The sequence below is a fragment of the Companilactobacillus kimchiensis genome, from assembly GCF_001438805.1.
GTDB lineage: Bacteria > Bacillota > Bacilli > Lactobacillales > Lactobacillaceae > Companilactobacillus > Companilactobacillus kimchiensis.
In genome coordinates, this window is record NZ_JQCF01000006.1 from 57672 (window position 1) to 115342 (window position 57671).

The 57671-nt window shown below is 34.9% G+C and carries 55 protein-coding genes (1 of these 55 only partly in view); 10 read left to right on the forward strand and 45 right to left on the reverse strand.

Annotated elements, in window-relative coordinates:
• From IV57_RS04640 to rpsN, 7 genes are all read right to left on the reverse strand, one after another.
• Positions 1-782, reverse strand: partial view of a quaternary amine ABC transporter ATP-binding protein gene (locus IV57_RS04640; RefSeq protein ID WP_057880337.1) — the 5' portion only. 430 nt of this gene lie to the left of the window's left edge; only the first 782 of its 1212 coding nucleotides appear in the window; it begins with the start codon at positions 780-782; the stop codon falls past the left edge of the window.
• Between the two features lie 503 nt (positions 783-1285).
• Complete coding sequence (gene dltD / locus IV57_RS04645; protein WP_057880338.1) at positions 1286-2542, reverse strand: D-alanyl-lipoteichoic acid biosynthesis protein DltD; 1257 nt, start codon at positions 2540-2542, stop codon at positions 1286-1288.
• Between the two features lie 3 nt (positions 2543-2545).
• Positions 2546-2785, reverse strand: a complete 240-nt coding sequence (gene dltC / locus IV57_RS04650; RefSeq protein WP_057880339.1) for a D-alanine--poly(phosphoribitol) ligase subunit DltC — start codon at positions 2783-2785, stop codon at positions 2546-2548.
• Between the two features lie 16 nt (positions 2786-2801).
• On the reverse strand, positions 2802-4010 hold the full coding sequence (gene dltB / locus IV57_RS04655; RefSeq protein WP_057880340.1) for a D-alanyl-lipoteichoic acid biosynthesis protein DltB: 1209 nt from the start codon (positions 4008-4010) through the stop codon (positions 2802-2804).
• The gene (gene dltA, locus IV57_RS04660; protein ID WP_057880341.1) at positions 4003-5523 is read right to left on the reverse strand and encodes a D-alanine--poly(phosphoribitol) ligase subunit DltA; all 1521 of its coding nucleotides are present in this window, start codon (positions 5521-5523) and stop codon (positions 4003-4005) included. The genes dltB and dltA overlap by 8 nt, the downstream gene beginning before the upstream one ends.
• 18 nt (positions 5524-5541) lie before the next feature.
• Complete coding sequence (locus IV57_RS04665) at positions 5542-5691, reverse strand: teichoic acid D-Ala incorporation-associated protein DltX (RefSeq protein WP_057880342.1); 150 nt, start codon at positions 5689-5691, stop codon at positions 5542-5544.
• 590 nt (positions 5692-6281) lie between these two features.
• On the reverse strand, positions 6282-6551 hold the full coding sequence (rpsN, locus tag IV57_RS04670; RefSeq protein ID WP_057880343.1) for a 30S ribosomal protein S14: 270 nt from the start codon (positions 6549-6551) through the stop codon (positions 6282-6284).
• Between the two features lie 422 nt (positions 6552-6973).
• Between rpsN and IV57_RS04675 the strand changes: the two genes are divergently transcribed.
• The 3 genes from IV57_RS04675 (at position 6974) to IV57_RS04685 (ending at position 9895) form a co-directional block, all read left to right on the forward strand.
• Positions 6974-7810 (forward strand): WxL domain-containing protein, encoded by an 837-nt coding sequence (locus tag IV57_RS04675; protein WP_057880344.1) that lies wholly within the window; start codon positions 6974-6976, stop codon positions 7808-7810.
• 137 nt (positions 7811-7947) lie between these two features.
• Positions 7948-9024 (forward strand): SGNH/GDSL hydrolase family protein, encoded by a 1077-nt coding sequence (locus IV57_RS04680; RefSeq protein WP_057880345.1) that lies wholly within the window; start codon positions 7948-7950, stop codon positions 9022-9024.
• A 148-nt stretch (positions 9025-9172) separates the two neighbouring features.
• The gene (locus IV57_RS04685) at positions 9173-9895 is read left to right on the forward strand and encodes a GntR family transcriptional regulator (protein ID WP_057880346.1); all 723 of its coding nucleotides are present in this window, start codon (positions 9173-9175) and stop codon (positions 9893-9895) included.
• Between the two features lie 43 nt (positions 9896-9938).
• Here IV57_RS04685 and IV57_RS04690 read toward each other — a convergent pair whose 3' ends face one another.
• From IV57_RS04690 to IV57_RS04710, 5 genes are all read right to left on the reverse strand, one after another.
• The gene (locus tag IV57_RS04690; RefSeq protein ID WP_057880347.1) at positions 9939-10670 is read right to left on the reverse strand and encodes a GntR family transcriptional regulator; all 732 of its coding nucleotides are present in this window, start codon (positions 10668-10670) and stop codon (positions 9939-9941) included.
• A 71-nt stretch (positions 10671-10741) separates the two neighbouring features.
• Complete coding sequence (locus tag IV57_RS04695) at positions 10742-12391, reverse strand: alpha,alpha-phosphotrehalase (protein ID WP_057880348.1); 1650 nt, start codon at positions 12389-12391, stop codon at positions 10742-10744.
• Positions 12392-12687: 296 nt separating this feature from the next.
• On the reverse strand, positions 12688-14418 hold the full coding sequence (locus tag IV57_RS04700) for an ABC transporter ATP-binding protein (protein WP_057880349.1): 1731 nt from the start codon (positions 14416-14418) through the stop codon (positions 12688-12690).
• A complete protein-coding gene (locus tag IV57_RS04705) occupies positions 14415-16181 on the reverse strand; it encodes an ABC transporter ATP-binding protein (protein WP_057880350.1) in 1767 nt (588 codons plus the stop codon). The genes IV57_RS04700 and IV57_RS04705 overlap by 4 nt, the downstream gene beginning before the upstream one ends.
• Before the next feature lie 47 nt (positions 16182-16228).
• Positions 16229-16681, reverse strand: coding sequence for a MarR family winged helix-turn-helix transcriptional regulator (locus IV57_RS04710; protein ID WP_057880351.1), 453 nt, complete (start codon positions 16679-16681; stop codon positions 16229-16231).
• Between the two features lie 144 nt (positions 16682-16825).
• Here IV57_RS04710 and IV57_RS04715 point away from each other — a divergent pair, with 144 nt between their 5' ends.
• The gene (locus IV57_RS04715; RefSeq protein ID WP_057880352.1) at positions 16826-17371 is read left to right on the forward strand and encodes a GNAT family N-acetyltransferase; all 546 of its coding nucleotides are present in this window, start codon (positions 16826-16828) and stop codon (positions 17369-17371) included.
• Between the two features lie 48 nt (positions 17372-17419).
• On the opposite strand, the gene IV57_RS04720 is transcribed toward IV57_RS04715, so the two are convergent.
• Both IV57_RS04720 and codA read right to left on the reverse strand, forming a co-directional pair.
• The gene (locus IV57_RS04720) at positions 17420-18103 is read right to left on the reverse strand and encodes a GTP pyrophosphokinase (RefSeq protein WP_057880353.1); all 684 of its coding nucleotides are present in this window, start codon (positions 18101-18103) and stop codon (positions 17420-17422) included.
• Between the two features lie 74 nt (positions 18104-18177).
• Positions 18178-19410 carry a cytosine deaminase gene (codA, locus tag IV57_RS04725; RefSeq protein ID WP_057880354.1) on the reverse strand — a complete coding sequence of 411 codons (1233 nt, stop codon included), beginning with the start codon at positions 19408-19410 and terminating at the stop codon, positions 18178-18180.
• A gap of 198 nt (positions 19411-19608) precedes the next feature.
• Here codA and IV57_RS04730 point away from each other — a divergent pair, with 198 nt between their 5' ends.
• On the forward strand, positions 19609-20967 hold the full coding sequence (locus tag IV57_RS04730; protein WP_057880355.1) for a cytosine permease: 1359 nt from the start codon (positions 19609-19611) through the stop codon (positions 20965-20967).
• A 40-nt stretch (positions 20968-21007) separates the two neighbouring features.
• On the opposite strand, the gene IV57_RS04735 is transcribed toward IV57_RS04730, so the two are convergent.
• Together IV57_RS04735 and IV57_RS04740 are read right to left on the reverse strand one after the other, a co-directional pair.
• Entirely contained in the window at positions 21008-22117 is a 1110-nt protein-coding gene (locus IV57_RS04735; protein ID WP_338025652.1) for an acyltransferase family protein, read from the reverse strand.
• Between the two features lie 153 nt (positions 22118-22270).
• Positions 22271-23689 carry an MFS transporter gene (locus IV57_RS04740; protein WP_057880357.1) on the reverse strand — a complete coding sequence of 473 codons (1419 nt, stop codon included), beginning with the start codon at positions 23687-23689 and terminating at the stop codon, positions 22271-22273.
• A gap of 73 nt (positions 23690-23762) precedes the next feature.
• On the opposite strand from IV57_RS04740, the gene IV57_RS04745 reads away from it, so the two are divergent.
• Positions 23763-24299 carry a PadR family transcriptional regulator gene (locus IV57_RS04745; protein WP_057880358.1) on the forward strand — a complete coding sequence of 179 codons (537 nt, stop codon included), beginning with the start codon at positions 23763-23765 and terminating at the stop codon, positions 24297-24299.
• 90 nt (positions 24300-24389) lie between these two features.
• On the opposite strand, the gene IV57_RS04750 is transcribed toward IV57_RS04745, so the two are convergent.
• The 14 genes from IV57_RS04750 to IV57_RS04815 form a co-directional block, all read right to left on the reverse strand.
• On the reverse strand, positions 24390-25238 hold the full coding sequence (locus IV57_RS04750) for a DegV family protein (RefSeq protein ID WP_057880359.1): 849 nt from the start codon (positions 25236-25238) through the stop codon (positions 24390-24392).
• Between the two features lie 6 nt (positions 25239-25244).
• Complete coding sequence (locus tag IV57_RS04755; RefSeq protein WP_057880360.1) at positions 25245-25778, reverse strand: DUF1836 domain-containing protein; 534 nt, start codon at positions 25776-25778, stop codon at positions 25245-25247.
• Between the two features lie 130 nt (positions 25779-25908).
• Positions 25909-27537: an APC family permease gene (locus IV57_RS04760; protein ID WP_057880361.1), complete on the reverse strand. Its 1629-nt coding sequence runs from the start codon at positions 27535-27537 to the stop codon at positions 25909-25911.
• Positions 27538-27815: 278 nt separating this feature from the next.
• Positions 27816-28223, reverse strand: coding sequence for a DUF3021 domain-containing protein (locus tag IV57_RS04765; RefSeq protein ID WP_057880362.1), 408 nt, complete (start codon positions 28221-28223; stop codon positions 27816-27818).
• A 6-nt stretch (positions 28224-28229) separates the two neighbouring features.
• Entirely contained in the window at positions 28230-28685 is a 456-nt protein-coding gene (locus IV57_RS04770) for a LytTR family DNA-binding domain-containing protein (protein WP_236704318.1), read from the reverse strand.
• 16 nt (positions 28686-28701) lie between these two features.
• Complete coding sequence (locus IV57_RS04775; RefSeq protein ID WP_057880363.1) at positions 28702-29559, reverse strand: ABC transporter permease; 858 nt, start codon at positions 29557-29559, stop codon at positions 28702-28704.
• A gap of 2 nt (positions 29560-29561) precedes the next feature.
• Positions 29562-30440, reverse strand: coding sequence for an ABC transporter ATP-binding protein (locus IV57_RS04780; RefSeq protein WP_057880364.1), 879 nt, complete (start codon positions 30438-30440; stop codon positions 29562-29564).
• A gap of 636 nt (positions 30441-31076) precedes the next feature.
• Entirely contained in the window at positions 31077-31670 is a 594-nt protein-coding gene (locus IV57_RS04785; RefSeq protein WP_057880365.1) for an NAD(P)H-binding protein, read from the reverse strand.
• Positions 31671-31720: 50 nt separating this feature from the next.
• Positions 31721-32641 (reverse strand): aldo/keto reductase, encoded by a 921-nt coding sequence (locus tag IV57_RS04790; RefSeq protein WP_057880366.1) that lies wholly within the window; start codon positions 32639-32641, stop codon positions 31721-31723.
• 106 nt (positions 32642-32747) lie between these two features.
• Positions 32748-33857, reverse strand: coding sequence for a DMT family transporter (locus IV57_RS04795; protein ID WP_057880367.1), 1110 nt, complete (start codon positions 33855-33857; stop codon positions 32748-32750).
• Between the two features lie 128 nt (positions 33858-33985).
• Positions 33986-35518: an LTA synthase family protein gene (locus tag IV57_RS04800; protein ID WP_162261213.1), complete on the reverse strand. Its 1533-nt coding sequence runs from the start codon at positions 35516-35518 to the stop codon at positions 33986-33988.
• 547 nt (positions 35519-36065) lie between these two features.
• The gene (locus tag IV57_RS04805) at positions 36066-37949 is read right to left on the reverse strand and encodes an LTA synthase family protein (protein ID WP_057880369.1); all 1884 of its coding nucleotides are present in this window, start codon (positions 37947-37949) and stop codon (positions 36066-36068) included.
• A gap of 727 nt (positions 37950-38676) precedes the next feature.
• Positions 38677-39258: an NAD(P)H-dependent oxidoreductase gene (locus tag IV57_RS04810; protein ID WP_057880370.1), complete on the reverse strand. Its 582-nt coding sequence runs from the start codon at positions 39256-39258 to the stop codon at positions 38677-38679.
• A 263-nt stretch (positions 39259-39521) separates the two neighbouring features.
• Entirely contained in the window at positions 39522-40373 is an 852-nt protein-coding gene (locus tag IV57_RS04815; RefSeq protein ID WP_057880371.1) for a YitT family protein, read from the reverse strand.
• A gap of 146 nt (positions 40374-40519) precedes the next feature.
• On the opposite strand from IV57_RS04815, the gene IV57_RS04820 reads away from it, so the two are divergent.
• Positions 40520-41380: an NAD(P)-dependent oxidoreductase gene (locus IV57_RS04820; RefSeq protein ID WP_057880372.1), complete on the forward strand. Its 861-nt coding sequence runs from the start codon at positions 40520-40522 to the stop codon at positions 41378-41380.
• A gap of 91 nt (positions 41381-41471) precedes the next feature.
• On the opposite strand, the gene IV57_RS04825 is transcribed toward IV57_RS04820, so the two are convergent.
• Genes IV57_RS04825 through IV57_RS04835 form a run of 3 tightly spaced genes read right to left on the reverse strand, consistent with a single transcriptional unit; the run spans position 41472 to position 45506 of the window.
• Entirely contained in the window at positions 41472-42428 is a 957-nt protein-coding gene (locus IV57_RS04825) for a sce7725 family protein (RefSeq protein ID WP_157051901.1), read from the reverse strand.
• Complete coding sequence (locus IV57_RS04830) at positions 42425-43141, reverse strand: hypothetical protein (RefSeq protein ID WP_057880373.1); 717 nt, start codon at positions 43139-43141, stop codon at positions 42425-42427. Before IV57_RS04830 ends, IV57_RS04825 begins: the two co-directional genes overlap by 4 nt.
• Complete coding sequence (locus IV57_RS04835) at positions 43131-45506, reverse strand: ATP-dependent DNA helicase (protein WP_057880374.1); 2376 nt, start codon at positions 45504-45506, stop codon at positions 43131-43133. Before IV57_RS04835 ends, IV57_RS04830 begins: the two co-directional genes overlap by 11 nt.
• Positions 45507-45664: 158 nt before the next feature.
• Between IV57_RS04835 and IV57_RS04840 the strand changes: the two genes are divergently transcribed.
• On the forward strand, positions 45665-46219 hold the full coding sequence (locus IV57_RS04840) for a TetR/AcrR family transcriptional regulator (RefSeq protein ID WP_057880375.1): 555 nt from the start codon (positions 45665-45667) through the stop codon (positions 46217-46219).
• Positions 46220-46350: 131 nt separating this feature from the next.
• Complete coding sequence (locus IV57_RS04845; RefSeq protein ID WP_057880376.1) at positions 46351-48150, forward strand: oleate hydratase; 1800 nt, start codon at positions 46351-46353, stop codon at positions 48148-48150.
• Positions 48151-48270: 120 nt separating this feature from the next.
• On the opposite strand, the gene IV57_RS04850 is transcribed toward IV57_RS04845, so the two are convergent.
• From IV57_RS04850 to IV57_RS04880, 7 genes are all read right to left on the reverse strand, one after another.
• Positions 48271-49101: a putative RNA methyltransferase gene (locus IV57_RS04850; protein ID WP_057880377.1), complete on the reverse strand. Its 831-nt coding sequence runs from the start codon at positions 49099-49101 to the stop codon at positions 48271-48273.
• Between the two features lie 9 nt (positions 49102-49110).
• The gene (locus IV57_RS04855; RefSeq protein WP_057880378.1) at positions 49111-49677 is read right to left on the reverse strand and encodes an SOS response-associated peptidase; all 567 of its coding nucleotides are present in this window, start codon (positions 49675-49677) and stop codon (positions 49111-49113) included.
• A 54-nt stretch (positions 49678-49731) separates the two neighbouring features.
• Positions 49732-50154, reverse strand: coding sequence for a DUF805 domain-containing protein (locus IV57_RS04860; RefSeq protein ID WP_057880379.1), 423 nt, complete (start codon positions 50152-50154; stop codon positions 49732-49734).
• A gap of 11 nt (positions 50155-50165) precedes the next feature.
• Positions 50166-50510 carry a fluoride efflux transporter FluC gene (locus IV57_RS04865; protein ID WP_057880380.1) on the reverse strand — a complete coding sequence of 115 codons (345 nt, stop codon included), beginning with the start codon at positions 50508-50510 and terminating at the stop codon, positions 50166-50168.
• A complete protein-coding gene (locus tag IV57_RS04870; RefSeq protein ID WP_057880381.1) occupies positions 50507-50929 on the reverse strand; it encodes a fluoride efflux transporter FluC in 423 nt (140 codons plus the stop codon). Before IV57_RS04870 ends, IV57_RS04865 begins: the two co-directional genes overlap by 4 nt.
• A gap of 55 nt (positions 50930-50984) precedes the next feature.
• Positions 50985-51890 carry a phosphogluconate dehydrogenase (NAD(+)-dependent, decarboxylating) gene (gene gnd / locus IV57_RS04875; protein WP_057880382.1) on the reverse strand — a complete coding sequence of 302 codons (906 nt, stop codon included), beginning with the start codon at positions 51888-51890 and terminating at the stop codon, positions 50985-50987.
• A 121-nt stretch (positions 51891-52011) separates the two neighbouring features.
• Positions 52012-52572 (reverse strand): MerR family transcriptional regulator, encoded by a 561-nt coding sequence (locus tag IV57_RS04880; protein ID WP_057880383.1) that lies wholly within the window; start codon positions 52570-52572, stop codon positions 52012-52014.
• A gap of 225 nt (positions 52573-52797) precedes the next feature.
• Here IV57_RS04880 and IV57_RS04885 point away from each other — a divergent pair, with 225 nt between their 5' ends.
• On the forward strand, positions 52798-54180 hold the full coding sequence (locus tag IV57_RS04885; RefSeq protein WP_057880384.1) for a hemolysin family protein: 1383 nt from the start codon (positions 52798-52800) through the stop codon (positions 54178-54180).
• A 185-nt stretch (positions 54181-54365) separates the two neighbouring features.
• Here the strand turns inward: IV57_RS04885 and IV57_RS04890 are convergent, their stop codons facing one another.
• From IV57_RS04890 to IV57_RS04910, 5 genes are read right to left on the reverse strand one after another with little or no spacing between them, the layout of a single operon-like run.
• Positions 54366-54788, reverse strand: a complete 423-nt coding sequence (locus IV57_RS04890) for a PTS sugar transporter subunit IIA domain-containing protein (RefSeq protein ID WP_057880385.1) — start codon at positions 54786-54788, stop codon at positions 54366-54368.
• A 2-nt stretch (positions 54789-54790) separates the two neighbouring features.
• Positions 54791-55612, reverse strand: coding sequence for a PTS galactosamine transporter subunit IID (gene agaD, locus IV57_RS04895; RefSeq protein WP_057880386.1), 822 nt, complete (start codon positions 55610-55612; stop codon positions 54791-54793).
• The gene (agaC, locus tag IV57_RS04900) at positions 55602-56411 is read right to left on the reverse strand and encodes a PTS galactosamine transporter subunit IIC (protein WP_057880387.1); all 810 of its coding nucleotides are present in this window, start codon (positions 56409-56411) and stop codon (positions 55602-55604) included. Before agaC ends, agaD begins: the two co-directional genes overlap by 11 nt.
• Position 56412: 1 nt before the next feature.
• Complete coding sequence (gene agaB, locus IV57_RS04905) at positions 56413-56895, reverse strand: PTS galactosamine transporter subunit IIB (RefSeq protein WP_057880388.1); 483 nt, start codon at positions 56893-56895, stop codon at positions 56413-56415.
• Between the two features lie 16 nt (positions 56896-56911).
• Complete coding sequence (locus tag IV57_RS04910; RefSeq protein WP_057880389.1) at positions 56912-57622, reverse strand: GntR family transcriptional regulator; 711 nt, start codon at positions 57620-57622, stop codon at positions 56912-56914.
• Between the last annotated feature and the right edge of the window lie 49 nt (positions 57623-57671).

Below are 57671 nucleotides of genomic sequence, written 5' to 3' on the forward strand. Positions count from 1 at the left end.
GCTGGATGAGTCAAAATATCTTCAGGAGTACCAGTTTGAATTACCTTCGCATCCTTCATAATCATGATACGGTCACCAATTTTTAAGGCTTCGTTTAAATCATGACTGATGAAGATGATTGTCTTGTGTAATCTTTCTTGGATATCCAATAACTGATCTTGCATATCAGTTCTATTCAACGGATCAAGCGCTGAGAAAGCCTCATCCATTAAAAGTATTTCTGGGTCATTGGCAAGTGCTCGAGCTAGTCCTACACGTTGCTGCATCCCACCTGACAATTGGTCAGGATATTCGTCGTTATAGCCACTGATACCAACAGTATCAAGAGCTTCTTTGGCTTTTGCTTCACGGGTAGCTTTATCTACTCCTTGAATTTCCAAACCATATTCAGCATTCTCTAAAATAGTTCTATTAGGTAATAAACCGAAGTTTTGGAAAACCATACTCATTTTCTTTCGACGGACTTCACGAAGCTGTTTCTTGTCGATCTTCATTAAGTTCTCGCCGTCGATCAATACTTCACCCTCAGTTGGTTCAATCAGGCGATTGATCATTCGGACTAAAGTTGACTTTCCACTACCGGATAGACCCATAATAACGAAAATTTCACCATCATAGATTTTGAAATCCGCACGGTCTACACCGACAGTTGCTCCAGTTTCCTTTAGTATTTCTGCTTTATCTTTTCCTTGACGACTTAACTCCTTGGCTTTGTTAATATGCTTACCAAAGATCTTTGTTAAGTTATTGACTTCTACTTTTGTACTTTTTTGAGTACTCATTAAATCCCCCATTCTTGGAATCGAAAACGAACAATTATTTTTGTTCATTAATTGAAAATAAAAAAACTATTATTTAACGAATAAATAACAGCGACTAAACAACCCTAACAAATATTTTTTACTTATGCAAATTATCAGTTTTTTTGTAAGCATTTTAAATACCAAAAAAAGCACTAATTCTGAATTTTAAAAGTAGTGCCTAAAGATAGTTATAGTATAGGTTACAGCGTTTTAAAAACCATCAATTGCATTTTTTAAAAAAGAATTATCTTAAATTTTAATTTTTTGCATATCAAAGACATATATCATTTAAGATAATTGCATCTTATAGGGCGTTTTTTGTCCCTCTAAGATTGTATTAAACTAATCTTTTTCATATATTTATTTGGTATTTGACTAGTTTCTACTATAATATTGATATTTTTCATTAATAATTTTTTATAATCTTTAGTAACAAAAAAATGCTGAAAGTTTTTGGCTTTCAGCATTTTTATTATCTCTATTTAAAATTTCGTATTATTAGCCCACGTATCAGTTAAGAAGTAACTATCCATCTTATATTGGGTATCTTTAGGATTTGCTTTCTTATCCTTGTAGAAGCCCTTTAAATGGTGGTCTAACATTAACCAACCACGCCATCCCATATGAATGGTATCTTCGGCAATATAGTTAGAGTTCTTAACGTGTGAAAGATCAACGATATTATTGAAACCTTGTGATCTCAATTGATATTTGATTTTAGTATCAAAGTTAGTAATTGAACTCATTGGCATCCCAGTATATTTAACCCAGTATGGATTAATTGGTTGAATTACAAACATTACATCTACTTTATTTTGAGCGAACATATAGAGTAAGGCTTGAAAATCATTATATTCTGGTGAATGGGTATAAGTTACATGTTTATGTGTATCTTTATAAGTATCAATTCTGGTCTTTAACTGCTTCTTGTAAAATGAATTACCAATTTGTAGGTCATTATCATTTGAATGTTTTTCAGCCAGTTTGGTAGCTAATTTATTCAAATGTTTGTAATCATATGTATCGGGCAATTGACTTGAAGCTTTGTCGATCATCTTTTGATGATCATTCATAGAAATTGAACCAAATAAATCATCTTGACTCTGCAAACTAGAACGGGCAAACGTTTCAATATAGAAACGTTGTAGACTAGTAATCTGTTTACCTTCAGAAATACGTTCGAGGGCATCATCTTCAATAGGTCCCTTACTGACACCTAAGTCGAGCACACGTCCAGCAATGTATTTGTTCATTGCTTTATCACCATGACTGGAATTCAAAATAAAACCAGTCAACTGTAATGGTGACAAGAAGTATTTGAAGGCGTCAGATGGAACACCGGACTTGGTAAACCATTGTGGAGAAATAATCAACACAGCCTTATTTCCCTTAAGATTGGCCATCCCTCCAACATTCATTGCTTGTGTCAATGAAGCAGTTCCAGGATTACCTTGCAAAAATGGTTTATTCTTCCAATGATATTTTTGAGCCATGGAAGATGGATGGAACGGATCCATTCTCGAAAGCTCCGATGAACCAATGATAGGAATGTAGTTTTCCTTCTCGGCAGCATTCTTAACACTCTCACCCTTCAAAACTCGGACATCTAGTGATGTAGCCGCTTGCTCAACCTTTTCAGGCGTAACAGTTTTAAAGTTGATTGGAGCCCAGAGAAGGATCAATAAAGCAGCAATAGCAACTATAACGGGTCCAAAAATCATCCATAACTTTTTTTTCATAATCTATTCCAATTCTTGTACTTGTTGAGCAATTTTATTAACTGTTGACCATTGTGAACGGTCAAATTCTGAAACAGGTACTGTGATGCCAAAAGTATCTTGTAATGTTACTAGGACCTCTACAGTTGCCATTGAATCCAAAACACCATCTTTGAATAAGTCTTGATCTGCATCTTGACCAGCATCATCCAAACCAGTTACATCTTTTAAAATATCAACAATCTTTGCTTTAATGTCATCCATAATAAATTCTCCTTATCTAAAACCATAATTTATCTAAAATACCTGAGAAAATCATAAAACTGAAACATACCACGTTAAAGGTCAAGAAAACTGCAAACGCATGGGTAAACTTGTTACTAGGTATACTCTTACGATGTCTCTTCTTAAGTCTCAACCAGGCATCATTAGTGATCATTGCTAAGGCGTGGAAAATACCATAAACAATGTAATACCAAGTTTCACCATGCCAGAATCCCATGATCAAGAACAATGTAACATAACCAAGATTGGCAATGGTTACACGACTCTTAAACCATTTGTGTTTGATAATTGTGAACATCAAACGCATATAGATAAAATCACGGAACCAGAATGAAAGTGTCATGTGCCATCTGTTCCAGAAATCTTTAATATTCTTGGATTTAAATGGCGCATTGAAGTTCATTGGTGTCTTGATACCCATGAAATTACTGATGGCGACTGCAAACAGTGAGTAACCAGCAAAATCGAAGAACAAATACATACTATAAACATACATGTAAGCTACCAAGGCCCAAGAAAGACCTAATGGTGTTTGGCCTCTGTATGATAGGGTCAAAATCTCAATCTTTGGTAATAACAAGGTTCCGAAGAAATATCCGATAATAAATTTATATAACAAACCCTTCATCAGCTTATTAACACCACTGTGTAAAAGTTCTACATATTCATCACGGCTGGGAACATTGAGTACATCCTTTTGGAAACGTTTGAACCGATCAATAGGTCCTGAAGTAATTGTTGGAAAGAACAGCAAGAAGCGGACAAACTCAAATGGTTTAAGTTCTTTAATCACTCCGTCACGTGATTCCATAACAATTTCAACCGACTTAAAAGTTAAATAACTGATTCCCATAAAGCCAAACAATGAAATTGTTGCATTGTTCAACAATGGATCTAGCTTTACAAAGACCAGTGGAACAATTGCTAAGATAACGAACAAGGTAAATACCCAAAAATTATTGTACTTTTTCCGGTACGCCCGATAGGTAAAAATAACTACCATTTCAAACAAGATATAGAAGATCAAGGATATACCTTGCTTCATATTGCCACCGAAAAAGGCGGTTATCAAGATGACGACAGTTGCAAAGAAATCATAAATCTTAAAACGTTTACCGAACCATAATCCAATGATAATTGGAAGTAAGAGGATTAATAAATATATAAAATAGTGAGGACTACTATAAGGTGTAATGTTATTCATTAATTTCGCCTATTAAAGTCTTTCTATCGATTTTTCCATTTTTACTAATCGGTAATTGTTTTACAAACTTCAAGACGTTAGGAATCATATACTCCATTGTCGTTTCCTTCAAAGAATCCTTAATATCTGAAGTTAAATCCTTGGGATCACTGTCGTTAAATTCGTCTTCAAGCACGATGCAAGCAATCATTTTGCTAACCTGTTTCTTATTGTTATACAAAGGAACAGTACATGATTGTTTAATTTGAGCTAAGTTACCTAACATTGAATCAACTTCTTCTAGTTCGATTCTGTAACCATGCATTTTGATTTGAAAATCTGTTCTACCATGGTAATACAACAATCCATCTTCACCTTCACTGATCATGTCACCAGTGTGATAAAAAGTTTTACCATCAATTTGTTCAAATGCTTTCTCGGTTTGAGTAGGATTATTCAAATATCCCTTCGAAACATCTGGTCCGCTAACCAAAAGTTCTCCTGTCATCCGACCAGTTTTTTCATCAACTGCCCCATTGATTCTATGTTCCATATTGGACTTCAAGTAACCAATAGGTAGACGATCAAACTTAGCTAAAGCTGCATCATCAATCAAAATTGATGTAATAGCTACAGTATTCTCAGTTGGACCATAAGTATTGTAAAGTTTAGCATTAGGGAATTTTTTCAATAATTTTTGGGCTGTTGCGTGAGTTAATTCTTCACCACAGAAGATAAACTTATTCAATTGTGGCATATGTTCCTCATCAAAGCCTCTAAACAAAAGACACATTTCAAAGAACGATGGCGTTGAAACCCAAGTGTTAAAGTCTGCATCAACAATAGCACCTTGTAATTTACCAAAATTCTTAGTGGTATCTTTATCAACAACATTTAACGTTGCGCCACTAATCAAACCAGGATAGATATCAAAGACCGATAGATCAAATGAGAATGGTGCTTGAAGCAACATGTTCATCTCACTTGAGTAGTCGAATTCTTTTTCGGCCCAATCGGAAAAGTCTAGGATATTATTGGTACTTATTTGTACACCTTTAGGTGTTCCAGTCGTACCTGAGGTAAAGATGATATAGAAGTCATCATCAGGACCAACACTGCGATTGCTATCATAGATATTGTGATCTGATGCTAAAACTTTCTTTAGCTCATCTTTAGTAACTTGTGGAGTATCAACACCAAAACTAGTTATTTCACTCCAATTTAGAATCAAAGCTGGTTTAGCAACACTATTGATTTGAATAACACGTGATGGATCTGAACCATCATCAACTGGAATGTAAGGATGCCCCGCTTTGATAGATCCTAAAAACATAACCAACATTTCAAATTGTTGTCCACCAAAGATGATCAGTGGACTCTTAGCGGGTAAAAATTTCTCTTGTAAGAAACTAGCAACTCGATCAGATGCTTGCAACAACTCTTGATATGTATGTGTTTCTTCACCATTTTTGTAGCAGAGTTTGTCGGGTGCCTGTAATGCAGCTGTGGTAATTTTTTCAATGATTTTATTCATATTATTCCCTTCTTCCTGCTAAAATTCGTTATAAATAAACTTGGCGCTTCCTACACCGTTGTACCCATATATATATAAAAGAACCAAGAATATAGCGAAATATATAACTGTTTTAATAATAAAAACTGTTACTGGCTTCTTAAAGAAAACAACGAGACTATTTTTCATAATTTATACCTCACTGAAAAAGTTTGCTTATGCGAAAACTATCTAACCATTCTAGATAAATAGTGTCAAACCAAAATATTGCTCAAAATAATTGAATATTGTTATTTCTATATCATCTGTATAAACATTATAATAAAAAATTCATTAGTACCCATCGGCTAATTCCGTAAAAATAATTTGTATTTATTGAAGAAAGTCAGTAAACATCTAACTTTAGACGCTATCTGTTTAAACAACTAAATTATAAATAATTATCATCTTTTTTTCAAAATATACGCTTTGTAATTGAGTACATTAATTATTGACTTATTGCCAAGTCCCGACAATTAATCCGGTTAATCTAATTTGATCACCGGGTATTATTATTGAGCCAGGATAATTAAAAGTAAATAATTGATTATCACAATTACTAAAGTGTTAGTCTCATGTGACAGTTCTGTAAGATAGTGCGCTTACATAGATAAATACCAAATTTTTGATTTTTTACACACAATAAATAGGATAACAAATCTGATAGGATAATATCGGATTAATTTTAAGAGCATAAAAAAATAGATTCCCAAAAAGGAATCTATTTTTATATTCGCTAATTACCAACTAGCTTTTTTTACACCAGGAATCTTACCTTCATGTGCTAGTTTGCGAAAGTTCAAACGAGACATGCCGAACTTTCGCAAGAATGCATGTGGACGACCATCAAGTTCATCCCGAGAATGTAATCTTACTGGAGATGCATCTCTAGGTAATTTACTCAAGGCTTCATAATTATGCTCAGCCTTTAAGTGATTACGGAGTTTTGCATAACGATCCACTGTTCTTTGTAATCTTTTTTCACGTTCTATTTTAGCTTTACGAGCCATATCAACCTAACCTCTTTTTATTAAACATTGTTAGGAAGTCATTGCTAGTGATTTCTTTTACTTCACCATCAAACTTATCAGTAGACGGGTATCATAGCAAACAATTTGATTGACAGCAATTAATACGTCTTGTAAATATGCGTTATCGAAATCACAGCATATTTCTTAACATTTTTCAGAAAATCATTTATCATCTTTAAACATACTAAATCGATTTTATACTGCTGCTATTTTTAATATTTAGTCATTAATTTAAAATACCAAAAAAATAAACACTATTTATGAAAAAAGCAAGCTTATTTCAGTTTAGATAAAAAACATTTATGAATTACGATACAAACTGTCTGATTAATTTTGCTAAACTTTAAGCATGGAGCAGGTCTGAAATGAATCTGCCAATAAATAAGTTAGGGGGACAGCTAATGAAAATGTTAAAAAATATCGTTCGTTTAGTAGCTCTACTAAGCCTTAGTCTGTCTGTTACCCCCTTAACTACAGCTAAAGCTGCTACTAATAAAGCAATTCAAGTTACCAATGATGCTAATAAGTTAGATGTTGCATATAGTTCCAATACATTGAGTGCTACGCCTACAGCCGCTACTACCGATGCAACCACAGTCACTGCTGGTGAAGATGCTCATTCTACTGTAAGTGTAAATGTTCTTTCAGGTATTTTGACACTTGAAGCTGTTCCTAACTTCAACTTTGGTTCCATGATGCAAGGTACAACTGGTAAATTACAAGGTAACACTGTTGATACGACTGGTTATAACAGCACTGACAAAACTAAACCTATCACTGCTGGTGAAGATGGTAATGACAGTGGTCTTTTAGAGGTCATTGATTCACGTAATGATTTAAAAGATATGCCTGGGTTTACATTGACTGCATCAATGGGTAAGTTAAAGTCAATCGACTCTGATACTTCAACTGCTGATTTAAGAGCTATTTTACATTTGAGTTCTTTACCTTTATTGGATGGTGACAATAACAATATTTCCACTACTTCTGATAATCTAAATACTCTAGCTTCAACTACAGATTCTGGTGATGATACTCATGATGCAACTACTGCCTCAATCATTGATTTAGCAAAGGGTTCTTATAATGCTGGAGTTATCAAGGCAAACTTCACTGGTGCCGATGATGCTAGTTTAAATATTCCTGGATCTGGAGATAACAGTAAAGAATCAGCTAAAAAGATGAACTCTGTTATTACATGGACTTTAACGGCTAAACCTACAGTAACTTCAAATTAAAATTTCAATATCCATAAAATCTTCCAATCAGATTTTATGGATATTTTTTTGGAATGATTTTCTTGCGGTACATTAAATGTTTAAACATGTTATTATGACTATAATTAAATTATTATCCGTAAAAAGAGGATCAAAAAATGATTACAACTACCACTTGGCGACATAACTTTACTAACTATGATAATCTAGAAAATATTAATGCGACTGGGCACCAACATCTAGAAATACTACAGCCGCTCGCAACTAAAAAAATTAGATTACAGCTAAATAATTTATATGATGAAATCCCCTTAAAGATTTCACAATTAACAATCTTCAATAATCAGTCTGACAAAAGAACTGTCACTTTAAATGGTAAAAGTAGTTTCTGTGTCGAACCACGTTTAATCAAATGGTCCGATTGGATCGATATTGACTTAGTTGCTAATACTTTTCTATCGATTGATTTATTTTCACCTAATAAAACTATTCATACCTCCGGACTGACGATTTCCAATGACTTGATTCATACTGCTAATCAAGATCCAACCATTCCAAAGTATTTCTTTGGAATTTCCGGCATTCAAATTGAAACCAACCAGCCTTATGAAAAATTAGCTTTTTTCGGTGATTCTCTAACTAATCAGGGTAATTTCAGTGCTCCTCTGGCTAAGAATTTAGAAAATAATTTCCAGATTATGACCGCTAATTTTGGTATTTCTGGTAATCGTCTTTTACACCCTGGCAACAGCACTTCCAAATGGTCAACTAGTTTTGGTGAGGCTGGTTTCACCAGATTTGATCACATGATGACTAACTATCAACCTAATATCGTTATATTTATGGAAGGAATCAACGATTTATTGCATCCAGGTACTGGAACCCCCCTCGCCGAATTGCCAACTGCAGAAGCCGTTCTAAAGGCTATTATTATTTTAAAGTCTAAATGTAAGAAATTTGATACAACTTTTATTCCCATGACCATTACTCCAGCTGATGGCAATCTTAATGGTGGCCTTTTGGGCTGGTCTGCTCAAAAGGAAAACTTACGTCAAGAAATCAACCGTGGTCTGCTAACAATGCCTCATATTATCGATTTATCCACCTTAGTCAGTGACAAGAGCCGACTAAAACCAGAATTTGATTGTGGTGATCATGTTCATTTTTCAAATAATGGCGGCAAAATTGTTGCCAAATATATCGCCGAACAATTAATTAGAAAGAAAATTATCTAAATATTCCAACAATTCATATTCATATAGAGTGATGGAATATATTTCTATAAATTATATTATCAATAATTGGTTGTAATATTTAAATTATTTTCGATATAATATATTATTGAGTAGTATATATTGAATCAATTATATTGGAGCGTTACTTATGGCTGAAATTATTAACAAAGATATTTATCAGGAGCTTAAAACGCGTGTCACTAGCGGAAAATACAATATTAAAATGCGTCTTCCTACTGAGGATGCTCTAATCGACGAATTCCATGTTAGTCGCTATGCCGTCAGAAAAGCCATCAAGCAATTATCTGATGAAGGTCTAGTTTATAGCGTTAAAGGTAAAGGTGTCGTTGTCTTAGAACAAACTCCACAATCTCAAGAAATCAATCTAAGTCTTGAAAAAATTGATGGACTACAAGCTTTAAATAATGCTCAGGATGTTCAAAGAATAACAATTATCGCCGACTTTCAACAGATTATTGTTAATGAGGAACTTAGTCACAAAACTTCTTTCGCTATCGGTATCCCTGTTTATGCCATCAAACGTGTCCGTCGAATTAATAATAAGAATGCGGTTTTGGATATCAATTATTTTAATGCCCAAATCGTTCCTGGTATTACTCCTGAAATTTCCAAACAATCTATTTATGATTATATAAGAAATGATTTAAAGATGAAAATTGCTGTTGTCAAACGTCAATTACGAATTGAGCATGCCGATCAAGTTGATTATGAAAATCTCAATTTAGGTATGAACAACTGTGTGGGTAATATGATTAGTTTTGCATTTAATGATGATGGAAAACAATTCGAATATACTGAATCCCATTTTATTCCCGATAATTTCATCTTCAATCAAATTTTAAAATTCTAAAAAACCGCTAATCCTTAAGGATTAGCGGTTTTCATTTACTCTTTTAATACGATTCAAAACCAACCAAGGAGAAGTGGTCAGGTACATACTTAGTTTCAGTACATTCAAAAAGATTTCCTAAGTCAGTGTAAACGTACTTCTTCAAAGCACCAACACAATTTGCTTCCTTCAAATCCAACAATTTAGACTCTTCATCGGTAACTGTTTCCACGGTTGCAACGGATCGAGCCGCAGCTATCTTAAAAAGCTGTTCATCCCGAATATATTGATAAATTGAGTTTTCTGCATTAGTAATAGTCAAATTAGGAACACTATCTTTTCTAAAATAACTCGTATCCAAAGCCATCGCTTTACCATTGACTAATCTAAGTCGCTCAACATAATAGGCAATATCACCAATACTGAAGGAAGTATGTTTTGACAATGCAGCATCAATTTCAACTTCCTCAAATTTCAAAACCTTAGTTGTTAATTTTTTTATGAATTTATTCTGAGGAAAACTCATCAAATCTTGAAAACCAAAATGGTTCGCAGCTGAGAAAATTACTCGGTTGTCGACAATAGGTTCCAAAACTACAACGCCACGGCCCTTAACGGTATAAACTAGCCCATCTGATTGTAGTTTCTTTAAGGCACGGCGAATTGTGTTTCTAGTCACACTGAAACGTTCAGAAAGATCTTCTTCACCAGGCAAAATCGTTTTGGGTGGATAAACGTTACTATCAATTTCACCCTTTAATATGTGATATATATCTGAATATAAATTTTTTGGCATTTTTTCTCCTCAGTTAATACTGCTTTCAGTCTACTAATTATTCGACAACGATAAAGAACGCCCCATAGGCGCTATTTATTTTCTAACATTACAGATTCATATGGTCGTAAAGTTACGGTACCATCGTTCATTTCGATTCCCTCATAATTACCTAGTAACAAATCAAAACCCTCTGCAACATCCCTCTTCTGGGATTTACCAGTAAAATTAGCCATTACTAAAATTTTACCCTTATCGTCAAATCTTTCATAGCTGTAAACGCTATTATCCTGAGAATCTAGTAATTTATATGCTCCATCAGTCAATAAAGTCTTATTTTTACGCAAAAAAATCAATGCTCGATAGAAATTAAAGACATTATTCTTCATTTTCAAAACTTTTTCTACTGAGTAATCATCATGATGAAGTGGTTTTAACCACGGTTGTCCAGTTGTGAAACCATAGTATTTACTAGAATTCCATTGCATTGGCAAGCGGGAATTTTCACGAGATTTTTGTTGCAGAATTTTAATTGCAGTCTCTTTATCAAGACCATTATCGACTAATTCATTATAAGCATTGATCGATTCATGATCTTTATACTGGCTGATATCAGTAAAGTAAGCATTCTTCATTGCAATTTCGTCACCTTGATAAATATAAGGTGTTCCTTGCAAACCAAATTCAACCATCGCTAATAATTTGGCCGATTGATCACGATACTTACTATCGTCCGTGAATCGAGAAATGGCTCGTGGCTGATCATGATTATTCCAGAACAATGCATTCCAACCGCCATGACGATTCATTTTAACTTGCCAATCACTTAAGATTCTTGTCAAATCAGTTAATTTATAGTTACCTAAGGTCCACTTGTTGCCACCAGTATAATCAACTTTCACATGGTGGAACGTAAAAGCCATTGATAATTCTTGACGTTCAGGATTGGTATACTTAACAGCCTCAGAAACTGGAGTTGACGATAATTCACCTACGGTTACGAAATTATTAGGTCCAAAGACTTCTTCATACATTTCATGGATATATTCGTGAACATGAGGACCATTAGTATAGAAATTTCTTCCATCATCCAAAGGTGTTTTAAACGTATCATTGGGCAAATCTTTATCCTTAGAAATATTATTAATAACATCCAAACGAAAACCATCGATACCTTTGTTAGCCCAGGTTTTAAGCATCTTAAATATTTCAGCCCGTAAGGTTTCATTACGCCAATTCAAATCAGGCATCGTCACATCATAGAGATGTAGATAATATTGATTTAATTCTGGTACATACTTCCAAGCACTACCACTAAATTTTGAAACCCAATTATTTGGTTCATGCCCCTCAACTGGATCACGCCAAATATAAAAGTCATGATAAGGATTATCCTTTGATTTCAAAGCTTCTTGGAACCAACGGTTTTCATTTGAAGTATGATTTAACACCATATCCATAATGATCTTGATCCCACGTTTATGGGCCTCATTCAACAATCGTTCAAAATCTTCCATCGATCCAAAAACAGGGTCAATTTGATAATAATCAGCAATATCGTAACCATTATCATTACCTGGCGAACGATACATTGGTGTCAGCCAAATCAAACCGATACCTAACTCTTTTAAATAGTCTAAACGAGAAATAATCCCATTGATATCACCAATTCCATCTCCGTTTGAATCCTGAAAACTGCGTGGATAAATTTGATAAACAGTTTCTTTTTGCCATTCTTCCATTTATATTAGTACTCCTCAGTATTTAAATTAAGCCTTACTCAACGCCGTAAGTTTATAATATGTTTATACACCTGTCAATTGATTGTAGATTTAAAAAATTATAAATTTTGTCATTTATAATTATTCTAATGTCCATATCATAGTATTCATAACCCTAAAATAGATTTAAAAATATATAAAAATTTGGGAATACAGCTAATTTTTATAACCTTTTTTAAAATTGTTTCACTAAAAATTACAATTAATATCAAATTAATCAAAAAGAGCAAATCCACACTGTGAATTTGCCCCAAAGTTTATTTAGTAAATTGACTGTTGTACATATTAGCATAAAATCCATTTTTAGACATCAATTCTGCATGAGTTCCTCGTTCAATTATTTCCCCATCTTTGACAACTAGAATTAAATCAGCATTCTTAATCGTTGAAAGGCGATGGGCTATAACAAAGGAAGTCCGATTCTTCATTAGAATATCCATAGCCTGTTGAATCTGTTCTTCAGTTCTTGTATCAACTGAACTAGTAGCTTCATCAAGAATCAACATTGGCGCATTCCGAATCAAAGCTCGGGCAATTGTTAAGAGTTGTTTTTGACCGACGGAAAGGCTGACAGAGTCATTTAAAACAGTATCATAGCCTTGTGGTAATGTCTCAATAAAGTGATCCAAACCAACTGCCTTGGTGGCTGCTTTAATTTGTTCATCAGTAACATCTTTTTGATTATAAACCAAGTTATTGCGAACCGTATCATCGAATAACCAAGCCTCTTGCAAGACCATATCAAATTGTTTTCTGACCTCTGAACGTTTCATCTTGGTAATATCAACGCCATCAATCTTAATTGATCCACTGTTCATATCATAAAAACGCATCAGTAGATTAACCGTGGTCGTTTTACCGGAACCAGTTGGACCCACGATAGCAACTTTCTGACCTGCTTTGGCTTGAAGTGAGAAATTCTTGATGATTTTTTGATTGGGTTGATAACCAAATTCAACATTATCAAATTCAACATTTCCTTTAGTACCAGCAATTTCTTCTTGGTTCTGTTTATCATCAACAACTTCATCCTCTTCAAGAAAACCAAAGACCCGTTTCATAGCTGCTTGAGCCGATTGTAGACTGGTAAAAGCTTGAGTGATCTGTGATAAAGGTTGCGTAAATAGACGTACATAGATCATAAAGGCTACGATCACGCCAATAGTAATGTGACCATTTAAAACTAAGATAGCTCCGATAACACTGACCATTACATAACCAAAGTTACCAATAAAAGCCATCAATGGTTGCATGATACCTGACAGAAATTGTGATTTCCAAACATTGTCTTGAAGTTCATCGTTCATTTGATTAAATTCATTTTTAGCTTGCTTAGTATAATTGTAAGTTTTTACAACATCATGACCAGTATAAATCTCTTCCAAATAACTCGAAACGTCAGCTAATTTATTCTGTTGATTATTGAAATACTTTTGTGAGTTGGCAATCAAAACAATCGTCAATACAAATCCCAACAAGGCCGACAAAACAGCTGTGAATCCTAAAGTAACGTTAGTAGTGAACATCATGACGATACTACCGATCAACAAAGTGATTGCTGAAACTAAAATACCTAAGCTTTGATTTAGTGATTGTCCTACTGTATCCAAATCATTGGTTACTCGACTAAGAGTGTCACCCTCGTTATGAGTATCAAAATATTGTAATGGTAGATTATTGATTTTTTCAGTTATTCTCGTTCTTAATTTCTGGGTAAACTTCTGGGTAATTGTTGCCATGATGAAACCTTGGCCATATGACACGATCGCCGCTATCACATAGATAGTTGCCAACATCATAACGATATTCATAACTTTGGTTAAATTAACAGTTCCAAACAATCCCTTAGTGACTAAGTCAGTAATTTTACTTAATTGACTTGGACCAATGATCGTTAAGATACTTCCGCCCATCGCAAAAATAACGGCAATTAATAATGGCCCAAAGTATTCGGAACCATATTTCTTAGCACCTTTTAAAACTCTCATTCGGCAAGTTCCTCCTTTGATAGTTGTGAGTAAGCAATTTCTTGGTAAACTTCATTATTCTTCAATAATTCTTGATGCGTACCTTGACCAGCTACACGTCCATTATCTAAAACGATAATTTGATCAGCATCCATAATAGTACTGATTCTTTGAGCAATGATAACTTTAGTAGTTTGTGCAGCTTGCTCTTTCAAAGCAGTTCTCAATTTTTTATCAGTTTCATAATCAAGCGCTGAGAAGGAATCATCAAACAAGAGAATTTCTGGTTTTCGGGCAATCGCACGAGCTACGGCTAAACGTTGTTTCTGTCCGCCTGAGAAGTTATCCCCATGTTGGGCTACCTTTGCATCCAATTGTTGGTCCTTTTCCTCGACGAAATCTTTCGATTGAGCAATATCTAATGCCTGATAAAGATCATTATCTGACTTTTCAGCATTTACTCCTGTCGAACCAAAAGCTAAATTAGAACGAATTGATCCACTGAATAAGACTGCTTTTTGAGGAATATAACTGATTTTATTGTTCAGATCTTCAGCGGCATAATCTTTCACATCAACCCCATCGATCAAAACTTGCCCTTGAGTTGTATCGTACAATCTTGGCATTAAATTCATAACAGTTGATTTACCACTACCGGTTGAACCGATGAAAGCAATCGTCTGACCTTGCTTGGCTGTAAAGTTCAAATCGTGGATTGCATCAGCTTCAGCGCCAGGGTATCTGAAACTAACATTTTTATATTCAATTGTGCCTGGATTTTTCGTTGCGGCTTTAGTTTCTTCATTATTTGTAATTGAAGATTTCACATCCAACACTTCGTTAATTCTGGAAACTGAAACTGTTACACGTGGTAACAAAATAAAGATAATTGATAATAGTAAGAATCCCATAATTACTTGCATCGCATATGACGAGAACACGATCATATTACTAAAGAGCGTTAACCTTGCTGCACCAACGGTGGCTTGATTGATAATTACAGCACCAATTCCATAAACCGATAATGTCAATGCACTGGAAATAAAACTCATTCCCGGATTCATCAATGCCAGAACACGGTTAGCAAACATATTAGTATCTGTTAAATCTTTGTTGGCCTTATTAAATTTTCTATTCTGATAATCTTCAGCATTATAAGCATGTACAACTCTGATACCGGCAAGATTTTCTCTAGTAACTAAATTCAAACGATCAGTTAAACCCTGAACCTTCTTGAATTTTGGTTGAACCATCAAAAGAATAAACGTCAACATAACAATCAAAAATACAACGGCAACAGCTGTGGCAGTAGTCCATTGCCAACCTTTATTAGCAATCTTAGTGATCGCCCAGATAGCAGTAATTGGAGCCTTGATAATAACTTGTAGACCCATAGCAATAAATTGTTGTAATTGGGTCAAATCATTAGTTGAACGTGTCAGCAAACTGGAAACCGAAAACTTCTTAATATCTGAAGTAGAATAATCCATTACTTGATTAAAGACATCTTTTCTCAATCTAGCTGTGAATCCTGCCGCAACGTGGGCTGCAAAGTACCCAACAATAATTGATGCGACCGCGCTTAAAACAGAAAATAGAATCATCATTATTCCTGGTTGAATAATCTGATTAATGGTCGTTCCGTGTTGTTCCAATTTTTCAGTGATAGTTGTCATATAACTAGGTATTTCTAGTTCTAGCCAAACTTGTAAAACGATGAAGATCAAACTGATTCCTATCATCGAATATTCTTTCTTATTTAGCCGTTTGAATAATTTAATCATTTAGTTCCTCCTCTGGTTCGCATGCGAACTATATCTGTAAAAAAATACTATTTAGTGTTTTCTCTAATTTGATTCAACACCTTAAAGAAAATAACTAGTTCGTCCTGATCGATGCCTCGTCGTAAAGTTTCTTCCGTTATTTTAGCCCATCTATCAACCTCATTCATAATATCGAGAGCGTGGTTAGTTAAATTTAAACATTTAACTCTCGCATCGTCAGTTGATGGTGTTGTATAGATCAAACCATTTTTCACCATACGTTTAACTAGACCGCTGGCTGTTGATTTGCTAATAAACATTCCCTTTTCAAAATCCTTTTGAATAATTTGGTGATTCCGATGTGTATACATAAAGCCAATTGCCATACCTTGTAATCGAGAAATTTTATCCTTGGGCCCATCATCATCCATTTGTTCATGCATAGAGCCTTGAATATAATGCGAAATATGTAATGATAAATCTCTGACGTTATAAACAATTGTTTCTTTAGGATTCAACATTTCGGTTCACCTCATTTGTTCGTATGCGAACTATATTAATTCTTTCTGTAATCAATGTCAACAATTTTCAGTAAACAAATCATTTTACATAAATATAATTAAGAGTTATTATTCATAATCTAATGAAAATTTGGAGATAGAGTAATGCGTGCAATTAAAACAGATCGATTGATCATTCGTCCACTACAACCTAGTGACCACGATGACCTACAAACAATTATTTTGGATGCTGAAGTTGTTAAATATATGCGCTATCACGATATTACAACACCTGCTGCCTTTAACAATGTTTTTGAAAATCATTTTTTAATGGAACAACAATATACCTTCGGAATTGAAAGCAAAGAAACTCACAAATTGATTGGGTTTTATGAATTTCACCCCGAAAACACTACCGGAATCTTAACTTATGCTTTAAATCGAAATGCCTGGGGTCATGGATACGTTGCTGAAGCTGGACAAGCCATGATGAATTATGGTTTTGAAAAACTTAATTTTGATAAAATTGAAGCTCACTATGCTGATCTCAATCCCCGTTCCGGTCGAGTTATGGCCAAAATGGGTATGAAAAATCTTGGTGAACAAGAAACTTTCACCTTCCCTACCGGCGAAGTTGTTCATGTTATGGCTTATGAATTAACTAAAAATGAATGGTCATTAACAACTGATCACCACGAACAGGCCGTTTAAAAAGTCGTCTAACTCAAACGGTTAGACGACTTTTTTATACACTTATTTTTAAATTAAGTTCTTGTGAATATCTTGCATTCCACGTTCAATTTGTTCTAATTCATCTGAATAATTTTTTAATTGGTCACCGTATTTATCGACTAATTCCTTGTTGGCATCAGTTTTATAACGTAACTTATGTTCCAAACTAGCCCACATATCCATTCCCACAGTTCTGATTTGAATTTCCACGGGAACATCAACTGGTCCATCTGACTGGAAAACTGGTACTTTGACCACAATATGTAGACTACGATAACCACTTTCTTTAGGGTGTTTAATGTAATCCTTGCGACGTAACAAAGTCACATCAGTCTGTTTAGTTAACATCTTTTCAATACTATAAATATCATCTACATAATTAGTGATGACCCGAATTCCTGCAATATCATAAATATTTTTTTGAATACTGTCAGCTGTTAAATCGTAGCCTTTTAATTCAGCTTTTTGTAAAAGACTTTGCATATCCTTCATCCGTGATTCCATATGATGAATGGGGTTGTAATCAAAGTTCACTTGAAATTCAGCATCCAGATTCTCTAACTTAGTACTGATTTCTCGTTGTCCTGATTGATAAAGTTGAAACATTTTAAGTAGCTTAGCCAGCTCGTCAATTCGCGGCCGATTTTCCAAACCGCCTAATTGTGATTGAAGTTTCTTTAAATTAATAACGTTTTGTCTTTCTAATATCATACTGCCATCCTTTAAAATATTGTCTAAACAAAAAAGCAACCATGACGGTTGCCTATATTCTATACTTATTTGATTTAAATATATAACTCAGTTTCTGCAGGTTTTGTCTTACCAATTACTTTCCCATTATGAACTGACAATAGTACTGCCGCCCGTTTGTTCAAGGCATCAAAGAAGTTATGCGCATCGATCAAAACAAAGTTAGCTGGCTTCCCCACTTCAATTCCGTATTGATCTTGTACATTCATAACTTTGGCACTGTTGAGGGTAATGAATTTATAAGAGTTCATAATTTGTTCATGCCCCATCATCTGTGTTGCGTGCAACCCTTCAGTTAAGACATCAAACATATTACCATTACCCATTGGATACCAAGGATCTTTGATATCATCTTCACCAAAGGCTACGTTAATTCCGTTTTCATCCAACTCCTTAACTCGAGTCAATCCACGACGTTTAGGATAGGTATCAAAACGACCACCCAAGTACATATTAACTAGCGGATTCGAAATAAAGTTCATGTTAGACATCTTCAATAGACGCATCAATTTATACATATAAGCGTCATTGTATGAACCCATCGCCGTTGTGTGTGACGCTGTTACTCGTTCACCCAAACCACTTTCGTAAGCCAAGGTTGCTAAAGTTTCTAAGTTTCTGGAACTAGGATCATCGATCTCATCAATGTGAGCATCGAATAACAAATCATTTCTTTGGGCCAAATCAAAAGCAAAACGCAATGATTCCACACCATACTCACGGTTAAATTCATAATGAGGAATTGCACCAACCACATCAACACCCAAATCGACAGCCTTTTGCATCAATTCTTTACCATTTGGATACGACATGATTCCCTCTTGAGGAAAAGCCACTATCTGCAAAGTCATCCATTCTTTGACGCTCTCACGCACATCAATTAAAGCTTTGAGAGCCTTTAAACTAGGATCAGTCACATCAACGTGAGTTCGAACAAATTGAATACCATGACTAGCCTGCATCTTTAATGCTAAAATGGCACGTTTTTTAACATCTTGATAGGTTAAATCCTTTTTACGTTCCGTCCAAATCCGAATTCCATCGAACAATGTACCATTCTCATTCCATTCGGGTTGACCAGCCGTTAAAGTTGAATCCAAATGAACATGTGGATCGACGAATGGTGGTAATAACAATTTTTCATGTCCAACAATCACTTCTTCACCAGTTCTTGGTTCCAAATGATCGGCTATTTCAGTAAACTTACCGTCTTCAATTCTGACATCTTGAGCTGAATGATTTTGGATTTTAACTTGTTGTAATAACATCGATATACACTCCTCTGAATTTTGATATAGTATACAATTTCTAAGTTGACATTGCCAAGTTACTACTTTAGACTAACAACAATATAATTCTTTTTAAAGGCAGTCCAGTGAGGCTGACAAAAGAGCGGTGAATTAGTAATTTATAGGGACTGCTCAAATGCGGTCCCTTTTTTACTGCTCAACATTTCGGGGGTAAATATGGCAAAAAAAGAACATATTCAAGCAACAACAACTGAACAACGGGCAATGTCCAAATGGGACATGTTTGCGACCTGGATCGGTGCTAATGCCAATAATGGAACTTGGTATATTGGTGGAGTTATCGCTGCCGTTGGATTGATCAAAGCTTCCACACTTTTGGTCGTTGTCGGTTCGATCTCTTATATTCTTTTGGGATTAGCTTCATACATGGGCTACAAAACTGGCTTACCAGCAATGACTCTAACTAGACCATCCTTTGGTGTCAAAGGTTCGATTTTACCTTCAATTATTAACGTTATTCAATTTATCGGTTGGGCGGCTATTAATACCTTTATTGCAGCCACATCAATCAGTTTTATTTTAAAGGATATTCTCGGTTGGGATAATTCTTCATTTCACAATCAATTTAGTATCATCATAGGAATTGTAGTTATGTCCATTCTACATCTAATCAGTATCTCGTTAGGTGAAAAATCCGTTAAATGGATCGAGCGATTCGGAATTATTTTAGTTATCGTCTTAGTGACCTGGGAATCTGTCGTTGTTTTAAAAACAGTTCCTTTCCATGAAATTGTCAAATGGCAACCTGCAGCTAAGTTCCAATTACCAAGTGGAAAAATCGTCGATATCCTAGCAGCCTTTAACCTGGCCTGGGTCACAGCTGCTGCTGACTTTAGTCGTTTTACCAAAGACAAGCACGCTGCCACGACTACTTCCTTCTTAGGTGCCAATATCGGTTTATTCTGGTTCGCCTTCATTGGTTTGATTGCTACCATTGCCACCGCTATCACTTTGAATAAGTTCGATCCTAACAATGCTGATCCAAGTACTATCGCTGCTAAATTAGGATTAGGAATCTTAGCAATGCTAGTTATCGTAATCACTAGTACTACTGCCAATGCCGTGAATTTAATGGCTGCTGGATCAGCTTTGACCAATATTTTCCATCGGTTAAAATTAACTCCTGCTTTATGGATTGTCACGTTGATTGCCACTGTTATGACTTTCATCCCAGTCTATATTGCCAGTTTCTTAACGACCTTTGAAACCTTCTTAGATGGAATTGGTATGTTCTTAGGACCAGAAATTGCTATCTTCTTGATTGATTTCTTCATTATTCGTCAGAAACAATATCAAGTTTCAGAGTTCTCCAAAGTAAACGGTGCTTATTGGTATACCAAAGGAATCAATTTGCTGGCCATTGGTACTTGGGTCATTGGTGTATTAAGTTATCTCGGTTTGAACAAACTAAGCTTCATTGTTAATACCGTTGGTGCAACCTTCCCAGCCATGATCATCACAGCCATTTGCTATTATTTTGGTTCCAGAATTCTTAATTCAAAAAAATCAGTCTAATTTTTCAACTGGGGCAGTTATATATTTAAGCTAAAAAGTATTACTTATACTCAAGTATGTTGGTAACACTCTTAAATTGAAAATGGCATATCCTAAAAATATTGCTTCTTAAAATATCTAAGGTACAGGCTCCAATCATTATAACAACCACTGATAAGAACCCATAAACGTTTAATAAGTAAAGATTAGTGACCTGATCAAATGTAAAATATTTCCATAATGGATTAATAATAAAAATATTTTCTGTTATCAAATAAACGGCAAATATATGTCTAGCTATATTATTAATATAAAAATTATAGTTAGGTTTGAAATTAATAAAAATCAAAAACAGTCCCGCTGCCGCAAGTAAAGCAAACAATCCTGTGTATATTTTAATATATCGATTTTTTAAAACTATGATGTCATAATAAGCTACTAAATAAATTAATGCTGTATTTGTAAATAACAATAAAGTTCCAATTAAAAACATTTTAGGATTTTTGGGTATAAAACGTCTGATAAATGCTCCCACAACGTAAGATGTAACAACGATTCCTAAGCCAACCGTTTCAGATGCTACATTATTATTTAATAGAGGGAACAAACCATTCGATATTATCAAAATCGCTAATAATAATTCCATGCTCTTTTTGTCTATCTTAATTAACACTTGATTTATATATGGTGTCAAAAGCATTAACAGTACAAATGCTGTAACAAACCAGTAATGATTAAAGGCAATAGGAAATATTGACATCATCACATTAGGGATTCGATTGAATGGATTTAACGGATCGCTTAGTTTCGGGAAATTATTTAAAGGCAAATGGTAATGCAATCCGACAATTAAAAATAGTAAATTATAAAAGTAAAGTTGTGCGTAAATCATTAACACTTTCTTTATTGATTTTTTATTGGATATTACTTTTCCTCCAAGATAAAAACCTGTAATCATAACAAATATGTAAACTCCGATATCACCTAATGGCAAATAAATTAATGATTTAAAAGCATCCCCTACCTTACCTTGCAATATTAATCGATCACTTCTAGTCCCCTGTGCCCACAAACTAAAATGATGCAATGTTATTAATAACATACTTATAATACGTAATAATTCAATATTAGAATTTCTAACCTTTTTCTGCTCTGCTCTGCTCTGCTCAATTTAAACCCCTTATCCCTGTAATTATCTATTAAAACTGAATAAAAAAATTTACAATTAAAAAAAATAGACTAATAACCAATAATTTCTCCTCTTGGTATTAGTCTATTATTTTTATGTAAATTAACGATTTGGTTACTGTAAAAAATGTGTAAATTATTTTTTAGTCGCCTGTTTATGCCATAGATAAATTCCAATCAATAAAATCACACTGATAACACAGGACAAACCAAAAGTAAGATGCATTCCATCAATAAATAATTGTGGATTACTTGATATATATGACTTTACTCGTGTACCTTTGAGCATTGACATGGAACCAAACAACAAGGTCGTGGACATGGCAGAGCCAACTACCATTCCAACAGTCCTAGCTAAACTGTATACACTTCCAGCTGATCCATAATCTTTCTCCGCCACATTGCTCATTACCAAAACATTATTTGGTGAATGGAACAAGCCATTTCCTAATCCAGCTAAAGCTGCACCAATAGCAAAAATAATAATTGTATTGTGTAATCCACTAATAACGTAGAAAATCTGTCCAAAACTAATAATTGCTAAACCAACCAACGTTATTTTAAACGGATCATGTTTATCGGCTAAGTTACCTGACATCGGCGCAATAAACAATTGTACTACAGGGAAAATCAATAAGAAGAAGCCACTGAACAAAGGACTAAAACCACGCGCATTTTGAAGATAGAACGGTGCTAACACGTCAAAAAAGAAATCAACAATAAAGACCATGAAACAAGCTAATAATTGCATCGTAAACCATTTATTTTTGAACAAAGCTACTGGTAAGATTGGTTCAGTTTGTCGATTTTCATAACGATATAGGATCACTAATAAAATTGCTCCAACAATCGTTAGAGTTAAAATTCGCCAATCGGACCAACCTAATTGTTGACTCAAGAGAATCCCCACAAATAAACTCGTGAAACCAATCAACAAAAGAATCGAACCGATCAGATCAAAACCATCATTGGCAAAAGTTTTATCTAACTCACTAGGCAGATATTTGAGCAGAATAATTACCGCAATGATACCAATTGGTACATTTAACCAAAAGATAATATGCCAAGGGAAGAAATTCAAAAGAATTCCACCGATACTTGGTCCGATAATTCCACCTAATGAAACAAAGGAACCCATCCATCCCAAAGCCTGACCGCGTTTATTATCTGGAAAGATCTCTACAATAATTCCATTAGAAGTTGCCATGGTCATCGCGGCGCCAATCGCTTGCAAACTTCGAGAAATAATCAAGGTCAACCAACTGACTGACAAAGCACACAAAGCTGAACTGACTAGGAAAATCATTGTTCCCCATTTGAAATATTTGATTTTCCCATACTTATCGCCAAGTTTTCCAAAAATCATCAGCGTGCTACTCATCACGATCAGATACATCGTTACGACCCAATTGATCAGGCTCATATTGGTTTGCAAAGCCTTGCTCAAGACTGGTAGCGCAACAGTTACAATGCTACTATCTAGAGTAGACATAAAAGTAACAATTCCGATTCCAATCAAAATCATTTTGAGATTTTTTGTTTTAATTTCTTCCATAATTCGCCCCAACACTATATATTAATATATATATAGACTAATACATGGTTTAAGTTAAGTAAAGGAGTTTTAAATGGCACGTTCAAATACACTACAATATATGATTCTGGGACTTTTAACTCGTACACCAATGACTGGCTACGATATCAAGCAAACTTTTGATAAAGAAAAAGCTGAATTCTGGACTGCACCGTTTAGTCAAATATATCCAGAGCTAAATCGGATGCTTAAAACTAATTTGATCAGTCTTCTAGAAATACCGGAAGAGAATTCTCGTAAAAAGACTTATCAAATAACGACTAATGGTCAAAAATTCTTTAAAGAATGGTTACTTCAACCACTGGCTCCCAATGTTTTGGAAATCAGCAACGACGATTTCATTTTACGATTGCACTTTTTAGGTAAAGAACATAAAGATACTCTCAATCAATTGCTGAACCTACGTTGTCGAACACTAAAAGTAGAGATTGCCCAACTGGAATTAGAATTAGCTGAAGTCGTACATCACCCAGAACAATTAGGCCGTGAGTTGATTATTGAAAAGGAACTTTCCAATAAAAAAATAGACGTCAAATTGTGGAATAAAGAAATCACCCGCGATCAACACTAAACTTTATGTACAACACAACAAAAAACCATAACAATCATAATCACTACGATTGTTATGGCTTTTTATGTTGATACATAAGAGATAAATATCTTAAATTTTAACGATTCCAACTCCGATTAAACCAGGACCAGTATGAACACCCAAAGCTGGACCAACTTGTCCGACAAATTCTTGTTTACCATGAATGTCATTTTCATGTAGAATCTCAAGCATCTTTTGACCACCAGCTTCGTCGGCTCCATGACCAACAGCAACTAAGTAATCCTTGTCATCTCCTAAGAAATCTTGAGCAAAACCAAGTAAGAGTTTTTGACCCTTTTTCATACCACGGGCTTTAGCAGCAATTGTATAAGCACCATCTGGTTTACAAGTTATAATTGGAGCCAACTTTAACATTCCACCAACTGCGGAAGCTACGGCACTAATACGGCCTCCAGCACGTAAGTAAGTTAACGTCGGAATACAGAAGTAAACAATCGCATTATCGATCATTTTTTTAACTTTACTAGCAACTTCAGTGAACAATTGACCTTCATCAATCGCATTCTTAGCTCCAACGGCAATTAAGCCTGAAGTAACGGCAACTTGTTTAGTATCAAATCCTTCTGAAACAAAACGCTTATCATCCTCAAGAAAAACTTTTAAGAAATTAAAAGTTCCACTCAAACTAGATGATACAGAAATTGAAATAATATGCGTGTAACCATCTGTAGCTATTTGATCAAGCGTTTTTTGAATCGATTCCCCTGATGGTAATGAGGTCTTCGGTATTTCGACAGGTAAATTTTTATAAACTTCTTCTGCAGAAATCTCAACTCGATCTAAATAACTCTTATCATGGTAAGTGATTTGCATTGGCAATTCATAAATACCAGGTTCATTAAGATATTCCTTTGGCAAATCACAACAGGAATCTACCAATACAGCAATCTTTTCCATTTTTTATTAGCTCTTTTCGTCTGAATTATTAGTTTCGATCATTAATATTTTTTCAGTAATTAGTTTTGTCGCAAAAGCCATTGTCACCATTTCAACCATCAAATAGGCTGATGATTGATTCTTTTCGGAAAGAACTTGCCCTTCTTCACGGTGATTCAATGTTTTTAGGGCAATCTCCTGTTTATCACAGAAGAAATCATAGGCTTTAGCAATCCCTCCATTTAAATTGGTTAGGATATCCAAACCTTCTTGAATTTCATTGATTGAAACAACTTGTTTCAAAAAGGTAATAGCAATCAAATAGGCTAAATGCTCTCGATTATAGCGTTTCTTTTCTGGATGTGGCAACAAGCCATTTTTGACATAGTTGTTAACCATTGAAGTAGTAACAACTGGACCATCTTCCAACCAAATTGGACCGATATATTTATCAACTAGTGTTAATAATTGATCACGATACAAATCCAGCTCTGGAAGATCATCAAATCTAGGTAAACGATAATCCTCTATTTTATCTAGCCATGTCTGCAATTCGTCCATAAGAAAGCACTCCTTTTGTAATTACTATTATAATTTATCATAGTTATTTAGACTATTCAATCTAGTTTTTAAAACTAGATAACATTTTTATACAAACTATAAAAATTTTGATAACAAAAAAAGCTTGGCATTAATCCAAGCTCTCCTTCAAGTTATATTCTCTGCGACCAAAGACAATCACGATTGCCACGCCTGCAGCTGTTAATAAAGCGATATAGCCAATATTACGATTGAAGTTACTGTCACCCAGATACAAATCACCTAGTAAGGTTACCAACACCACAGCCCAAATTCCCAAACGTTGGAATCTGGTAAAAGCACTGCCGGTCTGACTTCTTTTTTCTCTCTTCGTAATGTATGGTAATACAAATCCTAGTCCAATTAAAACAATTATGGCTATAAAATTAATCGTCAATTCGTACCACCACATTGGTGAAGCAAAAGCCACATCTTGTGGTCCCACGGCAGCGATCGTTGCGATAGCAGTAATTCCTAGACACCACCAACCAACAGCTAATGATAAAGCCTTGTTCTTAATATAAACATAACCAGAGTGATAGATATCATCCCTCATCCGAACTTTAATGAAGGACCAGAAGATCCAACAAGTAACACCGGGTGAAATAATTCCATTCAAATTCAGCAACCAATTAAAGATGTCTTTCATATTAGGAAGAAGAATTCCTAAAAACATAATAAAGGCACTCAAACCAACCGTTAACAGATACCCATTGATTGGTAACCCCGCAGAATTAGTTCTTCTCAAAAAATTAGGCATATATTTATTACCCGTATCCGAGATCAACATTCTAGTCATAGCATTCAATAAAACGGCCAACAAAGCAGCCAAATAAAAAATTTCAGTAATAGCAAACAAGTACATCAAAGTATTTCCCATATGGAATCTTTGACCTAACGCTTGAAAGGCATAGTATGATCCATTAATTTTCAAATCATTTGGTAAATGATAAGCATTGAAGAATACTCCCAAAGAGAATGACCCAAAGATAGTCAAGAATCCAGTCATAACTGAAAGCATGATCATTGCTTTAGGAAAATCTTTATTGGGATTACGCATTTTAGTTACAAATGGTGCGATTCTTTCAGCTCCATTGATTGCAAAAATCAAAAATCCTAAAGTTGTCAGATAATGTAGATTAAAGGTTGGCATAATCGTATGCATCGTCAATGGTTTCGTTGCAATATGACCACCCATCATTAGGGCCGTTACGGTCATAATAACGAATAAAACCGTCATTCCAAACATTGCGATTCCACCGATCGTACTCAGAACTTCCAGCGAATGTTCAAAGCGTGATTGAATGATAATGAAAAAGATAAAAATCAACAGCGTAAATAACGCAAATTTACTATTAGACATCGTTGTCTGTAAGTTTGCATTCCCGTGATATACCCAACCGAGAGCGACTGCAATCGTATTAGCAGTATCTACAACATAAGGAATCGAGGCGGCCCAATACGTCCAAGCTGCAAAGTATCCTAAGAACTCTCCACTAGTTTCTCTGACCCATGATGTTAATCCTCCACCATCGTCATCAAACGTTGAGCCTAATTGCCCAACCATCAACGAGTACGGAACAACATACACGGCTATCATAATGATCCAGGACGTTATAACGCCCATTCCTTGATTCTGAAAGTTGTAAGTTAAATCGTCAAAACCAACAACTGTTACAAAATCCATTAAAGCCAACACTGGCCAACTGATGTATCTCTTTTTAGTTTCTAATTCTGTCATGGCGTTTTCCTCAAGTGAAAATAAATCATTCTTTCCAATTTATTCACCTAACGGTTAATTCAAATATACAATATTTTTTGAATAATAGTAGGAAAATGATTTAAAAATATTAAAAAATTAAAGCGCTTACTTCCCCGACATGACCGCAACCGTACTCGATTGCCTTTTAGTGTACATTATGGAAAGTTAAGCAACTCGAAATATTTTACCATAAAAAAACTCGCTATGATATAGAAAAAAATTACGGTTCATTTACAAAAATAAAAAGGTGAGATAAATTATCTCGCCTTTTTATTTTTACGTATTTGAATTTGTTTATTTAATCGTTTCATATCGGTCATTCTAACAAAGTAAAGTCCTAACCAAATGGCTCCATAGATAACTACAAAGAACAAGAAACTTAGAATCACATGCAGATTCAATGATGGTAACCAATTATTATAAGCACACATCAAGACCACCAATCCCAGAGTTAAAATAAAATGAATCGCTATCTCGGCTAACATATTCCATTCAATTTCAAAGATGGCCGAAACTAATCCTATTCCAGCGCTCATTAATAAGACACTGAGAATATTCTTAGAGGTCACCTCTGTACTTGGGCCAAAGAAGAATAACAAGATCACTAAATAGGTCAAAGAACCGATCAATATTCCAATCAAAGCATATCTAATAAATTTTTTCATTCTCTCTCACATCCCCAGACTTTTCTTTAATTCTGATAAATATTTACGGCTGACAGTTAATTTCAAATTATTATCTAAAAATGCCAACATATTACTGGAAAATGAAGCTTCCAACGAATTTAAATGATTTAAATTGATAATCGTATTTTTGGAAATTTGAATAAAGTTACCATTCAATCGTTGTAGCATTGCATTCAACTTGCCACGCAATTGATAATTATTATCCATCGTATAGACTGTCAATTCATTTTCATAAACCTCAATCGCAATGATCGTATCCATTTGAACCAAAACAATTCTGTCGTTGACCGCTAAAGGAATCACATCAACTTGATTATCAAGGTTTTCAAGCATAGTTATTACCTTTTGCACATCTGCAGTCAAACCCTTGGATTTAACTACAACTTGGATTTCATCATCGGTTAGTTCCTTATCCTGATGATAATTAACTTCTATTTTCATAATTTATTCCTTAAATTTAGACCTTATTCACAACCACCCGTTGATTGTATCTATATAAGATAATAACTAGAATTGCCAAGATAACCAATGCCAAACCCATAAATTTTAAATCATTGTTAAAATTCTGGCCGATAACAATACCCATTTCAGTTTTAAATTTCGTAATAATTTCTGTTGGGGCATTTTTAAAGGAATCATTCAATTGATTTTTCATCATCACCTGACGGAAAATTGCAGAATCATAAGGTACTGGCGTTAGTTTCATCAACCATTTAGCAAAATTAGGTAAATTACCAATTGGCATATAAACACCAGCGAAAAATCCTGAAGCAGTTCCGATGATCGTACTGATTTTTCCTAAAGTATCGACTTTTTTTACAAAGGAAAAAAGCAACATATTAAAGACTGACCAAATCAGACTACTAAAGATCATTACAACCAATAATGGCAATAATATACTACTTTCAAAACCGATCCCGTCTTGAATCATAAAATAAGCTTGCATGATGAGATACATTGCTAATTGCATAATTATGCCAACTAACCAAGCACTCAAAAGGTATGCAGAATGAATTTTTAAATACGACTGATCAGTTAAAATCAAATCAGCCAAGCGATTACTTTCACGGTCCTTCACCATTAAGCCTAAAGCATTACCCGTTGTCGTGATAGCAGTAACGGTTAACGTGCCACCCATCAACCACAGGTCAAGTAGGTTTTTGGAATCTGGAACTGATTGCCAATTCTGGGTCATCATCTGTTTCAAGAAAACTAAATAAAGTACAAATGAAATCAGAGCTCCCATTAAAGAAAAGAAGATACCACTCTTACTGGCAAAAAATAATCGTAAATTACGTGTAATTAAACCTTTCATAATTACTCTACCCCCTTACCAGTCAAATTAAGAAAGATATCATCCATATTCCCACGGCGATATTCAAAACTATTAATAACTGGCTTTAATTTGTTTAATAAATCAATTGCTTGGTATTGCTGAACAAAAATTGCAACTTGTTGCCCATCAATTTGATATTTATAATCAGATAATATTTGAGAGATTTTCATCATATCACTAGGATAAATTGTCAAAACATCTTGTGCAAAATTCTGTTTTAAATTATTAACAGTATCGGCGGCAATCACTTGTCCATGATCAATTACATAAACAAAATCTGCCAATTCAGCTTCTTCCAAATAGTGTGTTGTTAAAACAATTGTTAATTTGGTTTCTTTACGTAAATCCGACAAAACTTTCCAAATCAATTTCCGTGTTTGAATATCCAAACCAGTCGTTGGTTCATCTAAAAAGAGCAACTCCGGATCGTGAATCAAAGCACGGACAATATCAACTCGCCGTTTCTGACCACCTGATAAGACACCGTATTTTTGATTGAGTATACTTTGTAAAGCAAATTTATCAATCCAATCATCCAACTTATCAACACTATTACGGTACATTTTTTGACGACTCAATAGATTCTCTTTGACCGTCAATTCGTTATCCAATACACTATTCTGAAAAACCACACCAATTTTTTGATGATATTGAGTTGAACTTGGTTGTAATCCATCTAGTTTTATTATTCCTGTGGTTGGCGGAATAATTCCAGTCAACATATTGATAGTCGTTGATTTTCCTGCCCCATTAGGACCAAGAAACGCCACCAGATCACCTTGATTAATTGAGAGATTGATATTATTAACGACAATTTTATGATTAAATTTTTTAGTTAGATCTTTTACAGTTAGCAACATTTTGCTTACCTCCTTAACAACTGACATCAGTATAAATTCCAAACTCAAATAATAATTCACTTCTGTCGTAAGTGGTCAGAATCAAGCCGTAAGTTGCTTTATATGGTTCTCAAGTTCTGTTAGAGCATAAGTTAACGGAGTTGTCATTATGCTGCCGTCTTCCGCTCGGCAATATCGGGGGACTGGAACGCAGTGGACATCGTTGCTGCTGAGCCCCCGAATTGCTCTCGCTCCAGACTAGTTAGTGTTTCTATTTTTAGTTATTTAAATTGTTTTAATAATAGATGTTTATTCAAATTTATATCAACAATACAAATAGTCCATATTATCTGATATTACGATCAGTTAATATGGACTATTTGCGTTGAAAATATTATGTAAAATCAATCAATGAGAGATTATTTTTAATCAACAAAACAATTAAAATGTTATTTAGTCTGGAGTAAAAATCGGGAATGGCTCAGCCGTGACATTATCCTTAGTCAGCGATTTGTGGCTGGCTTAGGATAAGACCAATCTTCAAGACAACCGATCTTTGGTTGGCTCGAAGTTGGTCCACAGCGTTCCAGCCAATTCCCGATTTTTACGGAAGACGGGAAGTTAGGCACACTCTCGCTCTAACAGAACTTCAAAAAATTATTTGTCGATATCGTTAACTCCAAGTGTCACATTTTCTTTAGCGCTATCAATCGCATCCAAGGCTGTCAAAGCAACCATGCTAACTGGAATACTTCTATGGGCTGAAGTACTGTCAACGACGTCATCGTCAGTAACCATTTGTGATGGTCTCATAATAATAGTTCTGAAATTACGCTTGTTGAGATTATCTTCAGCATTACGCTTTGTTTGGATATATTCTTTTGAAGCACCAGGAATATCATCAGCTGAAATATAAACAAAAATTGGAACCTTGTTTGCTTCTGCAGCATCAGCAATGTTCAAGGCACTTTGATAGTTAACTTTTTCAAAAGTTAAGTTCTCATCTTTATTTTCTTTGTACTCACCAATCGTATCAACTACAACATCAGCGTCTTTTAGATTCTCGGTCCAAAAGCCCTTTGATAAAGCATTACCAATCTTCCAATCAACTTTGCCATACCATGATTCGTTACCTAATGGTTCACCTGTTCTGGAAACACTAGTAACAGTATCGCCATTTTCAATAAATTGTTTGGCAAATTCGCCACCAACAAATCCATTTGCTCCGAAAATTACAACTTTTTTAGACATAAGAAAATCCCTCTTTCAAATAAATAATAAACCAAAACTAACTTAATAACCTAGGCAAAATCGGAAAATGCTTCATCAATCGCATGATAGTCACTATTTCTAAGTTCTACTTCTAATGATTTCACATTTTGATCAACCTGAGCTGGTTTTCTAGCTCCAGGAATTACGATTGAAATATCAGGATTCTTCATATACCATGCCAAGATAACTTGAGCCACAGTGGCATCATATTTTTCAGCAATCTTACGTACTTTATTAATAGCTACGATAATATCAGCAAATTGTTCTTTGCTAAATTGACTGAACTTTTTGGCATCGGCTGCTTGGTATTTACCGGTCAACAAACCTGAGGCTAATGGGAAATATGGCACAAAGGAAATATTATTCTCCCTTAGATATGGGAATAAATCCTTTTCAGCATCACGATGCAATAAGCTGTAGTTGTCTTCGACAATATCAACTAAACCATCTTTATTAGCTTCTTTGATTTGATCCAATGAGAAATTAGAAACCCCAATGGCTCTAATTTTTCCGGCCTTTTTCAATTCATTTAAAGCCGCAACAGCTTCACTCTTAGGAGTTGTTTCATCTGGGAAATGAATATAAAAGATATCAATATAGTCTGTTTTTAAGCGTTTCAAGGCATCGTCAACGGCCTTTTTTAAAAATTCAGGACTATTATTATTTTTTAAATCATTATCAGCATCTTGAGCTGCTTTAGTAGCAATGACTAATTTACTACGATCATAGTTTTGAATAACGTCACCAATAATTTCTTCTGAACGCCCCAAACCATACATATAAGCAGTATCTAAAGTCGTAATGCCACTTTCAATTGCCTCTTTCACAACAGCGTAGCCATCTTCATCTTTTAAGTCAGCGAATAAGTTATGACCACCGACTTTGTTAGTACCAAGACCAATTTTTTTACTAGTTACTTCAGTACTACCAATTTTTATTAAATTATCCATATACCTTAAGACCTCCTACGCTTTGAAAATGTTACCTTTATAATAGCTCAATCAGTCCAAAAAAAATAAGATTATGCATAATTTGCATAATCTTATTAATTAATATTTAGTTTTCAGAAGGTACTTCTTGACCTTCACGTTTAGCTTCAAGTTTATCGTGAACAGCTACTTCAGCGGCTTTTCTACGTTTAGCAAGCTCACTGTTTTCAATTTTATCTTTAACAACTTCCAATTCGTCAACTTCTGGATAAGCTTCAGGATTGTTACGTTTGAAGATAGCCATAACACCATATGCGATCTTTTCGCCCATAAGTGTGATCAATGAACCGAAGAGAATAACTACGATACCAACAATAGTGTTGACCTTCATAGCTTCACCAAGAACAAACAAGGCTAGAACTGGAGCTAGAGCTGGTTTGACAAGGAAAATTAATGATGCTTGTAAAATACCAACTTTTTCCATTGAAACGAAGTACAAACCAAAAGCTACACCAGTAACTAAGACTGAGATATAAAGTAGCAATGGTAAGTTTTGTAAGGTAACACCCTTGAAGAAAGGAATGTTAGCAAATTCAGCAAAACCACTTGGAATAGCTTTAGCAACGGCTGGAATGTGACTGATTCCCATTAAGATACCTAGTTCTCCTGAACCAAACAAGAAAGCTAGACAAGTCATTGAGAGTCCGTTCAAACCAATTTTGCCACCATTAACACGTGACATAACTCCGTAGAGACCGAAAATAATTGATGAAATTAATCCTAAAACAATTCCCATTGCACCAGTTAAGTGGAAAGGATTAATGATGATCAACAAACCAATTAAGGTTAAAATCAATGCTAAAACATTTGTTCTGGATAATTTTTCTTTGAGGAACACAAAACCAATGATTAAACCAAAGATTGGGTTAGCACTCAACATGATGGCAATAACTGAAGCAGTTGTCATACCAATTGATAATTGGTAAAGCGTCATACTCAAGACAACAATGACAAATCCCGTCAAAGCAATCCGTGCCCAATCTGATCCGGTTATTTTTACATTGTTCTTTCTTAGGTAAAGAATAGTAAATGGTAGTAAAGCCAATCCACCAATCAAGAATCGAATAAAATTCAACTCGATTGGATTAAATTGTCCACCGGCAATTTTTAGTGCAATTTCCATAGAACTAAAAAGAAATGTCGGTATCAATATGTATAGAAAACCCTTTAAATTCAAAACTTAATTTCATCCCCAATTTTGTAAGTCAATATTTTAAGTGTACTCCTCATTTTGGGGGTCCAAAAAATGTAAGTGTTTCCAGATATAAAAAACTCCAAATCAAAATCGACTATCTAATTTGAAACCTATCTATTGATGGAATTTTTACTATAACCCTTCCCAGCCGTCAAATCGTATTGAACTAATTTATAATCTTGAATTAGCTGCCTTTGTTTATTGGTCAAGTGTCCAGTTGTAACTTGTTTGCCATTATCCTTAACATACAAATTTCCACTTGTACCTACACTGTTTCTGGCCATTGCAGGTAAATTCTCTTGAACTTTTGTCAATAATGCATAATAAGGCGTAACTTTTTGTTGCATCTGTTTAAGTGCCAACGGAATAAAACCATTGGGATCGGTCACTTTAGTGGATTCCTCTATTTTTTTAGTTCCATATCCATGATCCAATGCATATTTATTACTATAGATGAAGTAATCCGTTTCATGTTCGATAACATTATGTTGAGTTATATTATCACCATCATAAATACCTGGTAAGTGATCACCATACCAAACAATCGTAATTGGTTTATTTATCGTATCCAATTTATCCAAAAAGTTTTTTGTTGAAACATCAGTAATGCTAATTCCCTTGGCATAATTTTCTACCTGTTGCAGATTCTTACCTGCGCCGCTGCCAGTGGCTTTGAACTGATTATTAGCATATTTATTCGTATATGGTATATGATTTTGCATCGTGACCAAATTGATGAATTGACCCTCGTTAGCCTGATCAACTTGCCAGAGTACGTCATTATAAGCTGATTCATCGCTGATATACTGGCCACCATCAATCATCTGGGTATATCTCAAAGCTAGATTTCCAGTAGTATTAATATTCCTAAAAGTTTGAATACCAAACCTTTTATATACAGTATCGCGATCATAGAAGTTCCCATAATATGGATGAATTGCAGCTGCTGTTTTAAAACTATTAGTTATATTGATTGGCTGGTCTTGTTTCGCAACCAATTGTGTATATGGCGAGGTTAGTGACTTCGAGAACTGATTAAGGGCTAATCCAGTTAACGTCATATATTCCATATTAGCTGTCCCACCACCGTAACCGGAACTAAGCATCAACCCAGACGTATTATCACGCTTAATGTTGTCGATATTAGGAGTCACTGCTTGATTTAGTTTAATATTGGGAACCCGATTAGGATCAGCAAAACTTTCACTTAATACAAATATCAAAGTTTGTTTACTTAAATTATTATTCGGACGATTCTCATTAATATCCGCCGCCGTGTTTTGATACTTCCTAACTATTTTAGCCATGGTTTCTTTGCTATATCCTTTGGGTTCATCCATGACATCGATATGCATATTATTTAAGAACGTTAACATGGGGCCATTACTATTGGCCGACCAATTAATGTTAACCGCAAAATCAGAATAACCAGCTTTGGTCAAAATTTCATTTGTTAATGAACCTTCTCGATTAGCCGTATAAAAGCTTCCCAAGCAACCTACTGCTAACAAAGCAAAAATAACCCTAGGAATTAGTTTGAAACGTAAAGCTTTTTTGCCAAATAATTTTTCCAAAGCAATGGATAACATTATCACGTCAATAATTGCTACAACAACCCCAACAATTAATTTTGGCGTGATCATTGTCAACAGTTCCTTACTATTACCGAGAAACATCAAATCACTGGGTAAGATCGGCTCCGAGCGATACACAACTTTAAGACGGTTGGCCACTGCATATATAGCAAAAAATATATAAAATACAGCTGTCGAATAAAAGAAACGATTAATTAACCCGTATAATCCCATATAAATAAGAAATAGAACTAATACAGTTATCAAATATGTTGGTACATTAGTTTTAAAGGCCGTTTTAAGCGTAAAAATCATTGCGCCAGTTTGAGAAAAATTCAAAATCAAAGCTATCAGAAAAGCCGACAATATAATAAATATTATTTGAAACGTATAGATTAATCGATTTGTCTTTCGCATAAATAAACATATCCTTTGTTTAATTAATCAAAATATCAATTATTTATTCTATATTAACGCTTTTTTTATTAACATTGAACATTTTAAATGCACCTGAAATATAATTACTATGATCTACAATAAAATATCCTCAATTCAAAATATGAATTGAGGATATTTTATACTATTAATCGAAAATCAACCGTATTCAGCCACACTCTTACTTGTTAATTGTCTTTTGACTGTAGTTATTACCGGCTGTCAAATCGTATTGTACTAATTCATAGTCATGAATTAGTTTTCTTTGTTTTTTAGTTAATTGATTCCCCTTAACTTCATTACTATTTTGATCAACATATAAATTATTGCTTTCCTCATTAACGTTTAATGACATCGCTGGTAACTTCTCCTGGACTTCCGTCAATAAAGCATAATAAGGCGTTACTTTTTGATTCATTTGTTTTAAAGCTAGTGGAATAAATCCATTGGGATCGGTAACTGCTGTTTTATCAGTCAGTTTAGTTGTCCCATAATTATGTTCTCGGGCATAACGATTACTATAAATGAAATAATCAGTTTCATGTTCAGCAATATTATATTTATAAATATCATCACCATCATAAATTCCTGGTAAATGATCGCCATACCATACGATAGTAATCGGTTTTTCAATGGTATCTAATTTCTCTAAGAAGGTTTTAGTTGAAGCATCTGTGGCATTGATACTCTTAGCATAATTATTTACTTGACTGCGACTCTTATCCGTTACCCCTGAACCAGTGGCTTTATAGGGATTGTCACTGTATTTATTAGTATATGGCATATGATTCTGCATCGTGACCAAATTAATAAATTGACCACCACCAGTTTGATTAATCTGATCAAGAGTGTTGTTATAAGCTGCATCATCACTGACGTACTCCATATTAGGCAAAACATCAGTATATTTTAAAGCTAATGATCCCGTAGTATCAATATTCTTAAAGGTTTGAATCCCCAATTTTTTATATACTGAATTTCGGTTATAAAAATTTCCATGGTAAGGATGAATAGCTGCTGATGTTTTAAAACTATTAGTTATATTAATAGGATTATTTTGTTTATTAACTAATTGCGTATATGGCGATTGTAATGAATAAGAAAACTGATTCATCGCTAAACCGGTCAAAGTCATGTATTCCATATTGGCTGTTCCACCACCATAACCAGAACTCATCATTAAACCTGAAGTTGTATTTGCCTTGATATTTTTTATGTTGGGAATGGGATCTTGATTCAATTTAATATTGGGTACCCGACTGGGATCAGCAAAACTTTCACTCAGAACAAAAATCAAAGTTTGATCACTCAAATTATTATTAGAACGATCTTTATTAATATCTTCAGCTTTAGTTTGATATTCCTTAACTATCGCTGACATCTTGGCTTTACTATATCCTACAGGTTGATCCATTACATCAACGTACATATTACCCAGGAATGTTAGCATTGGACCATTGGTATTGGCAGACTGATTGATATTTGAGGCTGAATTAATATAACCTGATTTAGCTAAAACCTGATAGGTCAAAGAATTAGCATCACTAGCTGTATAAAAACTACCAATACTCAAAGTAGCTAAAGCGATAAAAACTAATCTAGTGATCGGTTTAAAATGCAGCATTTGTTTTCCAAATTTTCTCTCCAGATAAACAAATCCCACAATAATAACGATCAAAATCAAAATCACTTCCATGGTTAACTTAAAAGTCACCATTGAAAGTAAGTCCTTAACATTCTTTAGTAACAATAAATCACTTGGCAAAACTGGTTCCGAACGATACATTACTTTAACTCGATCGGCTACCGCATAGACGGCAAATAACACATAGAAAAAAGCTGAGGCGTAAAAAAATCGATTGAACAGTCCATACAAGCCTAAATGAATCAGAAACAGAATCAGAACGGTCAATAAATATGTATTTGTATTAGTTTGAAAGAGTATCTGTTTAGTAAAAATCATTGAATCAGTCTGGGCGAAATTTAAAATAAATCCGACAACGAACGATGACGCAACGATAAACAATAATTGTAGCAAATGGACAATGTTAATTTTTTTATACATTAATAAAGGCACCTTTATTTTTATATCATTTAATATGTTCATATTATATATTAAACTAAGCTCAATTAATATATAGCCTAATAAATAGGACAAAAAAGGCGATCTGGTTCAAGCTCGGTTAGAGCGTAAGTCAACGAAGTGGTCATTATGCTGTCGTCTTCCGCTCGGCAATATCGGGGGACTGGAACGCAGTGGACATCGTTTTGAACCAATTTGAAGTACAAAATTGTTTCAAAATCGAGTCTTTCACTAACCTAGCCAAGTACGCTAGGTAAGAGAAATCTCACTGCTGAGCCCCCGAATTGCTCTCGCTCCAGACTAGTTAGTTGTTTCTATTTTTAGTTACTCAAATTAACTTAATAGATTCCAATCTGTTTAGTTCTATCTCAACAACACAAATAGTCCATCTTATCTGACATTACGATCAGTTAAGATGGGCTATTTGCGTTGAAAATATTATGTAAAATTAATCAATAAGAAATTATTTTTAATCAACAAAACAATTAAAATGTTATTTAGTCTGGAGTAAAAATCGGGAATGGCTCAGCCGTGACATTATCCTTAGTCAGCGATTTGTGCTGGCTTAGGATAAGACCAATCTTCAAGACAACCGATCTTTGGTTGGCTCGAAGTTGGTCCACAGCGTTCCAGCCAATTCCCGATTTTTACGGAAGACGGGAAGTTAGGTACACTCCTGCTCTAACCGAACTTGAGTGAGAACCTATCTCTATTTCTTTGTATACATTTTTGGTAAATCCTCTAAAAATTTTTCACGTTCCTTATCAGTAGTTGTATTAACCTCACCAAAATGTATCCATTTAACATTTTGTGGTGTAATCCCTAGGTCAGCTAAAGTTCTATTAATAAAGACTCCTTGAATTGGATCACCACATTCATTTTGTAGATATGATTTGGTAACTGTGGAGGTCGTTATAACGGTAACTCGTTTGATATATGTCAACAAACCTTTCCAGCCGTTATCTTCGTTATACGCAAATCCATTGAGCATTGTTTTATCAAAAAAGCCCTTTAACATTGCCGGCATATTCTGCCACCAGATTGGAAAGATAAAAATCAATTCATTTGAAGCTGAAATTTTTCGTTGATATCTTTTTACTAATTCGTCATTAGTTTGCCCCTGTCCATGGGTCTCCAGATTCTCACCCATGAGTAGTGGATTAAAATTATCAGCATACGGATTGATCACTTCAAACTCCTCATCATTCATAGAAAAAGAATTCGACAATCTATTTAAAATCTCATGGTTGAAACTCCCCACATAAGGATGAGCATAAATAATTGTTTTCATATTGGAATCTCCTTGTATCTTTATATCAACAGTATATTATGTTTTAAGGAATTTCCAGACCCAATAAACGGGGATAATTATGGTCTAATTTGAATTAATCAATTATGCTGCAAAAGTGCTTTATATCAATAATATTTTGTAGCATTTTGCTAATTAAATCGTTAGTATTCTTAAATAATATTGATTTAATAATTTTTCTATATTTATAAAATATGCTCAACAAAAAAATTCTCAAATGTTTTTTAGACATTCGAGAATTTTCTTTAATTATCGTTAAATTTACCTGATATTGACATCGTTGGTTGAATGTTAATAAAGGCATTTGGATCAACCTTCATAATCACTTTCTTAGCAAAGAACAATTGATACTTAGTTAAAACCATTGTGATCGATCCGATTTCTTCACCAGAATAAGCTCCTTGTAAGTGATAATCCAGTGTTAAACCACGATTCAATGATTTCAACAATTCTTGTGAAATCTCATCGATCTTATGCGTATAAACAGTTACCGTAATTTTTTGTTGTTGAATATACATTTTATCTACAACTACATTCGTAATATAAATCGAAATAATCGTATATAACGCTAAATCCCAACCAAAAGTGAAACCGGCAATCGTAATGATTACCGCATTAACCGCAAAACTGACTTGGCCGACAGTTCGACCAGTGCTTCTTTGTACGATTAGAGCAATAATATCGGTTCCTCCAGTCGAGAAACCATAACGGAAACAAAGTCCAATTCCAGAACCTGATAAAATACCACCAAAAACCGCTGACAATAATGGATCCTTGGTAATTGGGTATAACGGTACCAATAGGATAAAAATCGATGCTGAAACAACGGAAATGATTGATAAAATAGTAAATTTTTTCCCCAGTTTAAACCAGGCCAATACTATCAATGGTAAATTTAGTAACGCATACCACGCATACACTGGCGTACTAATATGAGAAAATTGATTCAATAAGTTAACAATCAACTGTGAAGCACCAGTAACACCACTGGTATAAAGTTTTGCCGGCTGTAGTAATAATTGAATACCTAGAGCCGAGGTTATTCCATAGAATAAAGCCGCTAAAATACTTTTATAATAGTCCCTTATAAATTTCATGAAATACCCCTCCCATGTCTATTTAGATTTGATTACACATCATCTGAATTATAGCAAACAAGCGCTACTAAAAAATAGACCAAGCAGATTATTATTGACAAGTTTTTTCGTATCATATAATGAATTTAATGATTGGAGGAAATATTATGCAAAAAATTGGTTTCATTGGTACAGGTGTCATGGGAAGTGGCATTATTAATAATTTATTAGCTGCTCACTATGATGTTGATATTTATACAAGAACAGAATCAAAAGCTGAACCTTTGATTGCTAAAGGGGCTAAATGGTATTCCGATCCCAAAGCAATTGCAAAAAATGCTGATATCATCTTCACAATGGTTGGATTTCCTCAAGATGTTGACGACGTTTATTTCAAAGACAACGGTATTTTTGCCGGATTGACCAAGGGGAAGATTATTGTCGATATGACCACTAGTACCCCTACCTTGGCTAAAAAAATTGGTAAAGCTGCTGAAGCAATTGGTGTTGAATCAATTGATGCACCGGTTTCTGGTGGTGACGTTGGTGCCCGCGATGGTAAATTGACTATTATGGTTGGTGGTTCCCAAAAAGCTTATGAAACGCTGAAACCAATCTTTGAAATTATCGGCAAAACTAATCACTATTTTGGCAGTTTTGGTGCTGGTCAACACGCCAAAATAGCTAATCAAATTATGATTGCTGGGACCATGACTGGTCTAACTGAAATGTTTGTTTATGCCAAAGCCGCTGGGCTTGATTTACAATCTGTCCTTGAAACCGTTGAAGGTGGTGGCGGTGATAACTGGAGTTTGGAAAACTATGGTCCTCGTATTCTCAAAGATGATTTCAAACCTGGTTTTTATTCTAAGCATTTCTTAAAAGATTTACGAATTGCTTTGGATGAAAGTGAAAAGATGCATCTTGATCTTCCCGCAACCAAACAAGCCAAAAAGCTTTATGAAACCTTAGTTGATGAAAAGGGCCTTGGTAATGACGGTACACAAGCACTAATTAAACTATGGTAAACATTATTTTTTTACTTTAAACGTGAAACATAACATAGCCCTTTTTGCTCAAAACAATAGACAGTAGTAATCAAAATACGATTATTACTGTCTATTTGTCTTGATGCTTAAAGTTCAAAGTGGTTTTATTCGAATAGTTGTAATTCAAAAGGCGATTCATTAATTGAAGATGATGCATTAATGATAACTTTTTAATTATACCCAATCCAGGGAACTTTTCCTGACCATCGTAGGCCAATAAAGATTCTAAGGCTGGCGTGGAATTCAAACCTCTGATATTTTCATTACACCAAGTCACCATTTTATCCAGAGCCTCAAAAAACTTTTCTTTTTGACCACTCATGTGTTCATTACTGTCTGATACAAAATGATGAATTCGTAAAGTTCCATCTTGAGTCACATAAATTAAATGTAACGCAATTGCCCGTGATGGCATTCCTTTATCAAAATAAACATGCCCCACCATGGAATAATCACCAAAGCCATCATAGTTATCCACCTGTTGATACCAATTAGCTGGTTCAAAAAATTCATCGTCCAACCTTGCATAATCTTCTACATGACGAACAAAAGTTAATGGATCACTCAACAAAACTGCCTTATCTGAAACAATTTGCTGCATCCGTGCCACATCAGGTATCAATATTTTATCCACATTTTTTAAAACATCTGTACCTTGATATGCCTTTAACAGTTCATAATTTTTAACTATCAATAAAGATTCCTGATTATTCTCTGTTTTGATAAAGTCACTACTAAAATCTGCTGCCAGAATTGCAGTTGGATGGAAAAATTCTAAGTTATCCACTTTTGGCAGTGGATAAAGTTTTGTATCATTCAATCCATAAACACTGACCTGTGGATTAGCCACCAAACTAAATGGTTGTTTGGCCTTGATCAAAGTTGCGACCACCTGCTGCAGCTCCTTCGAATCTCGGACTGGCTCAATGATAGGGATAACTTTTGAACCCAATTGTTGATGTTCCACTAATTCTTGCAACGCTAACAGATCATACATTCGACCTCGAAAATAAGGGTAATAGATCATATTTTATCCCCCAGATCTGGCTGATTTAATTTCTGTAATTGTAATTTCAATTCTTGATATTCTGCATTCCGAGCATCTAATTCTTCTTGCAAGGCTTGGATGGAGTCGGCTTTTAAATCATCAATAAAACGATCATACAAATTATGGTCTGGGCTATACACGTCATAACCAGCCTTGGTCCGTTTTTTCAATTCCTTAAACAATTTATCGTCTGAATATAGTTGCAGACCTTTTTCAACCTTTTTAGCTTTATCCACTTCTCGAAATAACGAAGCTACAAAATGACTCGTTAATTGTTTTTCATCGACTTGTAATTCCTGATATTGAGCCTTTTTGGCAACCGTCAAGAATCCTGGAGCCAGCAAAGTCTGTGGTGCCGCTTCCATCGCCTTTTTATCGAAGGCCCGATAAATCAATACCCCAATGTGAGTAGGAATCTCAGACGCAACTTCTTCATAAAGTTTTTGTGGCAAAACGAAATAATTATAATTACCAATAAATGAAAGTTGGGCTTTTGAATGAAAATCTGACTTAGTAACTTTTAGTTCATAACAACGCCATTCAATCGATGCATCCGACATTTGTTGATAACTCAAGGTGTCAACGATACCTTTTTTATCTGGCATTGAAACCTCTTCAACCACGTAGGAACCCTGCTCCAAACAGTATTGATAGAGGGTACTTTCCAAATTTTTTGTTAATTTAGTCTTCATGTTGGTGATCCTTCCAAAAGTTATTCACAGCCCCTGTTAATTGTTCCATAGAATTGATGCGTCGGTAATGTTGCCAGTGTTGTGGAAAAAGTTTGGTATAGCGACTACTGGAAAAGCGTTGATCCAACAAGAGAATTATTCCTGCATCATGACTACTACGAATTAATCGTCCAGCTGCCTGCAGGACATTATTCATCCCTGGCATTTGATAAGCGTATTCAAAACCATGACCATTTTCCTTGTCATAATAATCCCGAATCAAATTATTTTCAGCACTTAAACCAGGCAAACCGACACTGACGATAGCAACGCCAATTAATCTATCACCACGTAAATCGATTCCTTCTGAAAATATTCCTCCCAGAACACAAAAAGCTACTAAGGTCTCTGCTGGATTTTCCTGAAATTGCTCCAAAAAATCTTTTCGAGCAGCGTTATCCATTGCCCCCGTTTGTGCAATCGTCTTAACATCAGGATTATCCCTCTCAAAGGCAACCTTTACTTGTTGCAAATAGCTATATGATGGGAAGAAAAATAGATAATTACCGGTTTTTGCTTTGATCATAGTTACCAAACTCGTGACAATATTCTCTTCATTATAAGGACGCTGTTTATATGTGGTCTGTACGTACTGAGTGATTAGAATATCCTGATTATTGGCTGGAAACGGTGATGGCAATTGATAAGCTAAACTGTTGTCGATGCCGCCTAAAACACTTTGATAGTATTCCATTGGTGAAAGGGTCGCTGAAAACAAAACTGCCCCCAAACCGAGATCTAATGACTGATCAATAAAATGACTGGGATCCAGACAAAGCTGTTTAACTATTACATGCTTATCTTCCAAAACAATTCTGGTCTTATAACTGTCATCGTAAAGGGCACCTATTTTAACAAAGGTTAAACAACTAAAGAAAAAATCTTTGGCTTTATCTAAAAAATCTGATGGTTTTTGCTCTTGCATCCACTCACCCATAAAATCATCAAATTTACCTAAGACATTAAGCAATTTATCAGGAGCATCGTCCGTAATTTTTTCTTCACGATCTTCTTCCTGAATAACCTTTTTCATTTGGTTAAAAACTCGTCGAATCTTTTTTAATTGTTTTTGAAATTCTTCACTAGATTTATTCTTAATAGCCTTCGCTGACTTCAAGAGTGAGTTAATAGCCTTATCATTAACTTCAGCTGAATACATATCACGTGAACGACTAACTAAGTTGTGTACTTCATCGATCAAAAAGAAATTATCAGTATCCTTTTCAATAAAGAATCGTTGTAAATAAACTAACGGATCGAAGAGATAGTTATAATCACAAATAATTACATCACAAAAAAGTGAAGCATCTAACGAAAACTCGAACGGATCAACCATATGTTTTTGAGCATATTTTTCAATTACTGCTCGGGTTATTGCATCCTCATTCGTCAAAAGATCTGACAAGGCTGGCTTTAAACGATCATAATAGCCAATCATATAGGGATTTTCTTCTGGAAGTACATCCTGTTCCTCTGGAAAACGAATTTTATCTTTGGCAGTTAAGGTAATACTCTTTAACTTCAAACCTTTATCAGCCATTAATTCCAATGTTTCTTCTGCCACATGTCGCGTACTCTGTTTAGCCGTCAAATAAAACAGTCGTTGGACCTTTTCCTCGCCCATCGCTTTGATAGCAGGAAATAAGGTCGAAATAGTTTTACCAGTTCCTGTCGGTGCCTCAACGAATAGGCGTTTTTGAAGATAAATGGTTTTGTATACGGCTGCCGCTAATTCATGCTGTCCAGTTCGAAAAGCCGGAAAAGGAAATGCTAATTTTTGAATCGACTCATTACGTGTTTTACGTAATTTAGCTCGTAAAACTAACCAATACTCATACTCATCAATCAAATCTTGAAAAAATTTATCTAATTCATCACGTTGAAATACTTTTTCATCAGTGGTGATTTCCTCAGTACTGACTCGAAAATAGGTCAGTTGTAGCGTCACGTGTTCAAATTCTGGATGTTCTTTTAAGATAAGATTTCCGTAAACCTTAACTTGTCCCCAATATAATTCCAGAGTATTATCACTTAATTCATCATACGGCTGATCCGAGGTTTTAATTTCTTCAATCACCGCTTGAGCATCAGTCAAAGTAATCCCATCAGCCCGACCGGAAATTAAATATTCAGTATCATTCATATTAACAATCGATTTTAGATAAACTTCACTTTCATAATTAGAATCCTTTGAACGTTGTTTCTGTAGTCGACGATGAATTCGAGCACCATTTTGTGCTGTGTTTTGACTATTTTTGATTTCATTCAAATCACCACTCCGCAGCACAAACTCTACTAACTGGCGAATTCCTATCTTAGTCGGCATAAACGTTCCTCCTCAAATTACTAAATAACATTGTAAAACATGTGTTCGAGTTTGTCTTTGTAAATTTTAAATACTTTTTAAATGAAATATTATATGACCATTAATAGAAAAAATTATATAATTAAGGTTACAGAAGAAATCATGAGAGGACCTATTTCATGCAAATCAGCACTGAAGATATTCTAATCGATTCATTAAATATTGTTTTACAGCGAAAACCCGTCGACAAAGTAACTGTTAAGGATATTGTGACGGAATGTAATTTAACTAGACAAACTTTTTACAATCATTTCTCTGATATTTACGAATTGGTTGAATATTCAGCCTGTCAAAATGCTAAGAAGGCCTTGGAGAATGCAGCCGATTACGATAATTGGCAACAAGGTTTTTCCGATATTATGACATTAATGGGTGCTAACAAAGCCATTGTAAGAAATGTTTACAAATCTGCTTATCGTGACTTAATGGAAAAATATATTTACCAAGTTATTTACAGTTACATCATTGCCGTCGTCGAAAAGCAAGCTACTGGAATGGTCGTTGATCAAAAACACAAAGACTTTATCGCTCACTTTTACAGTTTAGCCTTTATCGCCTTGATCTTAGAATGGATCAAAGATGGTATGAAAGATGATCCCAATGAAATTGTTGAACAGACTGGGGTCTTAGTACACGGCGATTTCAAAAAAGCTCTTAAAAAGTACGCTAAATAGCTTTACATATTTCGGGAAATGTAAATAATTTTTACATTTCTATTTTTTTGTAAATTGTTCCTTCGTATTTTCTGGCTTATCTTAAATGCAAGGACGAAAGCCTTTTACATTCGTGAAAGAAGGAAATTACAATGAACATTTATAAAACTATGTATCATCCTTTAAAACCAGCCGGGATCGATGCTCGTAAAGCCAATATTGTTGGTGGTGGTATCGCTGGTTTAGCAACTGCCACATTTTTAATTGACGACGCTAAAATGCCTGCTAAAAATATTACTATTTATGAAAAGAAACCCGTTATGGGTGGTTCAATGGACGGAACTAAAGGTAATGAGGGTTACCTTTGCCGTGCTGAACGTGAACTGGAACCTTACATGGAATGTCTTTGGTATCTCTGTAGTAAAATTCCCTCACTAGAAAATGAAGGTCGGACTGTCTTGGACGATGTTGTCGACTTTAACCGTGACGATCCTATTCACAGTGAAGCCCGTGTCATTGTTAACCAAGGTGAAATTGATGGTCACTACCACGATTACAAGATGCCTCAACGTTATGTTGCCGCTATGGCTAAGATTGTTTCTTCAACTGAAGAAGAATTAGCTGACAAACGAATCGATGAATTTTTCGATGAAGGTTTCTTCAAAACTAATTTCTGGGTTTGTTTCCACAGTCAATTAGCTTTCAAACACTATCACAGTGCAATTGAATGTCGCCGGTACTGGCAAAGATTTACCTTCATCAATCGTCATGAATATCTTGAAGGTTTTATTCACACTAAATACAACGAATATGATGCTATTATTCTTCCTATCGAAAGATGGTTGATCGACCAAGGCGTTAACTTCGTCAACAACTTCTCTGTTTATGACTTAACTTTGGATGACAAGAACGATACTGTCCAAGCTATTTTGGCTCATCAAGATGGCAAAGACGTCGCTGTTCCCGTTAGCAACAAAGATGTTGTCTTCGTAACTAGTGGTTCAATCAGTGAAAATAGTTGCTTTGGTGACAACAAGACTGTTGCTAAGACAAATACCGATACTACTGATATGGGAACTTTCACAATCTGGCAAAATCTTGCTAAAAAAGATGATAAATTTGGTCACCCTGAGAAATTCTTGGGACAAATCGATCAAACTAAATGGATTTCATTCTTCCCAACTGTTAAGGATTATCCTGAATTCTTCAAACGTATTGAAGACCTATCAGGTAGTAAAGCCGGTACTGGTGGTTTGATGACTTTCAGAGATTCAAATTGGGATATGTCATTTGAAATTCACCACAAACCATTCTTCCCATATCAAGCTAATGATGAAGAAGTTGGCTGGGGCTACGGTCTTTATGGAGAAAACATCGGTAACTACATCAAGAAACGTATGTGGGATTGTACCGGTGATGAAATTATGACTGAATTGCTTTACCATCTAGGTATGCTCGATATTAAGGATGAAGTTTTGAAACATACTTACATGTCAACTGCTATGATGCCATACGCAACTAGTCAATTCATGCCTCGTAAATTAGGCGACCGTCCAAAGGTTGTGCCTGATGGTTGTACAAATTTGGCCTTCTTAGGGCAATTTGTTGAAGTCGATGATGATGTAGTCTTCACCGTTGAAACTTCCGTACGTACTGGTTTAGAGAGTGTCTATGAACTTCTAAACGTTGATAAGGATGTGCTTGAAGTTAATCCATCAAGATACGACATCCGTTACTTATTGGAACGTGTTAAGAGATTCAATGGTATCAAGGGTCAAATCACACCAGATATGTTGCCTCAATTAACACCAGAAGCCATTCCGGAAGTTACTCAAGAGTTATTACATTATGTCAATAATATTCCACCATATTACACAATGTACTTGGGGCGTGATAAAACAATTCCTTATAAAGCAGCTGTTTTACACCCTCAAGCTCCACACAGTAAATAAAGATTCTGAGCTATAAAAATTGCAGCATAAATGCGAAATAAAAAATAACCTGTCAATTCAAATACGAATTGATGGGTTATTTCTGTTGGTGCGCAAAAACTGAACGTGTTTTGTTCCAGTCTATTTAATTTTTCCTACTAAGATAGTTGATCCAACAGTAATTTCATCAACCTGTTTCCAATCGATCAAACTATTGTCAACGTTGAATAGCAATGGCGTCATCTTGATAAAAGCTGCCCTAACCTCCGCTGAAACTGAATAAGTTTTGGTAGCATCGATTTGATCAACAACTGTGTAATACTCTTCAAAGTGATCCAGGACTTTCTTGTTAGAATATTTTTCTTGTTTGAGTTGGTCCTTAGCCTGTTCCCGCAACTCCTGAACATGATATTCATTGGGGATCACCTTGAGAACATATCCATCTGAGGACAAAATTCGATTAAATTCATTATAGTTTGCTGGTGAAAAAATATCGATAATACCATTGATCGAATCGTTTTGAATTGGTAAATGTGCTAAATCACCAATAAACCATTCAACTGGACTATTAGGACCTTTCGCAGCTAACTGAATTGAATCCTTGGAAATATCAAACGCCAGAACATTTCTTTCTGCCAATTCAATGATTTTTTTTGAATAATAGCCTTCCCCACATCCAACGTCCAAAATATTACGTAATTTTAAGTGTTTGATCAAATCAATCATTTTGTCAGCAATATGATCATACATCCCTTGCTCTAAAATCAAATGTCGATTTTCAAACGATTCCCGATCATAATTCTTCTGCTGTTTATTATTCAATACAAAATCAACGAATCCCTTTTTAGAAATATCAAAGGTATGATTTTGGGCACAAGTTAAGCTATTACCATTCAAAAATAACTTTTCTCCGCAAAGTGGACATTGAAAAAATTCATTACTATTACTAAACTTTTGGATTTTACTATTCATTAAAGCACCTTATTCTTCTGCTTGTGATATTAATTGGGGCATTGTATTATGTAGAAAATCATTGGCAAATTCGTCGTTATATATCCAAGCATTAATTTGATTCTTAGCCAAAATCAGTGGCATGCGATCATGAATCTGAATCATTGATTCGTTCGGCTCCGTTGTAAACAAAATACTCTGGGGCATATCATTAAAATAATTATAACAACCAGCAATAAATAATGTCTCTGGATCATTACTAAAGTTGAATTTATATTTTTGTTTGGCCTTATTCCATTCAAAGAAACCAGTCGTGGGATAAACACAGCGGCGATTCAAAAATGAATCAACAAACATTTTTTTCTGAGGTACAGTTTCCGAACGAGCATTGATAATCGATTGACCTTCTTTAAATCCAGGAAAGCCCCATTTCATTGTCACAACTTTGACCTGTCGTTCACCCGCAATAATCAAAGCTGTTTCATCAGTTGGAAAGACTTCGCCAGTCTTAGGATGATAACCGGCAGCCGTTGCCAAATCATAGATTCTCTTTATTTCAGCATTTTGATCAGGTTGGAACATATAACGACCACACATAACGCTACCTCCAAATAAAAAAGCTAGAACATTCTGTTCTAGTTTAACAAACATTTAGATTTCTTTGGGCCAATTATTACCAAAGTCACGTTGTGGTAAACACAACAAAACTAATAGCGCAATTTCGCCAACGAGCGGAACCAAGCTAATTAAAATCCACCAGCCATGCATATTTCGATCATGCAGCCGTCTGATTTCCGCCGTAAATACTGAAATCCAGTAATAAGCTAAGGTCATCGCCATAGCCACTCCAATAATGGTGCTCCAATAGAAATCGTCAACTGGCATTTTGCTAATTGCCAAAGCTAATAATCCAGCAATCACATATGCCACAATAGTCATTCCTAAGTAGCCCCACCAAAAATCCTTCCGACTCATTCTTTTAGCACCAACGAATAAGTCCTGAAAGTATAACTTGGTTGAAGAAATTATTCCTGGTCGAAAACTTTCATTCCATACTGATTGTTTCATTTGCATTTTGAATTCTCCTAAATATGAATACCTACGACAAAGCCTAAGATACCAAAGACATAGGTTAACACAAAGTATAGGAAACAACGTCCTAAACGATGTTGAAACCACAATTGACTTAACTCCATGTTAAATGTTCCATAGGTCGTAAAACCACCGCAAAATCCGGTTCCTAGCAATAATAATATCGCACCGTTATGAATTTGTGCAGTAAAAATGCCTAAAAGTAAGGCACCGAAAATATTTATAAATAGCGTAACGACTGGAAAGTCTAGTTTTATCTTTGATTGTTGCAGAGTTAATTCATTTCTCAAAAAGGCACCAACAGTAGCTCCAAAACCAACTAATAGGAAATTACTCATAGTCGTCTACCTCGTCTTCTCCTAGCATAATCATTAAATGCCCGAGTGGCCGCCCAATAATTTCCCAGAATGGCCAAACCAAAACCGCCAACGATAGTAATTGTTAGATAAACAAACAGAAACCACCATTGCCCAGTCAGATATAGATGATATGTATCAGCCGTAAAGGTTGAAAAGGTCGTATAAGATCCTAATACACCAGTACTTAATGTTAAAACTACTCTTGATGACAAATTATATCGATCTTGTAAATAGTGAATTAAAAATGGCAGAATAAGTGCCCCACTCAAATTAGCAATTAAAGTCCCTAAGGGAAATCCATTGTTGGTCTTGAAAATAAGACTCTCTAAATAACGTAGATCACTACCAATAAATGCTCCAATGAACAGAAATAGGAACACCTCTCCTCTCTTCCTCATCTCCCCAATTCCTTTCTAAAATGAAAAAAACTTGTCATCGACAAGTTTTCAGATATTATTTATTTTTACTTTCAACATCATGGCCACCAAATTCATTTCGTAAAGCCGCCACGACTTTACCAGTGAAGGTGTCATCCTCAAGTGAACGGTAGCGCATCATAAGTGATGCTCCGATAACAGGTGTTGGAACTTGTAACTTCAAGGCTTCTTCTAAAGTCCATTTACCCTCACCAGATGAATGCATTACACCCTTAATTTCTTCTAAATCAGGATCTTTAGAAAAGGCCGATTGTGTTAGTTCCATCAACCAACTACGAATAACTGAGCCGTGTTCCCAAACCTTGGCAACTGCTTCATTATCATAATCAAATTGTCCATGTTCCAAAACATCAAAACCTTCAGCAATAGCTTGCATCATACCGTATTCGATACCGTTATGAACCATCTTCAAGTAGTGACCACTACCTGCTCTTCCAGTATACAAGTAACCATCAGTTTGAGCAATTCCTTTGAAAATAGGTTCGATATATTCAAAAGTTTTTGCATCGTCACCACCAATCATGAAATTACCATCACGATTAGCTCCACTCATACCACCTGATGTACCAACATCGAAGTACTTAATATTTTTATCAGCTAGGATCTCATTATGTCGCAATGAATCTTTGTAAAATGAATTACCACCGTCAATGACGATGTCGTTTGGATCGAGGATTGAACTTAAATTGTTGATTGTTTCATTTGTAGGATTACCCGCTGGTAACATTACCCAGACAATACGTGGAGCAGTCAATGCTTTTACAGCATCTTGTAAATTATCTGTAACTTGTGCACCTAGTGTTGAAGCATCATTTCTAGCCCCATCACTTAAATCAAAAGCAACTACCTCATTACCATTACGAATCAAATTTTCGGTTAAGTTAATACCCATCTTACCGAGCCCAATCATTGCTAATTTCAAAATTAATCCTCCTAAGTTGTTATCACAAGTTCTAATTATACATAAAAAAGCCGTACCAAAAATAACATTTTGGTACGACCCGATTGCTTAAAAGGTTGATATCATCAGCATAATTGGCTGGTTAGCCTCTAAATCTATTCCACCAGTGACCCTTTTTGTCGTCATTAACTTTTTCATTAACACGTTCTTTAATATTTTCATCTTGATGCTCGTCGGTATTTTCAACCTTTTCTTCAGCTTGTTGCTTTAAAGTATCTAATTCAACTTGTAATTGTTCTTTTGCTTTTTGAGTATCAGTTAACTCTTGTTGCAACTCGCTGATTGTAAGTTCTCGTTTCTTATTTTCAGATTCCAACTTATCAATGGTTGTATGTAATTCTGAAATTTCATCATTATCTTTTGCTTCTGTAGTTTCTTTAACCTCAGCAGTTGGATAAATTTGCATGGCTGAAGTTTCCAAAGTCATTTTAGGACCATGACTCAATTTAACCATTTCTTTAAAATCTTCAATATTTTTTGAAGTATAGAGACGATTATTTTGACTATTGCGTTCAAAATATTGGCCATTCTTAGTTGTGCGTTCAACTATCAAAGAGTATTTACGTAGCGTTGCAACGCTGATACCTAAGTCTTTGGCAGCTTGTGCTGGAGTTAATAGATTATTAGTTTTTACTTTACTCAAAAGGATTCCCCCATGGTTGTTTCATTCTCTTCATTATAAAAATAATAATTGTGAAGTTCAACCACAAAATCGTTACAGCGCAAATTTAAATTGTCCTTGCTATATTTTGATAGCCAAATTGGATATACTAAAGATGAAAAAAGAAATTATTTACTCCTAGCCGACTCAGTCGGTTTTTCTTTGGTGTATAATTCGTCTTACAAGAATAGAAGGGGAAATCATATATTGTCAAGTTCTACAATTACAACAAACTTTATTATCATACTGATAACATTTATCTTTGCCTTCTTCTTTGTTGCTGCTGAATTTGCTTTGGTACAAACCAGAGCCAGTCAACTAGAAGATGCAATCCAAAAGGGCGAGGGTAATACCAAAAAATTAAAACGTGCTTTGATGATGGTCAACAACCTCAACGAATACTTATCAACTACTCAAGTTGGTACTAGTATCGCTGGTATCATTTTAGGTTGGATCGGTGAAAGTACAATTGAATACCTATTAGTAGAGGTCATGGGATTCGCTCATATCGCCGCTAGTGGTAGTCTTCACGCTGTTAGTTCAATTATTGGTGTTCTTTTACTAACTTACCTAGAAGTTGTCCTAACTGAAATTGTTCCTAAGAATATTGCGATTGACTTACCAATGAATACATTGATGTTGGTCGTTACTCCATTGAGATTTTTCCATTTGGCCGTTTATCCATTCGTTTGGTTATTAAACGTTTCTGCCTCCGGAATTGTTCGTCTAATGGGTATGAAACCAGCTGATTCAGAAAACGAAACTTTCTCGCAGTCTGAAATTCTCAGACTTTCTAAGTCATCAATCAAAGGTGGTGATATGGAGCCAGACGATGTTATTTTTATGCAACGTGCCTTTGAACTGAACGATAAGGTCGCTAAAGATATCATGGTCGATCGTACTAGTCTTTACGTCGTTGATATCACCGATAAAGTCAAGGATGTTATCAAGGATTACCTACAACAAGGTTTCTCAAGATTCCCTGTCGTAGCCGATAACGATAAGGATAAGGTTTTAGGTTATGTTTATGCTTATGATATCGTTCGTCAGAACCAAGTTGATGGTGACATCGGGATCAGCCGTGTTCTAAGATCAGTTAATACTGTTCCTGAAACAATGCCTATCCAAGATATTCTATCGAAGATGATCAAGAAACAAACACCTATTGTTATCGTTGTTGATGAATATGGTGGTACTAGTGGTATCGTTACCGATAAGGATATTTACGAAGAATTATTTGGAACTGTTAAAGATGAGATCGATGACGTTTCCGATGAATATATCGTTAAAAATGACGACGGTAGTTATAACGTTTCTGGTAAAACTACTCTTTATGATTTTGAACGTTACTTCAGAACTGATGTTAAGGAATTCCAAAAGTCAGATATCATCACTATTGGTGGTTATCTAATTGAGAAACATCCTGATATGCAAAAGGGTTCTAAAATTGACTTTAGTAATTTCCACTTTGAAGTTGCTGAATTTGAACATGGTTTCGTTAACTGGTTCAAAGTTACAGTTGATACAGCTGCCGTTACAAAACAAGATAATTTAGCTTCATTAACTGATGTTGATGATTTAAAGGATTAATTTAAAGGGTCGAGATATCTATAATATTATCTCGGCTCTTTTATTGTCTAATCATCTCTATCCTTACCTTTAAAGCCATTTTTATCGATTCGGCATAAGTTATCATTACTAAACCAATTAACCATTACAAGCATTTTTATACAGCAAAAGAGACTGAATAATTATCCAGTCTCTTTTAGTTTGTTCTAAATTCCATCTTCATCAGGTTCAGGTTCTGCACTTTTATGTTCAAAAACCTTGGTCTGATTTTGACTAATGGAAACTAACTTGTCAGCTAATTCCTTAGAAGTACCATCAAAAGCTGATAGTTGTAATCCAACTTCCATGATAGACCCAACGTTACAACCACAAGTAACGCTAATATCTTTATCCGCTGACATACTCAATTTCACAGCTTCTTTAAATGGTGTTCCACCAAGTAGATCACAAATGAAAACTACTTGGTCATCATTCTTAATTTCTTCAGTAAATTTCTTACTAAGACTATTTTCATCCATATCACCTGTAAAATCGATGAAACTAACACCGGCTAAACCGCCAGCCAATAATTTCACAGTTGATTCGATTCCGGTAGCGTAATTTCCATGTCCTGTAACGATTAATTTCATTATTATAATACCCCCAACCATGAGAATAGAATGGCGAAGATAAAGGTTGCCAAGATAAGGATAACAGGTGAAACATTCTTTTTCTTAAGTAACCAGTAAAGTAAGAATGTGTAACCCAATGGCAAAATGTTAGGGAAAATACGATCAAAGAATTGTGTTTGAAGAGCAATAGTGTGGCCTGCTGAAACAGGAATTTTAGTCTTAACAGTAATTTGAACATAAGTTGCAATCAAACCACCGATAACAGTACATCCTAAAACACTAGCAGCATGTGAAACGATTGCGGAATTTTCTCTAATTTTAGAAATTGCTTTAGTACCAGTTGTATATCCTAGTTGAGCAATTGGAATACGAGCGAAGAACATTGCTACATAAACAAGGAAGAAGATCAGTGGTCCTAAAACACTTCCCTGTTTGGCGAATGATGCTGTAATTCCGGCAACAATAGGTAAAATTGTAAACCAAGTGATTGCATCACCAATACCGGCTAATGGTCCGAACAAAGCAATTCTCAATCCATCAATAGTTGAACGTTTCTCACCATTTTCTTCTAGTGAAGCTTCCAATCCCATCAATAATGGGGCTGTATAGTTATTAGTATTAATAAATTGTAAGTTAGCTTTTAATGAATCGGCTAAACCTTTTTCATCATTTTTATAGATTTTCTTTAAAGCTGGCATCATTGCTAATGTCCAACCATCAGCCTGCATTCTTTCATAGTTCATTGCAGATTGATTAAATAATGATCTAACACCAAGCATTTTGACATCATGCTTAGTTAATTTACCTCTTTTTGGAGTTGTTTCAGTGTTTTTAGATTCCATCTTCATCATCTCCGTCGTTGTTGACATTTTCCATAACTGCCTTCATTTTCTTTTCGTTCTCAACATCTTTTTTACTTCTGTTGTATTCGATCAAGGCAAGAGCCACACCAATAATAGCGACAGGCATCAAGTTACCAAATTTAATGAAACAAGCAGCGGTAAATCCGATAAGAAGATAAGGAACATATTTGGCTTTTAACATACTCTTGAGAAGTAGTCCAAAACCAACGGCAGGTAAGATACTACCAGCAATTTCAAAACCATGGCTTAACCAAACTGGCATTGAATTTACTAAATCTTTCATAGGAGCTTGGGCACCATAAACACATAGGAATGCGATGATACCGTATGATAATCCAACTATCCACGTTGGAAGTAGTGCTAATTGGGTAAATTTCTTTGTTTCACCTTTGGCAGCATATGTATCAAGTTTCTTTGTCAAAACTGAAAATGCTGAATAGTAGAATAAGATAATGTATTGCATCAAAATACTAAATGGTAATGCTAAACCAATAGCTGTGGCTGGTGACTTACCTGTTGTATAAGCAAGTACGACAGTCATAATACCAGCCATAATAGGGTTAGGCGGCTGTGTTCCACCAACAGGGGTTAGACCTGCGAAAGCTAATTCAGTTAGACCAGCGGCAACAATACCTAAAGTAAGGTTTCCGAGGATTAAACCTGTGATCGTACAAACAATCATTGGTCTAAAGATATAAAAGCCTTCCCACCAGAAATCAATACCGGCGATAATGGCAAAGATTCCAATTAAAATTCCTTGCATTAATGTGACTTGCATTCTAGATCACTTCTTCCAATGGTTGTTTTTTATCTTCGGGAACTTCTTGAACGTAGACATCGGCACCTTTTTCAGCACAAGCCTTTAAATCAGCGATATCTTTATCATCCATATATGTATATTTGGTAACTTGCTTTTTACCATCGGAAAAATGCATATTACCGATATCGATGTTCTTTAATGGAACACCGCCCTCAACTAATCTACGAGCATCCTCTGGTGTACGTACAACAACAAAGATCTTTTGACGAGCACTGGCACGATGAATATTATTAATGGTCTTTTCAATAGTCCAGAAACGAATTCCGACTCCAGAGCTTTCAGCGGTAGCTGACATTAGTTCTTGTTGAAGTGGATCGTTCGCAGTATCGTCGTTTGCTACTAGTAACAAATTAGCTCCTGTTGATGATGTCCAAACGACACCTACTTGCCCATGTACAAGTCTATTATCAATTCTTGTTAATACGATATTTGGTTCACCCATTATCAATTACCTCTCTCTACTTAACTATAAACATGATCAAATCTCCAACCACAGTTGATTGACTATAATAGACAATCTTGCCGTTAAAAATTCCGGTCTTTTGAATATTTACCAATGGATCTCCAACATTCAAGTTGAATACTTTACGATTATTACGAGCAACTAAACCAGCTTCTGTTTCGGAAATAAATTCTGGTCTTTGTTCATATTTCTTAGCTATGAACGGAATAAATTTATTATTGTTTTCCACTTCACTTTTGTGAATCATGGGAAACTCTGAGAATGGCAAAAATATTTTTTCTAAGAAAACTGGCTCATCATCGGCGTAATACATGAATTGAACTAAATATAGATAATCATCAGATGTTAAATCTAATTCCTTCCGGGCTCTTTTCTCAGAACCATCGATATTCAATTCAAATTTTTGTAATTCAACCTTAGGAATTGCTCCCATATCTTCAATCTTTTTCTCAACATCCAAAAAATGAACTTTATTAATGGCTTCATCTTTTGCCGCGACAAATGATCCCTGTCCTTGTTTTTTATATATATAATTTCTATTTTCTAGTTCAGCCAACGCCCGTCTGACAGTAATTCGAGAAACTTTATAAATTTCACCCAACTTTTGTTCCGACGGTAATTTGCTATCATCAGGTAGCTGTCCTGATTCAATCTTCTGAATTAGATCGTTTAGCATACTTTGATACAGTGGCATTATATTGTTCATCCGGATAGCCTCAACTTGTTATATTGTTATAACAGCCACACCCATATTA

What these genes read in the sequence shown, in the direction of transcription:
- dltD (WP_057880338.1), bottom strand. Translation starts at nt 2,542, where the DNA reads ATGAAAAAAAAGTTATGGATGATTTTTGGACCCGTTATAGTTGCTATT.
- dltC (WP_057880339.1), bottom strand. Translation starts at nt 2,785, where the DNA reads ATGGATGACATTAAAGCAAAGATTGTTGATATTTTAAAAGATGTAACT.
- dltB (WP_057880340.1), bottom strand. Translation starts at nt 4,010, where the DNA reads ATGAATAACATTACACCTTATAGTAGTCCTCACTATTTTATATATTTA.
- dltA (WP_057880341.1), bottom strand. Translation starts at nt 5,523, where the DNA reads ATGAATAAAATCATTGAAAAAATTACCACAGCTGCATTACAGGCACCC.
- IV57_RS04665 (WP_057880342.1), bottom strand. Translation starts at nt 5,691, where the DNA reads ATGAAAAATAGTCTCGTTGTTTTCTTTAAGAAGCCAGTAACAGTTTTT.
- rpsN (WP_057880343.1), bottom strand. Translation starts at nt 6,551, where the DNA reads ATGGCTCGTAAAGCTAAAATAGAACGTGAAAAAAGATTACAAAGAACA.
- IV57_RS04675 (WP_057880344.1), top strand. Translation starts at nt 6,974, where the DNA reads ATGAAAATGTTAAAAAATATCGTTCGTTTAGTAGCTCTACTAAGCCTT.
- IV57_RS04680 (WP_057880345.1), top strand. Translation starts at nt 7,948, where the DNA reads ATGATTACAACTACCACTTGGCGACATAACTTTACTAACTATGATAAT.
- IV57_RS04685 (WP_057880346.1), top strand. Translation starts at nt 9,173, where the DNA reads ATGGCTGAAATTATTAACAAAGATATTTATCAGGAGCTTAAAACGCGT.
- IV57_RS04690 (WP_057880347.1), bottom strand. Translation starts at nt 10,670, where the DNA reads ATGCCAAAAAATTTATATTCAGATATATATCACATATTAAAGGGTGAA.
- IV57_RS04695 (WP_057880348.1), bottom strand. Translation starts at nt 12,391, where the DNA reads ATGGAAGAATGGCAAAAAGAAACTGTTTATCAAATTTATCCACGCAGT.
- IV57_RS04700 (WP_057880349.1), bottom strand. Translation starts at nt 14,418, where the DNA reads ATGAGAGTTTTAAAAGGTGCTAAGAAATATGGTTCCGAATACTTTGGG.
- IV57_RS04705 (WP_057880350.1), bottom strand. Translation starts at nt 16,181, where the DNA reads ATGATTAAATTATTCAAACGGCTAAATAAGAAAGAATATTCGATGATA.
- IV57_RS04710 (WP_057880351.1), bottom strand. Translation starts at nt 16,681, where the DNA reads ATGTTGAATCCTAAAGAAACAATTGTTTATAACGTCAGAGATTTATCA.
- IV57_RS04715 (WP_057880352.1), top strand. Translation starts at nt 16,826, where the DNA reads ATGCGTGCAATTAAAACAGATCGATTGATCATTCGTCCACTACAACCT.
- IV57_RS04720 (WP_057880353.1), bottom strand. Translation starts at nt 18,103, where the DNA reads ATGATATTAGAAAGACAAAACGTTATTAATTTAAAGAAACTTCAATCA.
- codA (WP_057880354.1), bottom strand. Translation starts at nt 19,410, where the DNA reads ATGTTATTACAACAAGTTAAAATCCAAAATCATTCAGCTCAAGATGTC.
- IV57_RS04730 (WP_057880355.1), top strand. Translation starts at nt 19,609, where the DNA reads ATGGCAAAAAAAGAACATATTCAAGCAACAACAACTGAACAACGGGCA.
- IV57_RS04740 (WP_057880357.1), bottom strand. Translation starts at nt 23,689, where the DNA reads ATGGAAGAAATTAAAACAAAAAATCTCAAAATGATTTTGATTGGAATC.
- IV57_RS04745 (WP_057880358.1), top strand. Translation starts at nt 23,763, where the DNA reads ATGGCACGTTCAAATACACTACAATATATGATTCTGGGACTTTTAACT.
- IV57_RS04750 (WP_057880359.1), bottom strand. Translation starts at nt 25,238, where the DNA reads ATGGAAAAGATTGCTGTATTGGTAGATTCCTGTTGTGATTTGCCAAAG.
- IV57_RS04755 (WP_057880360.1), bottom strand. Translation starts at nt 25,778, where the DNA reads ATGGACGAATTGCAGACATGGCTAGATAAAATAGAGGATTATCGTTTA.
- IV57_RS04760 (WP_057880361.1), bottom strand. Translation starts at nt 27,537, where the DNA reads ATGACAGAATTAGAAACTAAAAAGAGATACATCAGTTGGCCAGTGTTG.
- IV57_RS04765 (WP_057880362.1), bottom strand. Translation starts at nt 28,223, where the DNA reads ATGAAAAAATTTATTAGATATGCTTTGATTGGAATATTGATCGGTTCT.
- IV57_RS04770 (WP_236704318.1), bottom strand. Translation starts at nt 28,685, where the DNA reads ATGAAAATAGAAGTTAATTATCATCAGGATAAGGAACTAACCGATGAT.
- IV57_RS04775 (WP_057880363.1), bottom strand. Translation starts at nt 29,559, where the DNA reads ATGAAAGGTTTAATTACACGTAATTTACGATTATTTTTTGCCAGTAAG.
- IV57_RS04780 (WP_057880364.1), bottom strand. Translation starts at nt 30,440, where the DNA reads ATGTTGCTAACTGTAAAAGATCTAACTAAAAAATTTAATCATAAAATT.
- IV57_RS04785 (WP_057880365.1), bottom strand. Translation starts at nt 31,670, where the DNA reads ATGTCTAAAAAAGTTGTAATTTTCGGAGCAAATGGATTTGTTGGTGGC.
- IV57_RS04790 (WP_057880366.1), bottom strand. Translation starts at nt 32,641, where the DNA reads ATGGATAATTTAATAAAAATTGGTAGTACTGAAGTAACTAGTAAAAAA.
- IV57_RS04800 (WP_162261213.1), bottom strand. Translation starts at nt 35,518, where the DNA reads ATGATCACGCCAAAATTAATTGTTGGGGTTGTTGTAGCAATTATTGAC.
- IV57_RS04805 (WP_057880369.1), bottom strand. Translation starts at nt 37,949, where the DNA reads ATGTATAAAAAAATTAACATTGTCCATTTGCTACAATTATTGTTTATC.
- IV57_RS04810 (WP_057880370.1), bottom strand. Translation starts at nt 39,258, where the DNA reads ATGAAAACAATTATTTATGCTCATCCTTATGTGGGGAGTTTCAACCAT.
- IV57_RS04815 (WP_057880371.1), bottom strand. Translation starts at nt 40,373, where the DNA reads ATGAAATTTATAAGGGACTATTATAAAAGTATTTTAGCGGCTTTATTC.
- IV57_RS04820 (WP_057880372.1), top strand. Translation starts at nt 40,520, where the DNA reads ATGCAAAAAATTGGTTTCATTGGTACAGGTGTCATGGGAAGTGGCATT.
- IV57_RS04825 (WP_157051901.1), bottom strand. Translation starts at nt 42,428, where the DNA reads ATGATCTATTACCCTTATTTTCGAGGTCGAATGTATGATCTGTTAGCG.
- IV57_RS04830 (WP_057880373.1), bottom strand. Translation starts at nt 43,141, where the DNA reads ATGAAGACTAAATTAACAAAAAATTTGGAAAGTACCCTCTATCAATAC.
- IV57_RS04835 (WP_057880374.1), bottom strand. Translation starts at nt 45,506, where the DNA reads ATGCCGACTAAGATAGGAATTCGCCAGTTAGTAGAGTTTGTGCTGCGG.
- IV57_RS04840 (WP_057880375.1), top strand. Translation starts at nt 45,665, where the DNA reads ATGCAAATCAGCACTGAAGATATTCTAATCGATTCATTAAATATTGTT.
- IV57_RS04845 (WP_057880376.1), top strand. Translation starts at nt 46,351, where the DNA reads ATGAACATTTATAAAACTATGTATCATCCTTTAAAACCAGCCGGGATC.
- IV57_RS04850 (WP_057880377.1), bottom strand. Translation starts at nt 49,101, where the DNA reads ATGAATAGTAAAATCCAAAAGTTTAGTAATAGTAATGAATTTTTTCAA.
- IV57_RS04855 (WP_057880378.1), bottom strand. Translation starts at nt 49,677, where the DNA reads ATGTGTGGTCGTTATATGTTCCAACCTGATCAAAATGCTGAAATAAAG.
- IV57_RS04860 (WP_057880379.1), bottom strand. Translation starts at nt 50,154, where the DNA reads ATGCAAATGAAACAATCAGTATGGAATGAAAGTTTTCGACCAGGAATA.
- IV57_RS04865 (WP_057880380.1), bottom strand. Translation starts at nt 50,510, where the DNA reads ATGAGTAATTTCCTATTAGTTGGTTTTGGAGCTACTGTTGGTGCCTTT.
- IV57_RS04870 (WP_057880381.1), bottom strand. Translation starts at nt 50,929, where the DNA reads ATGAGGAAGAGAGGAGAGGTGTTCCTATTTCTGTTCATTGGAGCATTT.
- IV57_RS04890 (WP_057880385.1), bottom strand. Translation starts at nt 54,788, where the DNA reads ATGAAATTAATCGTTACAGGACATGGAAATTACGCTACCGGAATCGAA.
- agaD (WP_057880386.1), bottom strand. Translation starts at nt 55,612, where the DNA reads ATGGAATCTAAAAACACTGAAACAACTCCAAAAAGAGGTAAATTAACT.
- agaC (WP_057880387.1), bottom strand. Translation starts at nt 56,411, where the DNA reads ATGCAAGTCACATTAATGCAAGGAATTTTAATTGGAATCTTTGCCATT.
- agaB (WP_057880388.1), bottom strand. Translation starts at nt 56,895, where the DNA reads ATGGGTGAACCAAATATCGTATTAACAAGAATTGATAATAGACTTGTA.
- IV57_RS04910 (WP_057880389.1), bottom strand. Translation starts at nt 57,622, where the DNA reads ATGAACAATATAATGCCACTGTATCAAAGTATGCTAAACGATCTAATT.